At 72.8% G+C, this 56,133-nt stretch carries 50 protein-coding genes (1 of these 50 only partly in view); 21 read left to right on the forward strand and 29 right to left on the reverse strand.

From position 1 onward, the window contains the following. Positions 1-734: 734 nt before the first annotated feature. The gene (locus Q7A36_RS18195; RefSeq protein ID WP_305105155.1) at positions 735-1,874 is read left to right on the forward strand and encodes a hypothetical protein; all 1,140 of its coding nucleotides are present in this window, start codon (positions 735-737) and stop codon (positions 1,872-1,874) included. Between the two features lie 3 nt (positions 1,875-1,877). Here Q7A36_RS18195 and Q7A36_RS18200 read toward each other — a convergent pair whose 3' ends face one another. Then, positions 1,878-3,032 (reverse strand): MFS transporter, encoded by a 1,155-nt coding sequence (locus Q7A36_RS18200; RefSeq protein WP_305105156.1) that lies wholly within the window; start codon positions 3,030-3,032, stop codon positions 1,878-1,880. Between the two features lie 131 nt (positions 3,033-3,163). Here Q7A36_RS18200 and Q7A36_RS18205 point away from each other — a divergent pair, with 131 nt between their 5' ends. From Q7A36_RS18205 to fdxA, 3 genes are all read left to right on the forward strand, one after another. Then, on the forward strand, positions 3,164-6,316 hold the full coding sequence (locus Q7A36_RS18205; RefSeq protein WP_305105157.1) for a helicase-related protein: 3,153 nt from the start codon (positions 3,164-3,166) through the stop codon (positions 6,314-6,316). Positions 6,317-6,331: 15 nt separating this feature from the next. Further along, positions 6,332-6,649, forward strand: coding sequence for an RNA-binding S4 domain-containing protein (locus Q7A36_RS18210; RefSeq protein ID WP_305105158.1), 318 nt, complete (start codon positions 6,332-6,334; stop codon positions 6,647-6,649). Between the two features lie 118 nt (positions 6,650-6,767). Further along, on the forward strand, positions 6,768-7,100 hold the full coding sequence (gene fdxA / locus Q7A36_RS18215) for a ferredoxin FdxA (RefSeq protein ID WP_305105159.1): 333 nt from the start codon (positions 6,768-6,770) through the stop codon (positions 7,098-7,100). On the opposite strand, the gene Q7A36_RS18220 is transcribed toward fdxA, so the two are convergent. After that, positions 7,101-7,565, reverse strand: coding sequence for a response regulator (locus tag Q7A36_RS18220; RefSeq protein WP_305105160.1), 465 nt, complete (start codon positions 7,563-7,565; stop codon positions 7,101-7,103). It lies immediately after the preceding gene. Between the two features lie 89 nt (positions 7,566-7,654). Beyond that, positions 7,655-8,812, reverse strand: a complete 1,158-nt coding sequence (locus Q7A36_RS18225) for a sensor histidine kinase (protein WP_305105161.1) — start codon at positions 8,810-8,812, stop codon at positions 7,655-7,657. Positions 8,813-8,911: 99 nt separating this feature from the next. Here Q7A36_RS18225 and Q7A36_RS18230 point away from each other — a divergent pair, with 99 nt between their 5' ends. The 3 genes from Q7A36_RS18230 to Q7A36_RS18240 all read left to right on the forward strand — a co-directional run bounded on the left by Q7A36_RS18230 (position 8,912) and on the right by Q7A36_RS18240 (position 13,441). Continuing rightward, the gene (locus Q7A36_RS18230; protein WP_305105162.1) at positions 8,912-10,060 is read left to right on the forward strand and encodes a YbfB/YjiJ family MFS transporter; all 1,149 of its coding nucleotides are present in this window, start codon (positions 8,912-8,914) and stop codon (positions 10,058-10,060) included. A gap of 64 nt (positions 10,061-10,124) precedes the next feature. Beyond that, positions 10,125-11,345, forward strand: coding sequence for an IS256 family transposase (locus Q7A36_RS18235; RefSeq protein WP_305105163.1), 1,221 nt, complete (start codon positions 10,125-10,127; stop codon positions 11,343-11,345). Between the two features lie 125 nt (positions 11,346-11,470). Further along, the gene (locus tag Q7A36_RS18240; protein WP_305105164.1) at positions 11,471-13,441 is read left to right on the forward strand and encodes a DUF4139 domain-containing protein; all 1,971 of its coding nucleotides are present in this window, start codon (positions 11,471-11,473) and stop codon (positions 13,439-13,441) included. A gap of 62 nt (positions 13,442-13,503) precedes the next feature. Here the strand turns inward: Q7A36_RS18240 and Q7A36_RS18245 are convergent, their stop codons facing one another. The 17 genes from Q7A36_RS18245 to Q7A36_RS18325 form a co-directional block, all read right to left on the reverse strand. Then, complete coding sequence (locus tag Q7A36_RS18245) at positions 13,504-14,526, reverse strand: D-2-hydroxyacid dehydrogenase (protein ID WP_305105165.1); 1,023 nt, start codon at positions 14,524-14,526, stop codon at positions 13,504-13,506. Positions 14,527-14,548: 22 nt separating this feature from the next. Next, the gene (locus Q7A36_RS18250; protein WP_305105166.1) at positions 14,549-15,337 is read right to left on the reverse strand and encodes a class II aldolase/adducin family protein; all 789 of its coding nucleotides are present in this window, start codon (positions 15,335-15,337) and stop codon (positions 14,549-14,551) included. Positions 15,338-15,352: 15 nt separating this feature from the next. Then, entirely contained in the window at positions 15,353-16,243 is an 891-nt protein-coding gene (locus tag Q7A36_RS18255; RefSeq protein ID WP_305105167.1) for an amidohydrolase family protein, read from the reverse strand. A gap of 2 nt (positions 16,244-16,245) precedes the next feature. Beyond that, positions 16,246-17,037: an enoyl-CoA hydratase/isomerase family protein gene (locus Q7A36_RS18260; RefSeq protein ID WP_305105168.1), complete on the reverse strand. Its 792-nt coding sequence runs from the start codon at positions 17,035-17,037 to the stop codon at positions 16,246-16,248. Positions 17,038-17,117: 80 nt separating this feature from the next. Further along, the gene (locus tag Q7A36_RS18265) at positions 17,118-17,429 is read right to left on the reverse strand and encodes a hypothetical protein (protein WP_305105169.1); all 312 of its coding nucleotides are present in this window, start codon (positions 17,427-17,429) and stop codon (positions 17,118-17,120) included. 10 nt (positions 17,430-17,439) lie between these two features. Continuing rightward, positions 17,440-18,894, reverse strand: coding sequence for a sensor histidine kinase (locus Q7A36_RS18270; RefSeq protein ID WP_305105170.1), 1,455 nt, complete (start codon positions 18,892-18,894; stop codon positions 17,440-17,442). A 16-nt stretch (positions 18,895-18,910) separates the two neighbouring features. After that, positions 18,911-19,591 carry a winged helix-turn-helix domain-containing protein gene (locus Q7A36_RS18275; protein ID WP_305105171.1) on the reverse strand — a complete coding sequence of 227 codons (681 nt, stop codon included), beginning with the start codon at positions 19,589-19,591 and terminating at the stop codon, positions 18,911-18,913. A 247-nt stretch (positions 19,592-19,838) separates the two neighbouring features. Further along, entirely contained in the window at positions 19,839-20,873 is a 1,035-nt protein-coding gene (locus Q7A36_RS18280) for a trypsin-like peptidase domain-containing protein (RefSeq protein ID WP_305105172.1), read from the reverse strand. Positions 20,874-21,223: 350 nt separating this feature from the next. After that, a complete protein-coding gene (locus Q7A36_RS18285; RefSeq protein WP_305105173.1) occupies positions 21,224-22,624 on the reverse strand; it encodes an amidase in 1,401 nt (466 codons plus the stop codon). Between the two features lie 83 nt (positions 22,625-22,707). Next, positions 22,708-23,679, reverse strand: a complete 972-nt coding sequence (locus Q7A36_RS18290) for an NAD(P)H-dependent flavin oxidoreductase (protein ID WP_305105174.1) — start codon at positions 23,677-23,679, stop codon at positions 22,708-22,710. A 44-nt stretch (positions 23,680-23,723) separates the two neighbouring features. Next, a complete protein-coding gene (locus Q7A36_RS18295) occupies positions 23,724-24,113 on the reverse strand; it encodes a PIN domain-containing protein (protein ID WP_305105175.1) in 390 nt (129 codons plus the stop codon). Continuing rightward, positions 24,106-24,396, reverse strand: coding sequence for an AbrB/MazE/SpoVT family DNA-binding domain-containing protein (locus Q7A36_RS18300; protein ID WP_305105176.1), 291 nt, complete (start codon positions 24,394-24,396; stop codon positions 24,106-24,108). The genes Q7A36_RS18295 and Q7A36_RS18300 overlap by 8 nt, the downstream gene beginning before the upstream one ends. Positions 24,397-24,633: 237 nt before the next feature. After that, positions 24,634-24,867 carry an AbrB/MazE/SpoVT family DNA-binding domain-containing protein gene (locus Q7A36_RS18305; protein ID WP_305105177.1) on the reverse strand — a complete coding sequence of 78 codons (234 nt, stop codon included), beginning with the start codon at positions 24,865-24,867 and terminating at the stop codon, positions 24,634-24,636. A 116-nt stretch (positions 24,868-24,983) separates the two neighbouring features. Beyond that, positions 24,984-26,813: a translational GTPase TypA gene (typA, locus tag Q7A36_RS18310; RefSeq protein WP_305105178.1), complete on the reverse strand. Its 1,830-nt coding sequence runs from the start codon at positions 26,811-26,813 to the stop codon at positions 24,984-24,986. A gap of 200 nt (positions 26,814-27,013) precedes the next feature. Next, positions 27,014-27,349 carry a hypothetical protein gene (locus Q7A36_RS18315; protein WP_305105179.1) on the reverse strand — a complete coding sequence of 112 codons (336 nt, stop codon included), beginning with the start codon at positions 27,347-27,349 and terminating at the stop codon, positions 27,014-27,016. A gap of 185 nt (positions 27,350-27,534) precedes the next feature. Beyond that, entirely contained in the window at positions 27,535-27,900 is a 366-nt protein-coding gene (locus Q7A36_RS18320) for a hypothetical protein (protein ID WP_305105180.1), read from the reverse strand. A gap of 99 nt (positions 27,901-27,999) precedes the next feature. Beyond that, a complete protein-coding gene (locus Q7A36_RS18325) occupies positions 28,000-29,016 on the reverse strand; it encodes an adenosine kinase (protein ID WP_305105181.1) in 1,017 nt (338 codons plus the stop codon). A 102-nt stretch (positions 29,017-29,118) separates the two neighbouring features. Between Q7A36_RS18325 and Q7A36_RS18330 the strand changes: the two genes are divergently transcribed. The 8 genes from Q7A36_RS18330 (at position 29,119) to Q7A36_RS18365 (ending at position 36,348) form a co-directional block, all read left to right on the forward strand. Continuing rightward, positions 29,119-29,769 (forward strand): EI24 domain-containing protein, encoded by a 651-nt coding sequence (locus tag Q7A36_RS18330; RefSeq protein WP_305105182.1) that lies wholly within the window; start codon positions 29,119-29,121, stop codon positions 29,767-29,769. Between the two features lie 144 nt (positions 29,770-29,913). Then, positions 29,914-30,555, forward strand: coding sequence for a bactofilin family protein (locus tag Q7A36_RS18335; RefSeq protein WP_305105183.1), 642 nt, complete (start codon positions 29,914-29,916; stop codon positions 30,553-30,555). Positions 30,556-30,738: 183 nt separating this feature from the next. Continuing rightward, the gene (locus tag Q7A36_RS18340; RefSeq protein WP_305105184.1) at positions 30,739-31,254 is read left to right on the forward strand and encodes a hypothetical protein; all 516 of its coding nucleotides are present in this window, start codon (positions 30,739-30,741) and stop codon (positions 31,252-31,254) included. A gap of 90 nt (positions 31,255-31,344) precedes the next feature. Beyond that, positions 31,345-32,256 (forward strand): AEC family transporter, encoded by a 912-nt coding sequence (locus tag Q7A36_RS18345; RefSeq protein ID WP_305105185.1) that lies wholly within the window; start codon positions 31,345-31,347, stop codon positions 32,254-32,256. 181 nt (positions 32,257-32,437) lie between these two features. Next, positions 32,438-33,409, forward strand: coding sequence for a Bug family tripartite tricarboxylate transporter substrate binding protein (locus tag Q7A36_RS18350; RefSeq protein WP_305105186.1), 972 nt, complete (start codon positions 32,438-32,440; stop codon positions 33,407-33,409). A 58-nt stretch (positions 33,410-33,467) separates the two neighbouring features. Continuing rightward, positions 33,468-34,502 carry an SAM-dependent methyltransferase gene (locus Q7A36_RS18355; protein ID WP_305105187.1) on the forward strand — a complete coding sequence of 345 codons (1,035 nt, stop codon included), beginning with the start codon at positions 33,468-33,470 and terminating at the stop codon, positions 34,500-34,502. 400 nt (positions 34,503-34,902) lie between these two features. Continuing rightward, positions 34,903-35,766 carry a 2OG-Fe(II) oxygenase gene (locus tag Q7A36_RS18360; RefSeq protein ID WP_305105188.1) on the forward strand — a complete coding sequence of 288 codons (864 nt, stop codon included), beginning with the start codon at positions 34,903-34,905 and terminating at the stop codon, positions 35,764-35,766. Positions 35,767-35,775: 9 nt separating this feature from the next. Then, positions 35,776-36,348 carry a hypothetical protein gene (locus tag Q7A36_RS18365; protein ID WP_305105189.1) on the forward strand — a complete coding sequence of 191 codons (573 nt, stop codon included), beginning with the start codon at positions 35,776-35,778 and terminating at the stop codon, positions 36,346-36,348. Between the two features lie 10 nt (positions 36,349-36,358). Here Q7A36_RS18365 and Q7A36_RS18370 read toward each other — a convergent pair whose 3' ends face one another. The 3 genes from Q7A36_RS18370 to Q7A36_RS18380 are packed head-to-tail and all read right to left on the reverse strand — an operon-like array spanning position 36,359 to position 39,458. After that, positions 36,359-36,655, reverse strand: coding sequence for a hypothetical protein (locus Q7A36_RS18370; protein WP_305105190.1), 297 nt, complete (start codon positions 36,653-36,655; stop codon positions 36,359-36,361). Positions 36,656-36,671: 16 nt separating this feature from the next. After that, positions 36,672-37,139 (reverse strand): DUF488 domain-containing protein, encoded by a 468-nt coding sequence (locus tag Q7A36_RS18375; protein WP_305105191.1) that lies wholly within the window; start codon positions 37,137-37,139, stop codon positions 36,672-36,674. Positions 37,140-37,142: 3 nt separating this feature from the next. After that, entirely contained in the window at positions 37,143-39,458 is a 2,316-nt protein-coding gene (locus tag Q7A36_RS18380) for an NADP-dependent malic enzyme (RefSeq protein ID WP_305105192.1), read from the reverse strand. 219 nt (positions 39,459-39,677) lie between these two features. Between Q7A36_RS18380 and Q7A36_RS18385 the strand changes: the two genes are divergently transcribed. From Q7A36_RS18385 to Q7A36_RS18405, 5 genes are all read left to right on the forward strand, one after another. Continuing rightward, complete coding sequence (locus Q7A36_RS18385) at positions 39,678-40,697, forward strand: sensor domain-containing diguanylate cyclase (protein ID WP_305105193.1); 1,020 nt, start codon at positions 39,678-39,680, stop codon at positions 40,695-40,697. 57 nt (positions 40,698-40,754) lie between these two features. Next, entirely contained in the window at positions 40,755-43,427 is a 2,673-nt protein-coding gene (gene mutS, locus Q7A36_RS18390; RefSeq protein ID WP_305105194.1) for a DNA mismatch repair protein MutS, read from the forward strand. A 20-nt stretch (positions 43,428-43,447) separates the two neighbouring features. Next, positions 43,448-46,273, forward strand: coding sequence for a [protein-PII] uridylyltransferase (locus Q7A36_RS18395; protein ID WP_305105195.1), 2,826 nt, complete (start codon positions 43,448-43,450; stop codon positions 46,271-46,273). Between the two features lie 49 nt (positions 46,274-46,322). Next, entirely contained in the window at positions 46,323-46,628 is a 306-nt protein-coding gene (locus Q7A36_RS18400; RefSeq protein ID WP_305105196.1) for a hypothetical protein, read from the forward strand. Positions 46,629-46,748: 120 nt separating this feature from the next. Further along, a complete protein-coding gene (locus Q7A36_RS18405) occupies positions 46,749-46,934 on the forward strand; it encodes a hypothetical protein (RefSeq protein ID WP_305105197.1) in 186 nt (61 codons plus the stop codon). Between the two features lie 3 nt (positions 46,935-46,937). On the opposite strand, the gene Q7A36_RS18410 is transcribed toward Q7A36_RS18405, so the two are convergent. The 6 genes from Q7A36_RS18410 to dapA all read right to left on the reverse strand — a co-directional run bounded on the left by Q7A36_RS18410 (position 46,938) and on the right by dapA (position 54,225). Continuing rightward, a complete protein-coding gene (locus tag Q7A36_RS18410) occupies positions 46,938-47,903 on the reverse strand; it encodes a Bug family tripartite tricarboxylate transporter substrate binding protein (protein ID WP_305105198.1) in 966 nt (321 codons plus the stop codon). Between the two features lie 52 nt (positions 47,904-47,955). Then, positions 47,956-50,295, reverse strand: coding sequence for a xanthine dehydrogenase molybdopterin binding subunit (gene xdhB / locus Q7A36_RS18415; protein WP_305105199.1), 2,340 nt, complete (start codon positions 50,293-50,295; stop codon positions 47,956-47,958). Next, positions 50,292-51,692, reverse strand: a complete 1,401-nt coding sequence (locus Q7A36_RS18420) for a xanthine dehydrogenase small subunit (protein WP_305105200.1) — start codon at positions 51,690-51,692, stop codon at positions 50,292-50,294. The genes xdhB and Q7A36_RS18420 overlap by 4 nt, the downstream gene beginning before the upstream one ends. A gap of 79 nt (positions 51,693-51,771) precedes the next feature. Further along, the gene (locus Q7A36_RS18425) at positions 51,772-52,461 is read right to left on the reverse strand and encodes an amino acid ABC transporter permease (protein ID WP_305105201.1); all 690 of its coding nucleotides are present in this window, start codon (positions 52,459-52,461) and stop codon (positions 51,772-51,774) included. Positions 52,462-52,470: 9 nt separating this feature from the next. Further along, positions 52,471-53,298 (reverse strand): ABC transporter substrate-binding protein, encoded by an 828-nt coding sequence (locus tag Q7A36_RS18430; RefSeq protein ID WP_305105202.1) that lies wholly within the window; start codon positions 53,296-53,298, stop codon positions 52,471-52,473. A gap of 18 nt (positions 53,299-53,316) precedes the next feature. Beyond that, a complete protein-coding gene (dapA, locus tag Q7A36_RS18435) occupies positions 53,317-54,225 on the reverse strand; it encodes a 4-hydroxy-tetrahydrodipicolinate synthase (protein ID WP_305105203.1) in 909 nt (302 codons plus the stop codon). On the opposite strand from dapA, the gene Q7A36_RS18440 reads away from it, so the two are divergent. Further along, on the forward strand, positions 54,224-56,133 hold the 5' portion of the coding sequence (locus Q7A36_RS18440; RefSeq protein WP_305105204.1) for an FAD-dependent oxidoreductase. Its footprint extends 1,024 nt past the window's final position; the window shows 1,910 of its 2,934 coding nt (coding positions 1-1,910); the start codon lies at positions 54,224-54,226; its stop codon lies off the right edge, out of view. The genes dapA and Q7A36_RS18440 overlap by 2 nt on opposite strands.

Here is a 56,133-nt window from a genome sequence, read left to right on the forward strand (position 1 = left end):
GGGACGATCGGCTCGGGTCACTGTTTCTGGAAGCCTTGACGGCTAGGTAAGCTAGCCTTGAATCTATTCGCTGCATCTTGCAGTAATGCGGATACTGCTTTCGCACTTGCTTGGATTCTAACCAAATTAGGCTCATCGACTTCCGGGTAGTATTTGCGGTAAAGCCTCGAAGCTTGCGGTATTGGCAGCACGGTGAATGCTCGCCTCGCACTTGGCGTATCATACCGCTTGCGCATTACTCCCGCTTTCGCGAGACTGATCTCATCGACAAGCGATCCGAGAGATTTTCACCGATGCCAAAACGGAGCCTAATTGCGGGTGTTATCGCACTCGCAGTGACCGGTTGCAGCAACGCAGTTGGGACAGGCCAAAATGAGCCCTCCACAACACCATTATTCACCGAGAATCGGATTTTCGGAACCTGGGACTATAATTTTCTTCTTGATGCGACAACTCGAGGAGTGCGAAATCCGGACGACAAGAATGAACCTAAACCAGATTCCGCTTGCAAAGCTCGCCCATGCATTAACAACTACCCGGCCAACATCTCGGAACTGGTCCCTTTGAGTTTAGTGGCGTCCGACGACAAGTTCTGGATTAACCACAACCGCCCGGTGTCACTTTTTCTTCAACACGTTCGTTTACCGGAAAGTCGAGGCATTACATATAAGGGGTGGCCTCCGCGCCGTGGATTATTTGACTCGCCATGGTATTGTATGCTTTGTGAGGCAACGTTGGATGTCGCGGTCATCATTGACCTCGCCATTGGCGACGAACCACCGACGTCGGTCGTCGCCTTTTATCAGAGAGAAGTGAGATCCGGCGGCCGCCTCAATCTTGAGAATCTTCTCATTTATGCCAGAGACGCGTGGGATTCAGGCAATCCTCCGAGGGTGCGGATCCGCGTCATGGATGTCACGGCTGAGAAAAATCAGGAAGCGCGTCGTGGGCTGGCGACTGTGGAGCGCGTGGGAAACGTGTTATCCAGTGCGGCCGGCAACCCGGTCGCAGGGTCCTTTGCGGAACTTGCCATCAATACGGCACGCATAATAGTAGACAATCAACAAAATCGCCCTATTGTCGACTTTACGGTACAGTTCACGCCAGCATTTAGTTCTAAAGTCCAAGACATAAATTCTGGGCCCGCTCTTCCTCCAGCGAACTCTGCTTGGCTAACACCCCTAATCGAGAACCGAATGGTTGTCATCGGAGCGAATCAAGACTTTTGGGATAAGCAGTCTCCTGGCAAGCCGCTGTTGATCCGATCCGACAATCTCCAAATTGGATCCATGAAAAACAGAAAAATTTTTGAGAATACTACAAAAGACATCGCCAGCCAAGCTGAGCTGAAAACCTTACTCGATGCACCAATGGAACACCCTGGAAACAGCTCAAATGAAAGCAGTATTGTTGCGGAGCCAGACCTTCCGGTCGTAATGCTGAAAGTAGTGGCACAACAGATGGTGGTAGGCAAGTCGGTTAAAGACGCACAGCGCGCGATGTTGGATCGCATCAATACTGCAGCCGCGGAAGGCGCCAGTTCTGTGGAACAGGCAATCCAACAATTGACGAACGGGGGTCCGTTGCTGGCCCGCGTTGAGGCATTCAACAAGAGCCGTGATCGCCAGACTCTGCAAGCTGTCCTGAAGCAAATGAGTACCCTGGACGACGCGCAACAGAAATCGGCGGGACAAGCTTGGGGAGCAGCTGCCGCAGCCGTTCTCAACGCGACTGGCTGCAATATTAGCAGTAAGGCGTCGGCGGCCGAGTTGGCGAGCAAGGTATCACAACTGCCCAACACCATCAAAGTCGATGACAAAACACGATCTCTGTCGTCGTTACCCGAAAATTTCTGCCCGAAGGCAACGAATTGAGGTTCAGCTGCGGTGCGCATCCACGGTGCGCACCGCTCCATCAAGCCGCCAAACCAGCGGCAGCGCCAGGGCACAGAGCCCGGCCATGGCCCAGAACCCTTGCCCGCCCCAGGCCGCATAGAGCGGCCCGGAAGCATAGGTCAGCAGGCCGGAGGCGAGCCCGACGCCCAAGGAGCTGTGCAGCGTCTGCGCCGTCGCCGCCTGGGCGGGCGGCAGGCCGGACAGCACGCGCATCGCCGCCAGGTGCTGCGCCCCGAAGGTCAGGGCATGCAGGAGCTGGACGGCGGCCAGCGCCGGCAGCCAGGCGGTCTCCGCCGTCACGCCCCAGCGGACCAGGCCCGCCGCCGCGGCCAGCCCGGCCAGCCCCGGCGCGCCCAGCCGCTCCACCAGGGGCCTGCCCCAGAGGAAGAGCGCGACCTCCGCCACCACCCCCTCCGCCCAGAGCAGGCCGATGACGCCGGGCGAGAGCCCGGCCGCCTGCCAGTGGATGGTGGCGAAGCCATAATAGAGTGCATGGCTGCCCTGGATGAGGGCCGAGAGCGGCAGGATGCGGCGGAAGGCGGGCGAGGCGAAGGGCGCCCGGAAACCGCCCCGCCCGCCGCCGCCCGCCCGCAGCGGCGGCAGGCCGCGCGCCGCCAGGGCGGTCAGGGCGAAGCCGGCGGCGGCGAGCCAGACGGTGCTCGCCGCCCCCAGCCATTCCACCGCCTGCCCCGCCGCGACGGCGGCCAGGATGAAGGAGAGCGAGCCGGCCGAGCGCACCCGTCCGTAGTCGAAGCCCCGCTCCCGCGCCGCGCCGAGGCAGAGCGCGTCGGAGAGCGGCACGACCGGCGCGCTGACCATGGCGTGCAGCACGGCGACCAGCAGCAGGCCGGCGAGGCCTCCCGCCAGGGCGAAGCCCGTCACTGTGCAGGTAGCGCAGGCCGCGGCCAATACCAGGACGGTGCGGGCATCGCCGAAGCCGTCCGCGCCGCGCCCGACGGCCGGCGCCGCCAGCAGCCGCACGGCGGAGCCGGCGGCGAGCAGCAGGGCGATCTGCTGGGCCGTCAGCCCATGGCCGGCCAGGACCGCGGGCAGGAAGGGCATCAGCACGCCGACGGCGGTGAACTGCGCAGCGAAGAGCAGGGCGAAGCGGCCGGGGACCGGGATGGGCAGGGGCATGGGGCAGCCGGCTCAGGCGCAGGGCGCCGGCGCGCTGGCGCAGAGGTCTCGCAGGATTGGCATCGCCGGCCCCCTACCCGCCGGTCCGCGCGGTTGCAAATCGCGCGCATCCGGCCCATGCATGGCGCCGCATGCCCGACACTCACACCCCCATGTTCGACGCCCGGGTCAAGGCCGTGTTGGGCCCCACCAACACCGGCAAGACGCATCTGGCGATCACCCGCCTGCTCGCCCATAGCAGCGGCATCATCGGCTTTCCGTTGCGCCTGCTGGCGCGCGAGAATTACGACCGCATGGTCGCCGCCAAGGGCGAGAAGCATGTCGCCCTGATCACGGGCGAGGAGAAGATCGTCCCGCCCGACGCCAAGTGGTTCGCCTGCACGGTAGAGGCCATGCCGCTGGACCGCCGGGTCGAGTTCGTGGCGGTGGACGAGATCCAGCTCTGCGCCGACCCCGACCGCGGCCATGTCTTCACCGACCGCCTGCTGAACGCCCGCGGCATGGTCGAGACCATGTTCATGGGCGCCGAGACCATCCGGCCCCTGCTGCAGCGCCTGGTGCCGCAGGCCGAGGTGGAGACGCGCCCGCGCCTCTCCCAGCTCACCCATGCCGGCCCGGCGAAGCTCACCAAGCTGCCGCCGCGCAGCGCCGTCGTCGCCTTCTCGGCGGCCGAGGTCTATGCCATTGCCGAGGCGATCCGCCGTCGCCGCGGCGGCTGCGCCGTGGTGATGGGCCGCCTCTCGCCCCGCACCCGCAACGCCCAGGTCGCGCTCTACCAGAACCGGGAGGTCGACTTCCTGGTGGCGACCGATGCGATCGGCATGGGCCTCAACATGGATGTGGACCATGTGGCCTTCGCCGCCCTGCAGAAGTTCGACGGCCACAAGGCGAGGCCGCTGACGGCGCAGGAGGCCGCGCAGATCGCCGGCCGCGCCGGCCGCGGCATGCGCGACGGCACCTTCGGCACCACGGGCGACTGCCCGTCCCTGCCGGACGAGATCGTCAACAAGATCGAGAACCATAATTTCGAGTCGCTGCAGACGCTCGCCTGGCGGAACGGCGAGCTCGACTTCACCAGCGTCGATGCGCTGCTCGACAGCCTCTCCTCCCCGCCGCCCTTCCCAGGCCTCGCCCGCGGCAACGACGCGGACGACTTCATCACGCTGTCCATGCTGGCGCGGGAGGAGGAGGTGCGCGGCCTGGCGCATGGCCGCAACCGGGTGCGCCTGCTCTGGGAAGCCTGCCAGGTGCCGGACTTCCGCAAGCTCGCGGACGACACCCATGTCCGGCTCTGCGGCCGCATCTTCAAGCACCTGGCCGAGGACGGCACGCTGCCGGACGACTGGGTGGCCGGCCAGATCGCGCAATGCGGCAATACCGAGGGCGACCTCGATACGCTGATGGCGCGGCTCGCCAATATCCGGGTCTGGTCCTATGTCGCCGCCCGCGCCGACTGGACCCGCGACGCCGCGACCTTCCAGGCGGAGGCGCGCAAGGCCGAGGACGCCGTCTCCGACGCACTGCATGAGCGGCTGACGGCGCGCTTCGTCGATCGCCGCGCCGCCCACCTGATCCGCCGCCTCGACGATACCGAGGAGGAGCTGCTCTCCGCGGTGACGCGCCAGGGCGAGGTGGTGGTCGAGGGCCATCCCGTCGGCAAGGTCGCCGGCTTCCTCTTCCACCCGCAGGCCGAGGCCGAGACGGAGGAGGAGCGCAAGCTGGTGCTGCGCGCCGCCCGCCGCGCCCTGCGCGAGGAGATGCCGCGCCGCATCGCCGCCGTGGAGACGGCGAAGGACGAGGCCTTCGCGCTGACGCCCAACCACCGCATCACCTGGACCAGCCCGGGCGCCGAGCCGGCGGAGATCGCCCGGCTCCGCCCCGGCGACCAGCCCGGCAAGCCGCAGGTCGAGGTGCTGGCGAGCGAGTTCCTCGATGGCGCCCAGCGCGAGCGCGTGCGCGCCCGCCTCGCCAAATATGTCGAGGGGCTGGTCGGCAAGGAGCTCGCGATCCTCACGACCATCGAGACCAAGGCGGAGGCGGAGGGGGCGCTGCGCGGCCCGGCCTTCCAGCTCCGCGAGCATCTCGGCCTCGTCCCCGGCAATACCAATGCCGAGATCAGCCAGGACCTGCGGCAGAAGCTGAAGGCGATCGGCGTCCGCGCCGGCCGCTTCGCGCTCTTCGTTCCGGAGGCGCTGAAGCCGCGCGCCATGGCGCTGCGCGCCCAGCTCTGGGCCATGTCGCGCAACATCGACACGCCCGCCCTGCCCGCGCCCGGCCTGGTCGCGCTGCATATCCGCGAGGCGCATGAGGGCGAGGAGACCCCCCCGCCGCCGGTCGGCTGGCCGCCGGGCTTCGCCCAGGTCATGGGCTGGCTGCCGGCAGGCCCGGTCCTGCTGCGCCTCGACGTCGCGGAGCGGATCGCGGCCGAGCTCGGCTTCCTCACGCGCCGCGCCCCGGCGCCGCCGCCGCCCGACCTCGCCAGCCGGCTCGGCGTCAAGGCGGATACGCTCGGCGTGGCGCTGCAGGCGCTCGGCTTCCGCCTGCTCGAGCCGCCGCCGCTGGCGGAGAACGAGTACGGCCCGCCGACGCCGGTGCGCGTCGCCCAGCCGCGGCCGCAGCATCACCATCAGCGCGGCCCCCGCCCGCATGGCCGCCCCGGCCAGGGGGAGCGCCATGGCGGCCCGCGGCCGGAGGGCGCGCCGCGCCGCGAGGGCCCGCGTCAGGACGGCCGCCCGCCGCGCCGGGACGCCCGGCCCGAGGGCCAGGAGACCCGGCCACCGCGCGAGTGGCAGCCGCGGGAGGGCCAGGAAGCCCGCCCGCCGCGCGACAACCGCCCGCCACGCAACGGGCAGGAAGGCCGCCCGCCGCGCGACTGGCAGGACCGCGGCCCGCGCCGCGACCGCGACCAGCGGCCGCCGCGGGAGGCCCGCGAGCACCGGCCCGCGCCCGAGGTGCCGCTGCCGCCGCCGACCAGCGCCGCCATGATCTTCTACGGCCCGCCCATCCCGCCCGAGCTGCGCAAGGGCCCGGGCAAGCTCGAGGTCAGCCGCGGCGGCTTCGGCGGCAAGGGACCGCGCGACCGGGATCGCGACCGCGGCCCCGGCGGCCCGCCGCGTGGCCCGGGCGGTCCCCCGCGCGGCCGGCGCGACGAGGATCGCGGCCCGCGCGGCCCACGGCCGGAGCGCTTCGAGCAGCCGGCCCGCCAGGCCGAGCCGGCCGGGCCGGACCCCGATTCGCCCTTCGCCGTGCTGGCGCGGCTCAAGCTGCAGCAGCAGCAGGGCTGAGGACCGGGGCGCGGCGTGGCGGAGGGCGGCGAGGACCGGGACTGGCAGCGGCTCGACAAATGGCTCTGGTGCGCGCGGGTCGCGAAGACCCGCGGCGCCTGCGCCCGCCTCGTCGAGGGCGGCAGCTTCCGGGTCAACCGCCAGCCCACCGACAAGCCGCATGCGAAGCTGCGCCCGGGCGACGTGCTGACCTTCGCCCTCGGCTCGCCGGAGCGCGGCGTGGTGCGGATCTGGAAGGTGGCGGCGCTCGGCGACCGGCGCGGCCCGGCCAGCGAGGCGCGCTTGCTCTTCGAGGACCTCTCGGCATCGCAGCCGGAAACGCGCGAGTCCTGAGCATGCCGCGCGGGCAGGGCTGACCCGGCGCCTGCGGCCGGCGGATGCCTTGCCTTTGCCGGCGGCGCGGTCCATCTGTCCGGCACGCCGCATCGCCGGGTCGAGGGAATAGCCTGCCGTGACCTATGTCGTTCTCGAGAATTGCATCAAGTGCAAGTACATGGACTGCGTGGAAGTCTGTCCGGTGGACTGCTTCTACGTGGGCGAGAACATGCTGGTCATCCATCCGGACGAGTGCATCGACTGCGGCGTCTGCGAGCCGGAATGCCCTGCCGAGGCGATCGTGCCGGACAGCGACGACCGCGCCGCGGACTGGGCGGAACTGAACCGCACCTATTCGACGCAATGGCCGAACATCACCCGCAAGGGCGAGCCGCCGGCCGATGCCGAGGAATGGAAGAACAAGCCCGGCAAGAAGGACCTGTTCAGCGCGGAACCAGGGACGCCCTGATCAGGGCGACGGTCGGGCCTCCCGGTCCATCCGCCGGCGCCCGCCGGCGGGCCGCAGGCCGGTCCTGGCCTGCGCGATGACGCTGCGCAGCGCCGCGGTCAGCGCGTCCCCCTGCATCGGCTTCTGCAGCCGGGCGGTCGGCCAGCCGAGGCCGCGGAGATCGGCCTGCGGCGCGTCGCTGTCATAGCCCGTCACCACCACCACCGGCAGGTGGGGCTGCCGCCGGCGCAGGCGGCGGATCACCTCATGCCCCAGCAACCGGCCGTTCAGCCGCAGGTTCACCACCGCCACGCTCAGCGTGTCGGGATGCTCGGCGAGCGCAGCCAGCTCGGTGCAGGCGAGCCGGGCCTCGAACCCCTCCGACCGGAGGACGTCCTCCATCTCCAGCGCCAGCAGCGCCTCGTCCTCCACCACCAGCGCCAGCCGCGCGCCGGCCTGCCGTTCTGCCCTGTGCTGCTGCTCCATGGAACCTTCTGGTCGGCCTGTCGCCGTCTGGGAAAACCTGCCCGGACAGGATCCAGCATCATTGGTTACGGAAGCGTCTCACCTTGCCGTCAGGCCGGGCGTGGACCCTTCAACAACAAGCTAAGCCGCGTGCCGCGGCCGGTGGGCGACCAGTCCACCCGGGCCGAGAGCTGCCGCGCCAGGCCGTCGATCAGCCGCATGCCGGTGCCGCCCGCCCGCTGGTCCGGCAGGCCGCGGCCATCATCCCACAGGATGAGCCTCGCCTCCCCGCCGCGTGCCGGCTCGAGCCGCAGCCCGACCGTGCCGTCCGGCCCCTCGAAGGCGTATTTCAGGCTGTTGGTGATGAACTCGTTGACGATGAGGCCGAGCGGCGCGGCCTGCTCCGGCGCCGCGATCATCCGCCGCATCTCGAGCACGAGCCGCACCTGCCGCTCCTCCGCCGCGTGGAAGCGCAGCAGCGTCCCGGCCAGCTCGCCGAGATAGGCGCCGAGATCGACGCGGTCGACATCGCCCGCGAGGTAGAGCTTGTCGTGCAGCAGGCGCAGCGCATCGACCCGCTGGCTGACCACCCGCAGCGCCTCCAGCGTCTCGGGCTGGGTGGCGCGGCGCGACTGGAGCTGCATCAGGCCGACGATGACCTGCAGGTTGTTCTTCACCCGGTGCTGCAACTCGCGGAACAGCCGCTCGACATCGGCGGCGCGGGCGCGCAGCTCGTCGCCGCTGCGCAAGCGGTCCACGGCGGCCGCCAGCATGTTGGCATAGGTCTGCAGGAAGGCGGTCTCGTCGGCGTCGAATTCGCGGGGCTCGCGGCTGTCCACCTCGAGCATGCCCCAGGGCGGCCGGCCGTCGGCGCCGATGACGAGAACATTCACGAAGGACCGCACGCCATGCGCCTCCATGAAGGGAGCGATGCGGTAGCGCGTCTCGGCTTCGGTATCGGCGCAGACCAGCGGGTCCGGATCGGCCAGGGCGCAGGCCTCCAGCGTCCCGGGATCGGCGCGCAGCACGGCATGCCCGACCACCCCCGGCTCCCAGCCGACTCCGGCAACCACCAGCAGCGTGCGGCCGTCCGGCTGCAGCGCCAGCACCTTGGCCAGGCCGGTTTCGAGGCCCTCCGCCACCAGGCGGCAGGCATCGTGCAGGATCTCCTGCAGGTCTTCAGAATGCAGCGCCAGTTCGCCGAAGCGGGCCAGCGCCGTCTGCTGCGCCAGCAACCTGTCCCCGCTGCGCTGGGCTGAATCGGCCATGTGGCTGAAAAGCCGCGCACCGCGTGCGGTTCCGCCAGCATGACGGCGCGATCATGCGACGGCCATGGCGCAGGCGCCGCGGCCGGCTAGGCTCTCCCCGTGACCTCCTTCCTGCTCCGCGCGCTCGCCGGCGCCGCCGCCACGGCCTCCGGCAATGGCCTCGCCCGCTTCGCCTATGTGCCGCTCTTCCCCGCCATGGTCGGCGCCGGCTGGGTCGATGGTGGGGAGGCCGGGACGCTCGGCGCCGCCGCACTGCTCGGCTACCTCATCGGCACGCTGCTCGGGCGGCGGATGGGCCGGGCGCTCGGCGTGCCGGGCACGCTCGATGCCGGCATGGGGCTGATCGTCCTCTCGCTCGCGGCCTGCGCCTGGAACGGCGGCTTCTGGTGGTTCCTGGTCTGGCGGACGATGGCGGGCATCGCCGGCGGCTTCCTGATGGCGCTGGCCGGACCGGCGACCCAGGCCTCGGTGCCGCCGGCGCGGCGCGGCGCGGCGGGCGGCATCGTGATCTCGGGCGTCGGCTCCGGCATCGCGATCGGCGCCGTCGCGGTGCCGGCCCTGCTGGCGGGCGGGCTGGCGGCGACCTGGCTCGGCCTCGCCGGCCTCGTGCTGCTGCTCTGGGCCTTCGCGCATCCGCGCTGGCCGGACATGGCGATGACCGGCGTGGCGGCGGAGGCGCCGCCGCGGGCGCGGCTGCTGCTGCTGCTCTACGGGCTGCACGGGGCGGGGATGGTGCCGCCAATGGTCTATCTCGCCGACCTCGCGGCGCGGGGGCGCGGCCTCGGCGTCGGGATCGGCGCGCTACTCTGGCTGGTCTTCGGCCTCGCCGGCGTCGCCGGCGGGGTGCTGAGCGGACGGGTGGTGGACCGACTCGGCGGCCGGCCAACGCTCCGGCTCTGGCTGCTGATCCAGGTGGTGGCCCTCGCGCTCGCCCTGGTGCCCGGGCCGCTCCTCGTCGTGCCGGCGGCGGCGACGGCGGGCTTCGCCGCGGTCGGCGTGACGACGGTGACCCTCGGCGTCTCGCGCGAGATGGCCGGGCCGCGCGCGACCGGCCTCTGGGTGCAGTGCACGGCGAGCTTCGCCGTGGTGCAGACGGTGGTGGGCTTCGCGCTGGCCGCGCTCTTCGCCGCGAGTGGCGAGAGCCATGCGGCGGTCTTCGGCGCGGGGCTGCTCTTCTCCCTCGCCGCCTTCGGTGCGGCGGTGGCACTGGCGCGACAGCCGCCGGTGCGGCTGGCAGCGGTGCAGTAGCGCGGCCGGGACTATCGGAAATTTCGTGTTGGGGACCGTACGATGCTGCTGAAGGAGCCATCGTATGCCTCGACGCAAACAGCCCGCGATCCCGGATGAACTGGTGGACCAACTGCTGGGCGGATCCGACCCCCGGGCGGCCCTGGCCGACGGTGGTCTGCTGGACGGGCTCAAGAAGGCGCTGGCCGAACGGGTGCTGAACGCCGAGTTGGACCATCACCTCGAGACCGGCGAGCCGGACGGGCGGTCCAATGGGCGGAACGGCTATGGGGCCAAGACGGTGCTGACCGGCACCGGCAAGCTGGAGCTGCAGATCCCCCGCGACCGGCTGGCGACCTTCGATCCGCAGCTCATCGCCAAATACCAGCGCCGCTTCCCCGGCTTCGACGACAAGATCGTGTCGATGTACGCCCGTGGGATGAGCACCCGCGAGATCCAGGGGCATCTGCGCGAGATCTATGGCCTTGAGGTCTCGCCCGACCTGGTCAGCGCCATCACGGATGCCGTCCTGGACGAGGTGACGGAATGGCAGAACCGCCCGCTCGAGGCGCTCTACCCGCTGGTCTTCCTCGACGCGATCCGGGTCAAGGTCCGCGACGAGGGCACGGTCCGCAACAAGGCCGTCTACGTCGCCCTTGGCGTCCGCGCCGACGGCACCAAGGAGGTGCTGGGCTTGTGGATCGAGCAGACCGAAGGCGCCAAGTTCTGGCTCCGGGTGATGAACGAGCTCAAGGACCGCGGCGTGCAGGACATCCTGATCGCCGTCGTCGATGGGCTGAAGGGGTTCCCTGAGGCCATCAGCGCCGTGTTCCCCAAGACCCAGGTTCAGGCCTGTGTCGTCCATCTCATTCGCACGTCGCTGGACTACGTCTCCTACAAGGACCGCAAGCTGGTCGCGGCCGCGCTGAAGGAGATCTACCGTGCTCGCAATGCGGACGCCGGCCAGGCAGCGCTGGACGCCTTCGACGAAGGGCCCTGGGGGCGCAAATACCCCGTCATCGCCCAGACCTGGCGACGGCACTGGGCGGAGGTGATCCCATTCTATGCCTTCCCCTCCGAGGTGCGTCGGATCATCTACACCACGAACGCCATAGAGGCTTTGAACGCCAAGCTGCGACGTGCTGTCAGGGCGCGCGGCCACTTCCCAACCGACGAGGCCGCCCTCAAGCTGCTCTTCCTCGTCTTGAACAGAACCATGAAGGAGTGGAAGATGCCCGCAAGGGAGTGGACCGCTGCCAAGGCGCAGTTCGCCATCCTCTTCGAGGACCGCTTCACCACCGCCTGATCACCGCGGTCCCACACGAAATTCCGGATAGTCCCGCGCGGCCCGGCGCCGCGCCCATGCCGCCCGAAGCCGGTGCCGGCGATCCCGTGCTAGGAACCTCTCCCGGCACAACCCGGACGACTCGCATGCGCGCCCTCCTGCTCGCCACCACCCTCGCCCTGCCCGCTGCGGCCCTGCCCGCCGCCGCGGCGGACCTGCCGGTGCGGAGCGTCACCCTCTCCAATGCCGGGCTGATGCAGGTCGAGCACGCGGGCGCGCTGGCACCGGACGCCGCCATCACGCTCCGCGTGCCGCTCGACTCCGTCGACGACCTGCTGAAGTCGCTGCTGCTGCGCGACCCGGCCGGGCGGGTGGAGGAGGTGCGCCTCGCCGCGCAGGACCTGGAGGCCGAGGCCTTCCATGGCCTGCCGCTGCGCCCCGGCGATTTCGAGAGCCGCGCGAGCCTGATGCGCGCGCTGCGCGGCCAGGCGGTGAAGGCCGGCGGCGCAGAGGGCCGGCTGATGGATGCCGAGGACACCGAGGCCGGGCTGCGGCTGACCTTGCTGACGCCGGGCGGCCTCCGCCTGCTGCTGCTGCGCGAGGGGGAGGAGGTGGCGCTGGCGGATGCGGCGCTCGCCGGCCTGATCGCCCGTGCGGCGGAGGCGATGGCGGCCAGCCGCAGCGCCGATACGCGGGAGGTGACGATCCGCCTCTCCGGCGCGACCGCGGCGCGCGAGGTCGGGCTGACCTATGTCGCGGCGGCGCCGCTCTGGAAGCCCTCCTGGCGGCTGGTGCTGCCCGATGCGGCCGGCCAGGCGCGGCTGCAGGGATGGGCCGTCGTCGAGAACCGCTCCGGCGCGGATTGGGAGGGCGTGCGGCTCTCCCTCGTCTCCGGCAATCCGGCGGCCTTCGCGCAGGCGCTCTATGCGCCGGTCCGGGTGGCGCGGCCGGAGGTGCCGGTGCGGGCGGCGGAGCGGGTGACGGTGGAGGCCGATACCGGCCCGCGCCCGGTGCCGGCGCCGGCCGCGGCCATGCTGGCCACTGCGGCCCGGGCCAAGGAAGCCGGCGCCCCGCCCCCGCCGCTGGCGGCGCTGCCCGAGGCCGCGGCCGACTCCGCCGCCGGCCGCGTCGCCTTCACCCTGCCCAGGCCGGTCAGCATCCGTGGCGGGGAGACGGCGAACCTGCCCTTCCTCGATGCCGCGCTGCCGGCCGAGCCGCTATGGTGGGTGCAGGACCTCTCGGCGCGGCATCCGCTGAACGCGGTGCGGCTGGCGAATGCCACGGACCGTGTGCTGCCGGACGGCCTGGCCGCGGTCTATGCCGCGGGCGGCGCCTGGCTCGGCGACGCGGAACTGCGCGCCATGCCGCCGGGGGAGCAGCGCATCCTGGCCTATGCCAGGGACCGGGAGGTGCAGGTCACCACCGCGAACCAGGACGGCGAGCGGCCGACCGGCATCACGCTGCGCCGCGGGACGGTCGTCATTGCCCTGGCAAGGCGGGCGGAGACGGCGCTGGCGATCGATCCCCGCGGCGCGCGCGGCCGGCTGGCGGTGGACCTGCCGCGGCGGGAGGGCTGGACGCCGCTCTTCCCCGTGGTGGCGCAGGGGGATTTCGGCCTGCGGACCGAGGCGATGCTGGACGGTGCCGCCGCCACGCTGCGCTTCGCCTGGGAGCGCGCGATGGAGCGGGAGGTGCCGCTCTGGGATGCCGGCCTCGGGGATCCGCGGCTGCTGCGCTGGCGCGACATCGACCTGGACGCGCAGCTTCGCCGCCTGCCCGGCGGCCCCGGCACGCTGGAGGCGCTGCGCAGCGTGCTGGAGCGGCTGCCGGCCGAGGCGCCGGGGCGGGCCGCGCTGGCCGAGGTGGTGGAGTCGCTCGGCGAGGCGCGGCGGCTGCTGGACGCGGCCCGCACGGCGATCCGGGCGCATGCCCTGGCCGCGGCGGCGCTGGAGCGGGCCCGCGCCGCGGTGGAGGACCGCAGCGGCGCGGCGAAGGAGGAGGCGCGGCGCCGGCTGACCGAGGCGAGCCTCGCCGCCGAGCGCAGCGGCGCCGCGGCGGATGCGGCCTGGGAGGCCTGGCAGCGCCAGGTGCAGGCGGTGATGTCGCGGGCGGGGTAGAGCAGATCGCCGCGGAGTGGAAACGCTCGGAGGCGTGCCTCCGCTCGGCAACAACAGGCCGGCTACCGCGCGAGGTTGCGCAGCGCCTCGCCCTTCGCCCAGCGGCGGAGGTTGTCGCAGAAGATCGCCGCCACGCGCTCCGGCAATCCGTCCGAGGCGGCGGCGCTGTGCGGCGAGACGATGACCTTCGGCAGGTCCCAGAAGGGGCTCCCGGCCGGCAATGGCTCCTGCGTGAAGACGTCGAGGAAGGCGCCGGCGAGGTGGCCGCTCCGCAGCGCCTCCAGCAAGGCCTCCTCCTCCACCACGCCGCCGCGGGAGACGTTGACCAGGTGCCGCCCGCGCGGCAGGAGGGCGAGGGCGCGGGCATCGATCAGGTTGCGCGTGGTCTCGGTCAGCGGGCAGGCGAGGATGAGCCAGTCCGTCCGCGGCAGCAGGTCCGGCAGGGCGGCGAAGCCGGCGACGGCATCGAAGCCCGGCGGGATGCCGGCCGCGGGATCGCGGCGCAGGCCGGTGGTGCGCAGGCCGAAGGCGCGGCAGAGGCGGCCGATCTCCTGCCCGATCGGGCCGGTCCCGACGACCAGCGCCGCCTGGCCCTCGACCTCGCGGGGCTCCTCCCCGTCATAGAGCGGTTCCCAGGCATGCCGGCGCTGGGCCTCGACGATGCGCGGGAATTGGCGGGCGAGCGCGAGCAGGCCGGTGACCGCGGTCTGCGCCACCGCGGGCGCGCTCGCGCCGGCGCTGTTGGTCAGCAGCAGGCCGCGCGCCAGCATCTCCTGGTACACGACCAGGTCGGTGCCGGCGGAGAAGGTCTGCACCCAGCGCAGCGCGGGCGCCACCTTCAGGAACTCGACGAAGCGGAGAAAGCGCGGGTTCAGCCGGTGGCGCGTGCCGCCGACGAAGAGGTCGCGGGTGACGAAGGCGACCTCCGCGCCGGCGGGATCGGGCAGCGGGCCCTCCGACGCAACGGGGACGAGCGCGGCCTCGGGCAGGGCCTCCTGGATGCGGGCGCCGTGCCGCGCGGCCGCGACATCGGACAGCAGCACCCGCAGGGCCTCGCCCGCCGGCCGGTTCAAGCTTCCGGGCATGCCTCCTCCACCGACAGGCTGGTCAGTCCCGGTAGCTCGGGTCGATCCGGTCGAGCTTGCGCAGCAGCGCCGGCCAGTCGAGCACGCCGAAGGGCCGGCGGACATGCGGCTGGTAGTTCATGTAGGTCTTCTCCACGACCTCCTGCGGCACCGTGATCATCGGGCTGTTGCAGGACATGGCCGCGATCTGCGTCTTGCAGGACAGTTCCAGCCGGTGCAGGGCGTTGAAGGCCTCCGGGATGGTGCGCCCCACCGTCAGCAGGCCGTGGTTGCGCAGGATCATGGCGTTGTTGTCGCCGAGGTCGCGGACGAGGCGTTCCTGCTCGGAAAGGTCCAGCACCACACCCGAGAAATCGTGGTAGCTGACATGGGCGAAGCGCATGCTGGTCTGGGTGTTCGGCAGCAGGCCGCATTCCAGCGTGGAGACCGCCATGCCCGCCCAGGTATGGGTATGCGCGACGCAATGGATGTCGGGCTTGGCGCGGTGGATGGCGGAGTGGATGACGAAGCCCGCGCGGTTCACGCCATACTGGGTCTCGCCCGGGAATTCGGGGGCGAGGATGACATTGCCATCGTAGTCGATCTTCATGAGGGAGGAGGCGGTGATCTCCTCATAGAGCATGCCATAGGCGTTGATGAGGAAGGCGTCCTCCCCCGGCACCCGGACCGAGACGTGGTTCGCGATCAGGTCGCTCATCTGATAGAGGTCGACCAGGCGGTAGCAGGCCGCGAGGTCGACGCGCGCCTGCCATTCCTCCGCGCTGACCTTGTGCCGCATGGAGGGCACGCGCCAGGTGGTTCCGTCGAGCATTCTCAGGTCTCCCTCTCAGAATCCGTAGAGCCGGGCGGGGTTGTCCACGAGCACCGCCTGGAGCGTCGCGGCATACGGGCACCATTCCCCGAGCTTGTCGGCCAGCGCCGCATCCTCCGACATCGGCCGGTCGAAATAGGCGATGTGCGGCCAGTCCGTGCCCCAGACGCACCGCGCGGCATTCGCCGCCAGCAGGGCGCGGGCGAAGGGATCGGCCGCGGACCAGGGCGCCTCGCCATGCGTGATCCGGTCGGCGCCGGAGATCTTGGTCCAGGCCCGGCCGTCGCGCAGCAGGTCACACAGCAGGCGGAAGCCGGGATGGTCCAGCCCGTCCTGCCGCGTGTCGATGCGGCCCATGTGATCCACGACGAGGTCCATGCCGAAGGGTTCTAGCTCGGGCAGTGCCTCGGCGAGGTCGCGGGCATGGATCCAGACCTGCAGGTGCCAGCCGCGCTCCCGGATGCGGGGCCCGAGGGCGCGCAGGCTTTCCATCCCGACGCCGTTGCGGTAGGTCCGCTCGCCCGCGGCGCCGCGCAGCAGGTTCAGCCGCAGCGCCCGCACGCCGGCTTCCGTCATCTCGTCCAGCGTGCGGTCGGTCGTCTCCGGCGGCAGCACCGCGACGCCACGGAAGCGCGCGGGATGCCGGCGCAGCGCATCCAGCATGGCGGCATTGTCGGTGCCCTGGGCGCTCGCGGTCACGATCACGCCGCGCTCGAAGCCGAGCGCCGCGAGATGCGCTAGGAAGGCCTCGACCGGCGCCTCCGCCGGCGTGTAGCTGCGATCCTCGGCCAGCGGGAAGCGGTCATAGGGGCCGAAGACGTGGACATGGCTGTCGCAGGCGCCGGGCGGCACGGTGAAGGAAGGTGGGCGATCAGGCGGCAGGCAGGGGAGGCAGGGCCGCGTCACTCTCAGCGCCCCTTGAAGACGGGCTTGCGCTTCTCGGCGAAGGCCGCCGTCGCTTCCCGGTAGTCCTCCGTGCCGGCGACCACCCCGGTCGCGCTCGCGGCAAAGGTCAGCGCATCGGCGAAGCTGCTGGTCGCGCCCTGGCGCACCATGCGCTTCATCAGCCGGATGGCGACCGTCGGACCATTCGCCAGCCGCTCCGCGACCGACATCGTATGCGCCATGAGCTGGTCGTCGGCGACGACCTTGTTCACCAGGCCGATCCGCTCGGCCTCCTCCGCGCCGACGAAGTCGCCCAGCCACAGCATCTCCAGCGCCTTCGGCGTGCCGACCAGCCGCGGCAGCATCCAGGCGCCGCCATCGCCGGCGACGAAGCCCACCTTGATGTAGCTCTCGGCGAAGCGCGCGGATTGCGCGGCGAAGCGCAGGTCGCCCATCAGCGCCATGTCCATGCCCGCGCCGGTCGCCGCGCCGTTCACCGCGACGATGTAGGGCTTGTCCAGCTCCTGCAGCGTCAGCGGGATGCGGTGGACGTGGTCGATCAGGTACTGCCCGCGCTCCCAGGCGGACTGCCCGGAGGCGGCATTCCGCGCCATGCGCTTCACGTCGCCGCCCGAGCAGAAGATGCGCCCCGCGCCGGTCAGCACCACGGCGCGGATGGCGTCGTCGCGGATGCATTCGCGCAGGGCCTGCTCCCAGGCCGCCAGCATCTCCGTGGTGAAGGCGTTGCCGCTGTCCGGACGGTTCAGGGTGATGGTGGCGATGCCACCCGCGGTCTCGAACAGCAGCTCGCTCACGGCGCTTCCCCCGACATGCTTGGGGAAAGCCTACGCGCGCCGTGCCGCGGCCTCAACCCGCCGGGGCCGGGGCCTGGATGTCAGGGACTGGCCTGGGCCGCCCGCACGGCGCGCCGCAGCTTGGCGATGCCGGTGCGGACATGGCCGGTGCCGCAGAGCCTCTCGCCCTCCGCCGCCAGGCTGCGGGAGGGTTCCTGCCGCGCCGCGGGCAGGGAGGCGAGGCGCGTCACCAGGCTGTTGCAATATTCCGGTGTGTCGGTGGTGACGCGCGCATTCGGCTCCGCCCCGGCGGTGACCACCAGAAGCAGGAGAACCGTAGGGGGCGTCAGCACGGCCAGCATCGTGCGGCGGACACTGGTACGGGGCGGCTCAAGGCGCAGTGGGCGGAACATGACGCTTCAGTCATGCCCCCTGCAGCCGGATCACCACGCGGAGGCCCGGCGGATCCCGGCCCGGCACCGCATCCTCCAGCTCGATCTCGCCGGCATGCAGATGCGCCACCGCCCGGACGAGGGAGAGGCCGAGGCCGGAGCCCGGCGTCGCCCGCGCCCGGTCGGCGCGGAAGAAGCGCTCCCCCGCATGACCGCGGTCCTCCGGCGAGAGGCCCGGGCCGTCATCCGCCACCGCCACCTCGATGCCCCGCGGCGTCGCTGCGGCCGAGAGGTGCACCCGGCCGCCCGGCGGGGTGAACTTGATGGCGTTGTCCAGCAGGTTGGCGACCGCCTGCAGCAGCAGGTCGCGGTCGCCGACCAGGTCGAGGCGCTGCGGCAGGTTGGTGGTCAGCGACTGGCAGCGCGCCTCGGCGGCGGCCTCGTAGATCTCCGCCGCATCCGACAGGACATGCACCAGGTCGAGCGGCGCGAAGGCCGCCCGGCGGGCGCCGGCCTCGGCCTCGGCGATGCGCAGCAGGGCCTGGAAGATGCGGCTGATGGCGTCGAGGTCGGCGATCCCCTGCTCCACCGCGGCGCGCAGCGATTCGCCGCTCGCCGAGGTCTCGAGCGCATCCTCGAGCTTGGCGCGCGCCCGCGCGATCGGCGTGCGCAGGTCATGCGCGATGGCGTCGGAGACGCCGCGCACGCCCTCCATCAATGTGCCGATGCGGTCGAGCATGATGTTCATGGTCTGCGCCAGCCGGTCGAACTCGTCGCCGCGGCCGGAGAGCGGGACGCGGGAGGAGAGGTCGCCGCCGGCGATCGCCGCGGTCGTCACGAAGGCCGGGCGCATGCGGGCCTGCAGCGCGTGGCGGATCAGCCAGGCGCCCACCATGGCGAAGAGCACCACGGCGCCGGAGGCCCAGACCACGCCCTCGGTCAGCAGGCGGCGAAGCTGCGTGCGCTCCGTCTCGTCGCGCCCGACCAGCAGGCGCAGCCCGGGCAGTTCCAGCCGGTGCAGCCGTGCCTCGACCAGGAGGCTGTCATGCAGCACGCGGGTGCGGAACCAGGGGCTCGCCTCGGGCCAGCCGCGCGGCCAGGCATCGAGGTTGCCGGCAACCCGCCGCGTCCCCTCCGCATTCGTCAGCAGGTAGATCGACTCGTTCTCGACATCGGTGGCGAGCCGGTCCTCGATCGCCTCGATCAGCCCGGTCGTCCCGGCCTCCCGCCAGCGTTCGGTCAGCGCGACGGCGTCGGCGCGGATGGCGGCGTCGGTCTGCCGGTCCACCGCGCCGGCGGTCGCCCACCACAGCACCGCCACCAGCGCGACGGCGGCGCAGGCGAACATGGCGGCGAAGAGCACGGCGAAGCGCAAGCCCGCGCTCCGCAGCAGGCGCGGCGGGCCGAGCGCGAGGCTGGGCGGCCCCGGCGGCGCGGCCCGGCGCCGGGCCGCGATCGCGGGCGGCAGGAGGCTCCGGCGGCTCACCGCGGCGGGGCGGGCCTCACGGCTCCGCCCGGATCATGTATCCGGCGTTGCGCACCGTGTGGATCAGCGGCTTGTCGAAGCCCTTGTCGAGCTTCTGCCGCAGGCGGGAGACATGGACGTCGATGACGTTGGTCTGCGGATCGAAATGGTAGTCCCAGACCTTCTCGAGCAGCATGGTGCGCGTCACCACCTGGCCGGCATGGCGCATCAGGTGCTCGAGCAGCCGGAACTCACGTGGCTGGACGTCGATGCGCTTGCCCGCGCGCGTCACCGTGCGCGAGAGCAGGTCGAGCTCGAGATCGGCGACGCGCAGCTTGGTCGCCGGCGCGTCCACCGAGGGGCGGCGGCCCAGCGCCTCGACCCGCGCCAGCAGCTCGGCGAAGGCGAAGGGTTTCGTGAGATAGTCGTCGCCGCCGGCCTTGAGGCCCTTCACCCGCTCGTCCACCGCGCTCAGCGCCGAGAGGAACAGCACCGGCGTGCGGTTGCCCTGGCTGCGCAGCGTCTCGACCAGCCGCACCCCGTCCACGCCGCCCGGCAGCATGCGGTCGAGGACCAGCATGTCGAATTGCTCGGAGGCCGCGAGGAACAGCCCGTCCCGGCCATTGGTCGCGTGCTCCACCGTGTGGCCGGCCTCCTGGAGGCCCTTTCGCACGAAGCGCGCGACCTCCGCATCGTCCTCGACCAGCAGTATCCGCATCGCCTTCCCGTCCTCGCCCGGCCAGGGCCCAGAGCGCCAGGGCCGGTGCCGTCATTCCTGACCCCGAACCGGCTTACCGCAGCTTGCCGGCCGCATTGATTCCACACCACATGCCTTTCGCGGCGCGCAACCTCATACCGGCCAGCATAAATGCTGACCGGTATGGCTTTATGATTGGCGCGCAGCCGCCACACCAACCCTGCGCGCGATACCGGCCTGCAGAAGTCACAACTTCTGCAGGCCGGTATCAGGCGCCGGGGCGCCGGCCGACCTGCACCGGCAGGTCGCGCTCCCGCCCCTCCCTTAGCACGGTCAGGCGCAGGGTCTGGCCCGGCGCCACCGCCGCGACCGTGCGGACCAGGGCGCGGGAGGTCTCGACGCGGTCGCCGTTGATCGCCAGCACGATGTCGCCCTGGCGCAGGCCGGCGCGGCCGGCCGGGCTGTTCCGCTCGACCCCGGCGATCAGGACGCCGCGGCGGCCGGTGCGGCCATCCTCCGGCACCACGTCCTGGACCGAGACGCCGAGCCAGCCGCGCTCCACCCGCCCGTCGCGGCGGAGCTGCTCGATCACCGGCCGGGCAAGGTCGGAGGGGGTTGCGAAGCCGATGCCGGCCGAGGCGCCGGAGGGCGAGTAGATGGCGGTGTTGATGCCGATGACCTCGCCCGCCGCGTTGAACAGCGGCCCGCCGGAATTGCCGGGGTTGATGGCGGCGTCGGTCTGGATGAAGTCGTCGAAGGGGCCGGCGCCGATCTCCCGCCCGCGGGCCGAGATGATGCCGGCCGTCACCGTGCCGCCGAGGCCGAAGGGATTGCCCGCCGCCAGCACCCAGGAGCCGACCCGGGCGGCGGCGGAGGAGCCCCAGGCGACGGCGGTCAGCGGCGCGCGCGGCTCCACCTTCAGCAGGGCGAGATCGGTGAGCTCGTCCGTGCCGACCACCCGCGCCGGCAGTTCCGAGCCATCCTGCAGGGAGACGACGACGCGGCTCGCGCTCCCGACGACATGGTTGTTGGTGACGATGTAGCCGGAGGGGTCGATGACGAAGCCGCTGCCGGCGCCCACCACCTCCTGCCGGCGATTGCGCAGCCGGTCGCGGAAATAGCGCTCGAAGGGGGTGCCGCGCAGCTCGGGCGGGATCTCCACCGCGCGCTGCTCCGACGTGACGGCGATGTTGACCACGGCGGGCTGCACCCGCTCCGCAAGGTCGGCAAAGTCGGGCAGCAGGCCGCGCTGGGCGAGCGCCGGGCCTGGCGTGCAGGCGGCGAACGGGAGCAGCAGGGCCAAGGCCGTGGCGGCCAGGCCGAGCCGGCGGCGCGGCAACGGGGCGGGGGTCAGGGCAGCGGTCCTCGGGACGGGGGGCCGCGCCTCCGGGCACGGCGGAACTGTTGGGGACAGTTTGGGTTGCACAGCCTGTTCCTTCAACCCGGCCGCCGGAGCAATGCACGCCTGAGTGGGTTCCGGCAGGCGCCGCAATTTGCCTAACTGATCAACCCCTTAGCAGCTCGTCGGATGTGCGGCGTGGATGCAGTATAATTGCGCTGCGTGCACCTCTTCTGCGCAAATCCGCGAAAATCGCCTGCCACATGAATATTCGGCCGCCCTGGACGGAACGAGCGGCCAAATCCGACAGGCTGCTAGGCTCCGGCGAGGTCCGGCCGGCGATCCGCCCAGGGCTCGGCCGTCTCCCACTCCGCCGCGAGGGCGCAGAGCACGCCGTCCGCGCCGGCGGGGCCGACGAGCTGGAAGCCGATCGGCAGGCCCGATGCAGCGGGCCGGCAGGGCAGCGCGATGCCCGGCAGACCGCCGAGATTGGCGAAATTGGTGAAGACGGCATGGCCGCGCGGGCCGACCGGCTGGCCGGCGATGGTCTCGGGCGCGACCTGGTCGGCGGGCCAGGGCAGCGCCGCAGCGGCGGGCGTCAGGATCAGGTCCCAGGCGCCGAAGAAGGCGGCCATGCGCCGGCGGAACCCGGCGATGCCGTCGATGGCGGCGAAGAGCGCCTGCGGCGACAGCGCCCGGCCAGCCGCCGCCATCTCCCGCAGCGCGGGCGCCGTTGGCTCGCCGCCCTTCTCCGCCAGCAGCCAGGCGAGGCCGGCCTGGCTCACCGGCGCGAACATCGCCGCGAGTTCCTCGGTGGTGAAGGGCGCCTCCCCCTCCTCCACCGCATGGCCGAGCGCGCCGAGGCGGGCGGCGGCCTCGGCCACGCTGCCGGCGACCTCCGGATCCACCGGGTTGTCGCCGAAGCGGGGGACATAAAGGACCCGCTGCCGCGGCGCGGCGGCCGGCAGGGCGAAGGGCGGCAGGGCGCGGCTGGCCAAGTCGCGCGCATCGGCCGGCGCCAGGATGGCCAGCAGCGCCGCGAGGTCGCCGGTGGTCCGCGCGATCGGCCCGATCTGCTCGAGGTCGAGCAGGATGGCCGGCAGCCCGTCGCAGCGCGGCACCCGGCCGATGGAGGGCTTGAGGCCGACGAGGCCGGCATGGCAGGCGGGCCGCCGGATGGAGCCGCCGCCATCGGTGCCCAGCGCCAGCGGGCCGAGCCCCGCGGCGACGGCCGCGACCGCCCCGCCAGAGGAGCCGCCCGGCGTCAGCGCGAGGTCCCAGGGATTGCGGGTGACGCCATGCACCGCGTTGTCCGTGTAACCCTGCAGGGTGAATTCCGGGACGTTGGTCTTGCCGAGGATGACGAGCCCCGCGGCGCGGGCGCGGGCGACCGGCAGCTCGTCCCGCTCCGGCACGAAGCCACGGAACAGCGGGCTGCCCCAGGCGCAGGGCAGGCCGGCGACCGTGATGTTGTCCTTCACCGTCAGCGGCACGCCATCGAGCGGCGAGGCCGGCGTGCCCGCCCGCCAGCGCGCCTCGCTCGCCCGGGCGGCGGCACGGGCACCGGCCTCGTCGAGGGCGATGATGGCGTTCAGGCGCGGGTTCAGCGCGGCGATGCGGGCGAGCACCGCCTCCAGCGCCTCGACCGGCGAGAGGGCGCGGCGGGCATAGAGGCCGGCGAGGGTCCGGGCGGGGAGCAGCGCGGGGTCGGTCATCGGGTGCCTCCGTCCCCTCCCCGCCGGGCGGGAGAGGGATGGGTTGGGGGTGAGCCGCGGCGCATGCCCGGCGGAGCGGGGTGTCAGAAGACGCCGCGCAGCCGGGCCATGCCGGCCGCCGCCTCGGCGGCCATGCGGTGCACGACCTCACCGGCCCCGGGGATGTCCTCGAACAGGCCGACGCATTGCCCGGCCCAGACATAGCTGCCCGCGAGGTCGCCCGCATCCGTGCCGCGGGCATTCATGGCGCCGCCGATCATGGCGACGAGGTCGGCCTGCGGCGCGCCGGCGGCCTCCGCGGCCAGGATCGCCTCGGCATGCGGGCTGCGCAGCACGCGGCCGGGCATGCCGAGGCTGCGCTTGATGATCATGGTGTCGCCCGGCGCGGCGGCGGCCAGCGCCTGCTTGTAGGCGGCATGCGCCCGCGCCTCGACCGTGGCGACGAAGCGGGTGCCCATCTCGACGCCCTCCGCCCCGAGCGCGAGCGCGGCCAGCAGCCCGGCGCCGGTGGCGATGCCGCCGGAGGCGAGGACCGGGATGCTCACCGCCGCGACCACGCGCGGGACCATGACCAGCGTCGTCTCGTCGGAGCGGCCGATATGGCCGCCGCCCTCATAGCCCACGGTCGCCACCATGTCGGCGCCGGCGGCCTCGGCCTTCCTCGCCAGTTCCGGCCCGGCGGTCAGCACCAGGGTCTTCGCCCCGGCCTCCTGGCAGCGGCGGATATAGGGGGCGGGGTTGCCGGCGGTGAGCGCGATGATGCCGACGCCCTCTTCCAGCGCCGCTTCCAGCCCCGGGCGGATGTCCTGCCGGCCGATCGGGAAGTTCACCGCGAAGGGACGGTCGGTCAGGGCGCGGCAGCGGCGGATCTCGGCCCGCAGCCCGTCGGCCCCGTCGAGGCCGGCACTGGCGATCTGGCCGAGGCCGCCGGCATTGGAGACGGCGGCGGCGAGGTCGGCGGTGGCGACGCGGGCGAGGCCGCCCTGGACGATCGGGTAGCGGATGCCGAGCAGGCGGGTGACGCGGGTCTCGATGGCAGGCGGGGTCTCGGGCATGACGTCTCGCTCGGTGGATTGCCGGCGAGTGTAGCGCGGGCGGCTCAGCGGATAAGGCGGACCTCGACCCCCGCCGCGATCTCCGACCAGAGGCGATCGGCCGTCACGGCCGGCAGGCCGAGGACTGCGGCGGTGCCGAGGCAGGCGGCGTCGCCGAGCGAGAGGCCCTGGTGGCGGAAGGCCGCGAGCAGGGCGCCGGCCCGGGCGGCCATGGGCGCGGCAAAGCCGAGGACAGGCAGCGAGAGCTCCTCCGCCCAGGCCGCGGCGCGCGCCGGGTCGAGGCCGCGACGGGCCGCGACCTCCACCACCTCCGCCAGGTTCACCGCCGAGATCGCCGCGCCGTCGAGGGAGGCGAGGACCCGCTCGGCACCCCGCTCCTCGAAGACCAGGGCGAGCAATGCCGAGGCATCGAGCAGCAGCCGGGGCTCAGCCACGCGGCGGGACGGGGGCCGGCGCCTGGTCCTCGTGCAGGCCGCGGGCGGCCTCCGCGCGGCGGCCGGCGATCAGCGCCTCCGAGGCCAAGCCGGCGGCACGGGGCAGCGCGCGCAGCTCCGCCTGGATGCGGCGCAGGGCGGCGAGGCGGGTCGTGGCGCGCAGCTCGCCATCCTGGAGGGAGAGGCGAAGCTCTCCACCCTCCGGAATGCCCAGGGCGTCGCGGAGGTCGCGCGGGATCACCATGCGGCCGGCGGCATCGACCCTGACGGTGACCTGATCCATGGCAGCACGACCTCCAATTCCACAACATCACAATATGGATGAAATCGAGTCGATGGAAGCTCGATTCGCATTGGCGCGGTTTGATCAATACTCCTCAACCGACCGTCAGCGCCGCAGCTAGGCCGAATGGATCGTTATGCTCTAGCATGGGATAATGGTAGTCCGGCGCCACGAACAGCGGTCGCGGCATGGCCGGCCGGAATGGCAACGGCGCGTTGCCGCCATTTCCGCGGTCCTCTACTCCCGCTTCGTCTCCGCCAGCCTGCGTTGCAGCGCCAACCGCATCTCGCGCATCCGCCGCAGCAGCGCCGAGGGTGTCACGCCGCGCAACTCCTCCCCCTCCGCCATCAGCAGCACCTGGCTGCCCGGCGTCAGGCCGAGCTGTGTCCGCAGCGGCTTGGGCAGGGTGATCCGCCCCTTGGCATCCACCCGGGCCCGCAGCATCCCCGGCGCATTCGGTCGTCTCGCCATTTCATCCGCATCCGGTGCGACCCCTCCGGCTTACGCCGTCGCACCCCCCGGATGCAACAACGGCGCCCAGGGGTTGCCCCGGACGCCGCTGCCGCAACCCATTCAGATGGGGCGGCTCACGCCGCCTCGCTCTCCGCCCGCCGCGCATGCTTCTTGCGCTCATGCGGGTCGAGGTAACGCTTGCGCAGGCGGATCGCGCCCGGCGTAACCTCCACCAGCTCGTCATCCTCGATATAGGCGATGGCCTGCTCGAGGCTCATCCGCCGCGGCGGGATCAGCAGCAGTGCCTCATCCTTGCCGGCGGCACGGATGTTGGTGAGCTTCTTCTCCTTGATCGGGTTCACGTCCAGGTCGTTGTCCCTGGAGTGCTCGCCGAGGATCATGCCGGTATAGACCTTGACGCCCGGGTCGACGAAGAGCGTGCCCCGCTCCTGCAGGTAGAACAGCGCATACTGCACCGCCTCCCCGTCCGAATTCGAGATCAGCGACCCGTTGCGCCGGCCCTCGATCGCTCCGGCCCAGGGGAAGTAGCCCAGGAACAGCCGGTTCATCATGCCGGTGCCGCGGGTGTCGGTCATGAACTCGCCGTGGTAGCCGATCAGGCCGCGCGACGGGATGTGGAAGGTCAGCCGCACCTTGCCGCCGCCGGAGGGCCGCATGTCCTGCATCTGGCCCTTGCGCAGCGACATCTTCTCGACGACGACGCCCGAATACTGCTCGTCGACGTCGATCAGCGCCTCCTCGTAGGGCTCCTCGCGCTCGCCCGTCTCCGGGTTCTCGCGGGTCAGCACGCGCGGGCGGCCGATGGTGAGCTCGAAGCCCTCCCGGCGCATGGTCTCGATCAGCACGCCGAGCTGCAGCTCGCCGCGGCCGGCGACCTCGAAGCTGTCGGCCTCCTCCGAGTCCTTGACCTTGATGGCGACGTTGCCCTCGGTCTCCTTGAAGAGCCGGTCGCGGATCTGGCGGGAGGTGACCTTCTTGCCCTCGCGGCCGCCGAGCGGGCCGTCGTTGATGCGGAAGGTCATGGCCAGCGTCGGCGGATCGACCGGGATGGCCGGCAGCGGCTCGGCCACCTCGGGCGCGGCGATGGTGTCCGGGATGGTCGCGTCGGAGAGGCCGGCGATGGCGATGATGTCGCCCGCCTGCACCTCATCGACCGGCACGCGGTCGAGGCCGGAGAAGGTCATCAGCTTGGTCAGGCGGCCGCTCTCGACCACCGTGCCGTCCTGGCGCAGCACGCGCACCGGCATGTTCACCCGCGCGGTGCCCTGCTCGACGCGGCCGGTGAGGATGCGGCCGAGGAAGTTGTCGCTCTCGAGGATCGAGGCGTTCATCGCGAAGGGCTTGTCGAGCTCGACCTTCGGCGCCGGGACATGGCTCAGGATCAGGTCGAACATCGGCGCCAGGTCCTTGCGGGGACCATCGAGCGCGAGGTCGGCCCAGCCCTGCCGCCCCGAGGCGAAGAGGGTGTGGAAGTCGAGCTGCTCGTCGGTCGCACCCAGCGCGGCGAAGAGGTCGAAGACCTCGTTGTGCACCTCGTCCGGGCGGGCGTCCTGGCGGTCCACCTTGTTGATGACGACGATCGGCTTCAGGCCGCGGGCCAGCGCCTTGGTCAGCACGAACTTGGTCTGCGGCAGCGGGCCCTCGGCCGCGTCGCAGAGCACGATGGCGCCGTCCACCATGGACAGGATGCGCTCCACCTCGCCGCCGAAATCGGCGTGGCCGGGCGTGTCCACGATGTTGATCTTGGTGCCCTTCCACTCGACCGCGGTGGACTTGGCGAGGATGGTGATGCCGCGCTCGCGCTCGAGGTCGTTGCGGTCGAGCGCACGCTCGGCGACGTGCTGGTTGGCGCGGAAGGCGCCGGCCTGCTTCAGCAGGTTGTCCACGAGCGTGGTCTTGCCGTGGTCGACGTGGGCGATGATCGCCACGTTGCGGATATCCATGGGGGTCGGGGTCCCTTGCGGCCGCAACGCACAGAGTCACCCGGCCCGGTCGATCGGGGACCGGGGCGGGTGACGCAGCAGGGCGGCATGTTGCGGCGCACAGATAGGCGCTCGGCGCCGGAAATGCGAGCATTCATTGCCGCAGGGCAGCCGGGACCTGGCCGCAGGTCGGGGCGGGGCCGGGCCCCGCCCCCGGTCCGTCAGCGGCGGGTGCCGGTGGCGCTGTCGCCCGGCATGACGGCCGTGCCGCCGGGCGCCGTCTGGCGCGCACCGGGCATGGCGCTCGGGTCGTTGGCGCCGCGGCCGCTGCTGCTGCCTGGGGCCAGCGGCACCGCCGCGCCCTGGGCCGGCTGCTCGCTGCGGCCCTTCATCTCCTGCGGGGTGCTGCCGAGGTTGCCGGCGGCCGGGGAGCCCGGCGTGGCGGCGTTCAAGCCGCCGGTCGCGCTGCTGTCGCTGCTGCCGCCGCCCTGGGCGAAGGCAGGGCCGGCGGCCAGCGCCACGCCGAGCGCGGCAACTAGCATGGGGATACGACGCATGGCTGGTGTTCCTGTGTCTGCCGTGGTGGCGGCCGGCGGCGCCCGCAAGACCAGGGACCGGATGCGTGTTCGCCTCCCGGTCGAAGATCCGTTGCGCCCGACCCGCACATTTTCAACACGGCAGCAACGGTCCGGTTCCCGATCCGGACCACGGTCGGCGACCGCGGCCCGGCCGGCCGCCCGGGTCAGCGGCGGGTGCGGTCGCCCGGCATGACGGCCGTGCCGCCCGGCGCGGTCTCCATGGTGCCCGGCAGGGCGCTCGGGTCCGGGGCGCCGCGGCCCGTGGTCGGGGCCAGGGTCGTCGCCGCCCCCTGCGCCGGCTGCTGGCTGCGGCCGAGCATCTCCTGCGGCGTGCTGCCGAGATTGCCGGCGGCCGGCGAGCCGGGGGTGCCGCCGGACAGGCCACCGGTGCCGCCGGAGTCACCGCCGCCGCCACCGGCCTGGGCGAGGATGATGCGGCCATCGTCAGGGCCAGCGGCGGCCTGGACCACGACGGGCGTGGCCAGCAGCGCCGCGCCGAGCGCGCTGGCGAGAAGGGTCTTGCAGCTCATGGGGGGTCTCCGCTCACGTCGAGCGCGGGCAGCCGGCCCTTCCGGGCGGCGGCCTTGGCGATCGGCGGTCCGCGGTGGACCTGCTGCGACCGGCCCGCCTCAGCCCAACACGGCGGAGACGGGGCGGTTTCCACCAGCCGCCGCAATCGCCGCCTTGAGATCACCCTGGGGTCGCGCGCCGAAATGCGAGATCACCTCCGCCGCCGCGACCGCGCCCCAGCGGCCGCACTCCGGCAGCGGCAGGCCGCGCGTATGGGCGGCGAGGAAGCCGGCGGCATAGGCATCGCCCGCGCCGGTGGTGTCGACCACCCGGGTCGGCTGCGCCGAAACCGCGTGCCGTTCCCCGCCGGCCACGATCAGGCTGCCCTTCTCGCTGCGGGTCAGGGCGGCCAGCGCCACCTCGCCGCTCGCCAGCCGCGCCGCCTCCTCGAAGTCGTCGGTCTCGTAGAGCGAGAGGATCTCGCTCTCGTTGGCAAACAGGATGTCCACCTCCTCCCGCACCAGCTTGCGGAAGGCCTGGCGGTGCCGCTCGACGCAGAAGGCGTCGGACAGGCTCAGCGCCACCTGTCGGCCATGCCGGTGGGCGATGCGGGAGGCCTCCATGAAGGCGGCCTGCGCCGCCGGCGGGTCGAAGAGATAGCCCTCCATGTAAAGCACCTTGGCGCGCGCCACCTCGGCCTCCTCCACATCGGCGGCCGAGAACTCGACGCAGGCGCCGAGGAAGGTGTTCATCGTCCGCTGCGCATCGGGCGTGACCAGGATCAGGCAGCGCGCGGTCGGCGCGCCGCCGACCAGCGGCTTCGTCGGGAAATGCACGCCGACCGCGCGGATGTCATGCGCGAAGACGCGGCCGAGCTGGTCGTCCGCCACCTTGCCGAGGAAGCCGACCCGGGCGCCGAGCGCCGCGGCGACGGCGCAGGTATTGCCGGCCGAGCCGCCCGAGCTCTCGGTCCCCGGCCCCATGGCGGCGTAGAGCGCCTCCGCATCGGCCGCGCCGATGAGGCGCATGGCGCCCTTGGCTAGGTTGTGCGCATCGAGGAACCCGTCCTCGGCGCGGGCCAGCACATCCACGATGGCGTTGCCGATGCCGAGGATGTCGAGGCTGGGTTCGCTCATGCAGGGGGACCTCTCGGGGCTGGCTGCGTTGCGGGCGCGTCGCGGACCGGATACCTCCCGGGCCCCGCGGCGGCAACCGCCCTCCCCTGCCGGGACCGATGCATGCTGAAAGCCTGCCTGCTGACCCTCCGCCAGCTCGGCGAACCCGCCTTCCTCGCGCCGCTCGCCAAGGGGCTGCTCGGCGCGGTCGCGGTCTTCGCCGCGCTCGCCGGCCTCGCCGCCTGGGGCACGGGCTGGCTCGCCGGCGGCACCGGCTGGCTGGCGAACCTGGCCGCCGCGGCGGGCGGGCTGCTGACCCTCGGCCTCGCCTGGTGGCTGTTCATCCCGGCGATGCTGGCGATCGCCGGCCTCTTCCTCGACCCGGTGGCGGGGGCGGTGGAGCGGCGCTTCTACCCGGAGCTGCCGCCGGCGCGCGGCGCGCCCCTCGCCGCCCAGGCCGCCTACAATATCGGGCTCGGCGCCAAGGTGGCCGGGCTGTCGCTCATCGCCCTGCCGCTCGCCATCCTCGCGCCGCCCTTCGGCGCCGTGGCGCTCTGGGCGATCTCGACCGTCGCGCTCGGCCACGGGCTGTTCGAGGGCGTGGCGCAGCGCCGCATGTCGGTGCCGGAGTCGCGCGCGCTGCGGCGGCGGCGCGAGGGCGCGGTGCTCGGCCTCGGCGCGATCCTCGCCGCGCTCTCCCTCCTGCCCGTGGTCAATCTCCTGGTGCCCGTGCTCGGCACGGCGGCGATGACACACCTGTTGCATCGCCCCTAAGGCGGAACGTCCTGCAAATTCCTCGCGGGAACGCGATCTCGCCGTTGTGCCAGCGCAAGCCCGCATGGTAGCCCCCGGGCATTGCGCGACACGCAAGCCGGGATCACCCGACGCATTGTCCGCCGTACCGCTCTGAAGGGGGGCATGATGGCCATCTTCGGCCGCAAACGTGACGAGGCGCCGGCCAGCCCGGCCGCCGACCCCGCACCGGCCGCGCCGCCGGCCGCCCGGGATTCCGACATCGGCGTGCCGCCTTTCCGCCCAGCATCCAAGGACGCTCCGAATATGAGCCTTGCCCCGAAGCCGAACGCCGTCCCCGCCACGCCGGCCGTCGCCGTTCGCCCGCCCGCGGTCGGCGTCCCGGCCCGGCCCGGCCCGCGCACCGATGCCGGCGATCGCCGGACGCTCGTCGTCGGGCGGGGCATCAGCCTGCAGGGCACCGTCGCCGATGCCGAGCGGCTGGTGGTCGAGGGCACGGTCGAGAGCCAGATGATCCAGGCGGCCGAGCTCTTCGTCGCGCAGTCCGGCGTCTGCAAGGGCGAGCTGCAGGTCGAGGATGCCGAGATCGCCGGCCTCTTCGACGGCACCATCACCGCCCGCAACAGCCTGATCATCCGCGCCACCGGCAAGGTGAACGGCGTGGCGCGCTGCAAGAAGCTCTCCGTCGAGGAAGGCGGCCAGGTCTCCGGCCGCATGGAGATGCTGACGGACGCGCAGGCCGCCGCCCCGGTCGGGCCGCGGCCCGTGCCGGTCGCCGCCGGCCTGCCCAGCCCGGCCGACGCCTGAGCCTGAGCAGGCTTTCGCGGCCTGGGCCGCACCTCGTGCGGCCCAGGCCCCTGAGATGAAAGCCTGCTCAGGATCGTGTTGCGGCGCAAACCCCGAGGGATTTGCTAAGGGCCCGCCGCCAGGGCGGGCCTCCACCCCGGCCCCCGTCTGCCCGGCGGGGCCCGACCCGGAGACAGCGCGGCCATGATGCGCCGCCTCCGCTGCCTGCTCCTCCTGCTCGCCGCCGGCTGCACCGCACCGGCGGAGCGGGAGGCCGCGGCCCTGCAGGCCGCGATGGATACCGGCCGCGCCGGCCTCGCGGCGATCGCGCTGCCCGACCTGCCGCCGGCGCCCGCCGCCGTGCCGCCACCGCCGCAATCCCCGCCCCGCGCCAGGCTCCTCGACATCCGCCACGTCCCGGCCCGCCCGACCGAGGCGGCGCAACTGCTCGGCGCCGGGCCGGAGGCGCTGCGCCGCTGGCTGGGCGAGCCCTCGCTCCGCCGCGCCGAGGGCGACGCCGAGGTCTGGCTCTATGCCGCCGAGGCCTGTGCCCTCGACCTCGTGCTCTACCCGGCTGGCGGCGGGCTGCGCGTGGCGCATGCCGCCGCCCGGGCGAATGGCGCGGCGCCGCGGACCGAGGCGGCCTGCCTCAGCGAGATCGCCGCGCCGCCCGGTCTGCGGCTCCTGCCGGCGGCCGCCGCGGCCGATCGCGGTGCCTGAGTCGACATCCGCCGGCCGTCGTGCCGCCGGGGGCTGGACGGGGAGGCCGTGACGCGTCCCTATCGGCCGGCGCAGCCTGGCCGGAGTCCCGTGACCCTCTACCTCGACGTCTTCGTGCCGCCCTTCGGGCTGCTGCTGCTGGGCGCGCTGCTGCGCCGCTTCCTGCTGCGCGAGGACGCGGTCTGGGCCGGCATCGAGAAGCTGGTCTTCTGGGCGCTGATGCCGGCGCTGCTCTGCTCGGCGATCGGCGCGGTGGATCTGCGGACGCTGCCGATCGGCGACATGGCGACCGCGATCTGGCTCGCGCTTCTCGGCGGCGGCGCGCTGAGCCTGCTGCTGGCGCAGGCCGCGCGGATCGACCACCCGGCCAGGACCTCGGTCTTCCAGGGCGGCATCCGCTTCAACAACCTGATGGGCTTCGCCATCACCGGCGGGCTGTTCGGCGCGGCCGGCACCTCGCTCGGGGCGGTGGCGACCGGCCTCATCGTGCCCTTCGTGCAGACGCTGACCAGCCTGGTCTTCGCCCTCGGCGGCGGGCGGGGCTTCGCGGCCGGTCGGGCCTTCCGGCAACTGGCGCTGAACCCGCTGCTGCTCGCCTGCCTCGCCGGCTTCGCCGTCTCGCTCGCGGGCGGGCTGCCGGCGGGCATCGCGCCGATGCTGCGCAGCCTCGGCCAGGCCTCGGTCGCGCTCGGCCTGCTCTGCGTCGGTGCGGCGCTCTCGCCGGGGGCGCTGCGCGGGCGGCTGCCGCTGCAGCTCGCGACCTGCGGCATCAAGCTGGTGCTGGTGCCGCTGATGGTGCTGGGCATCGGCCGGGCGCTCGGGCTCGAGCCCCTGGCGCTGGCCGTCGCCCTCGTCTTCATGGCCCTGCCGACCGCGACGACGAGCTATGTCATGGCCCGCGCCATGGGCGGCGACGCGCCGCTGATGGCGGCGCTGACGACGCTCGAGCACCTGCTCTCGGTCGTCTCCCTGCCGCTCTGGATCCTGCTGCTGGGGCCGTGACGGTCGCGGCCGCTTCGGCCGGGAGCATCCGGCGGGCCGGGCGAATTCCGCTGCCCGGGTGGGTCCGCTCCGGCATCGTTTGCTCTAGGCCGTTGATTTCCAGAGCAGATTCACGCCTCCGAGCGTTTCCACTCCGCGGCGATCTGCTCTAGAAGGACGGCATCGGAACGGAGCGAGGGCCATGCTGGGACGGCGCGGGTTGGGCTTGGGGCTCGGGGCGGCGGCCTTGGCGGGCGCGGGGTCCGCCCGCGCGCAGGCCTGGCCGGAGCGGCCGCTGCGCTGGCTCGTCGGCTACCCGCCGGGCGGCGCGAGCGACACCTTCGCCCGGCTGATCGGCGGCCAGATCGGCAAGGCGCTCGGCCAGAACGTGGTGGTCGAGAACCGTCCCGGCGGCGGCGCGGTGGTGGCCAGCGAGGCGGCCGCCCGCAGCGCCCCCGACGGCTATACCCTGATGCATGTCGACAACGGCATCCTGGTCTACAACCCGGCGCTCTACGCGAAGCTGCCCTACGACCCGGACCGCGACTTCCAGGGCGTCGGCTTCATCGGCCGCTTCCCGCTCTTCATCGTGGTCCGGCCGGACGACCCGGCGCGCGACTTCGCCGACTTCGTGGCGCGGTCGAAGGCGAAGGCGCCGACCTACGGCTCGCCCGCCGTCGCCTCGCCGCACCACCTGGCGATGGAGATGGTCAAGCGCCGCACCGGGCTGGATGCCGTGCACGTCCCCTATCGCGGCGGCCCGGCGGCCATGCAGGACCTGCTGGCGGGCAATGTCGATTCCGTGGTGATCGACTGCGCGACCGGCATCCCCTTCATCGCCTCGGGCAAGGTGAAGACGCTCTGCTGCTTCTCCGAGGCGCGCAGCCCGCGCGCGCCCGACGTGCCGACGCTCCGCGAGCTCGGCTTCGCCAATGCCGTCGCCTATGGCTGGCAGGGGATGAGCGTGCCGGCCGGCGTGCCCGCGCCGATCCTCGCCAGGCTGGCCGAGGCGCTGAAGGGCGCGGTCGCGGCGGAGGAGGTGCAGGAGCGCTTCAGGGGCCTCGGCATCGAGAGCGCCCCCTGGAGCCCGGCGGAGTTCCAGCAATTCGTCGCCCGCGAGAATGCCGAATGGCGGCCGCTGATCCGGGAGCTGGGGATCCGCCTGGACGCCTGAGTGAAATTTCCCCCCGTCTTCATTGTGTCTGGCGGCGGGCTGCGGCAAACCCCGCCGCATGCCGCTCCGCATGATCCGCTCCCTCGCCCGCGCCCGGCGGCGCGCCACCCTGCCCCAGCCGGCCGAATGGCTGCGGCTGCAGGCGCGGGAACTCGACATGCTGCGCTGGACGGTGAAGGTGCTGGGCGCCGACATGGTGCAGCGGCACTACGCCGCCGGCCTCGCCGGCCCGCATGTGCCGCTGCCCGAGGCCCCCGCCCCCGCCGGCCTGACCAGCCGCACCTGCCGGCAGACCGATATCGAGGGCGCCTGGGTACGGCACTGGTGCCGGGCGCTGGGCACCACGCCCTTCTACCACCGCAAGCTCTGGGAGGACTGCTTCATCCTCCAGGTGCTGTGGGAGCACGGCAAGCTGCAGCCGGGCCAGCGGGCGCTGGGCTTCGCCGTGGGGGAGGAGCCGCTGCCGGCCATCCTCGCCTCCCGCGGGGTGGAGGTGCTGGCGACCGACATCGCCGCCGAGGATGCGCGGGCGCAGGACTGGATCGCCACCGGCCAGCACGGCACCGGCACCGACCGGCTCTACCGGCCGCACCTCTCGGACCGCGCGGAGTTCGACCGCCTCGTCGGCTTCCGCAGCGTCGACATGGCGGCGCTGCCGGAGGACCTGCAGGACGGCAGCCGGGACATCGTCTGGTCCGCCTGCTCGATGGAGCATCTCGGCTCGCATGAGCGCGGCCTGGCCTTCGTCGAGGCGGCGATGCGCTGCCTGAAGCCGGGCGGCATCGCGGTCCATACCACCGAGCTCAACCTCGACGCCGCGGGCGAGACCCTGTCGCAGGGCAGCACGGTGCTGTTCCAGCTCCGGCATCTTGAGGCGCTCGCGGCCCGACTCGGCGCCCTCGGCCACCGTATGCTCGTGCTCGACCACGCGCACCATCCGGGGATCATGGACCAGTTCGTCGATGTCCCGCCCTTCGAGGAAGGGCGCGTGCCGCTCGGCCACCTCTCGCCGCCGCATCTGCGGCTGTCGATCGCCGGCTATCCCGCGACTTCGGTCGGAATTGTGGTGATCGCAAAGGAGGCACCGCCGTAACTCTTCCACAATCCCATGGTGTTATGAGTCGGTCCTCATCCAGGAACTCCAGGACCGACGCGCATGTTGCAGCGCTTCCTCGACCGCTTCCGCCACTGGCTGATCTATCGGCCCGAGCGCCGCTACATGCGCGGCCAGTCCACCGCCGCGCCGGCCCGAAGCAGCCGATAACCATAGGTTGATCCGGACGCCAGCCGAGATCGGTTCGGCCATGGACCCGCACGGCGCCGCCCGCATATCGCAAAATCCTGTATCAGCGCAGGCTGTGGCAGAGGGTGCGGGAAGTCACATCCGGGACTGTTGCGTGCCTCCTCAATCGAGCGTGTACCGAAGCCGGACCGGTTCCGGTGCTAGAGGATGCGCCTCTTGGGTTCCCTTGGGGGCGCTGACGATGGTTGCGATGACTGCGACGCGGCCGGCCGAGGCCGGTCTGGGGTCCATGCCGAAGACCGAGGATTTCGATGCCACGGTCCGCCGGATGGTCCCCTTTGCCCGCCTGGTGGCGGAGCGGGAGGCGCTGCGGGCGCGCTTCCTCGCCGGGAAGCCCTATTCGAACCTGGTGCTCGACGGCTACTTCCAGGAAGACATCCTGGATCGGGTGGCGGCGGATTTCCCGAAGGAGACGCCGCGCGACTGGATCGGCTACGACACCAAGGACGAGATCAAGCGCACCTCGCGCGGGCTGGTCGGCGTCCCGCCCTTCGCCCAGGCCTTCCTGTGGCAGCTCTGCTCCGAGCCTTTCCTCGAGATCCTGCGCGACATCACGGGCATCGAGGATCTGGTGGCCGATCCGCTGTTCCATGGCGGCGGCCTGCACGAGAGCTTCCGCGGCGGCTGGCTGAACATCCATGCCGATTGGACGCAGCACCCGCACCTGCCGCTGGTGCGCCGGCTGAACCTCATCGTCTATCTCAACCGTGACTGGGACGCGGACTGGGGCGGCGCACTGGAGCTGTGGGGCAGCAAGGAAGGCCCCGCCGGCGCGAGGATCGAGCCCTTCTTCAACCGTGCCGCGCTGTTCCCGACGACGGAGGAGACGCTGCACGGCTTCCCCACGCCGATGACCTGCCCGGTCGGCCGGTCCCGCAAGTCGGTCTCGATCTTCTACTGGGCACCCGACCCGGAGCAGATCGAGCGCGGCGCGCCGATCACCTTCCTGCCCGGCACGCGCGAGACGCGCGCCAAGGCCTTCATGCGCTCGCTGGTCCCGCCCATCGCCTTCCAGATGCGGGACTATGCGCGCGGCCTGCTGCGGAAGGCCTGACCATGCCCCGTGCCCCGGCCTGAGCGCCTCCTCGCCCGGGTGGCGGCCTGGCCCGCGCCGACGCGCGATGCCGGTGCCGCCGCCCTGGCCCTGGCCGGGGCGGCCCTTGCCCAGCTCCTCGTCCGCGCGGGGCTGCCGGCGGAGGTCTTCCTTGCGGTGCCGGGCGTGGTCCTGGCCGGGCTCGTCTTCGGCCGCGGCAGCAGCCTCTTCGCCGCCCTGCTGACAGGCGCGGTCATCGCCGCCGCCTTCGACCCGGCGGCGCAGCAGGCGGTGCATGGCATTCCCGCCCTCCCCTCCCTCGCCCTCGCTTTGGTCTGCCTCGCCGTCGCCCTCGGCACCGCTGCCCTGGCGGCGGCCACGGTCATCCGCGCCCAGGCCAAGGCGCGGGAGAGACGGGCCAGGGTGCTGATGGAGGCCTGCGCGCGCGACGCGCTCGGCCAGATCGAGGCAGCGCGCCGGCGCCTCGCGACTGCCGAGGCCGAGGTGACCCAGGCCCGGGACAGCCTGGCGCAAGCCCAGGCCACGGCGGCACCCGGGCGCGACCCGCTGGAGGAGGCGCTACGGAGCGAGGGCGGGGTCTGAGCCGCCCGGCTCAATTGTCCGCCAGCGCCTCCCGCAGCCAGGCCTCGCCCTCGGGCGGCAGGGCGTGCCAGGCGGCATCGGCCGGCACATGCGTCACCACCAGCCGCAGGCCGGGCCTCGCGGCCGCCGGGACGGCGCGGACCAGGTGGTCGCGCAGGTAGGTCGGCGACACGCCCGTCACCACCAGCGTCGTCCTCCGGTCCATCGGCCAGTGCTCGGGCGCGACCTGGAAGATCGCCTCGAAGAAGCGCTTCTCGTCCTCCGGCGCCAGGCCGGTCAGGTCGTGGAGGATCAGGCTGAGCGCCATGGCCGGGTACCCCCTGTCATCGGCCGGCAGAGTCGGCGCCGGGATGCAGGTGGACAATGCCCAAACCGCCGGCCGCCGCAACCGCCTCCGCCACCAGGCTGCGATGGCACTGCGCCGGATCGGCCTCGAGGCAGAGCAGGCAGAGGCGTGCCTCCCGCCCCTCCGCCGCCAGGGCGGCGACGGCGGCCTGGGCCTCGATGCCCGCCAGGCGCGCGCCGAAGATGCGCTTCATCTCGGCGCTGCGCCCGGCCCGCGCCGCGGCCCGCCCCTCCGGCGGCGTGCCGAGGGCCCGGACATGCGCATAGCCGATGCCCGCGCGCCCCAGCGCCTCGGAGAGGGCGCGCTTGGCGAAGCCGGGGCGCCGGCTGTTGGCCAGTTCCCGCACGTCCACCAGCCGCGTCACCCCGGCCTCCCGGAGGGTGGCGATCAGCCCGTCGAGCGTCGCCCCCTCGTAGCCGATGGTAAAGAGCGGCGCGGCCTGCACGGCCTAGCGCGCGCTCGCGGCATGCGCCGCGAGGCAGGCCATGTCGAGCACCTGGTTCACCCCGGCATCGACCGGGACAATCTGCACCGGCTTGGAGAGGCCCATGAGCAGCGGCCCGATCGCCGTGCCGCTGGTCAGCCGCGGCACCGCCTTGGTCAGGATATGCGCGGCATGCAGGCCGGGCATCACCAGCACGTTCGCCGCGCCGGTCAGCCGGCAGAAGGGATAGAGATGCGCGCGCAGCGCCGGGTCGAGCGCGACATCGGCCGACATCTCGCCGTCATACTCGAAATCGACCTTCCGCTCGTCGAGCAGCTTCACCGCCTCCCGGAGGCTGCCGGGGATGGAGCCCTTGGGGTCGCCGAAGGTGGAGAAGGAGAGGAAGGCGACCCGCGGCTCATGCCCCAGCCGGCGCGCCGCGGCGGCGGACTGGGTCGCAATCTCGGCCAGGCAATGGGCATCCGGCCGCTCATGGATCGCGGTGTCGGCGATGAAGACCGTGCCGGAGACGCGGGCGAGCAGCAGCGTCAGGCCGAACATCACCTCGCCCGGTGCCGGGTCGATGGCGGAGAGGATGCCCTCCAGCGCGACCGAGTAGCTGCGCGTCACGCCGGTGACCAGCGCATCGGCATCGCCGAGCGCGACCATGCAGGCGGCGAAGACGTTGCGGTCCTGGTTGACCAGGCGCTGGCAGTCGCGGAACAGCATGCCCTGCCGCTGCTGCCGGCCGTAGAGATAGTCCGCGTAGCGCCGCGTGTTCTCGGCGATGCGGGCATTGCGGATGACGATGCCGTCCGGGATCGGCATGCCGAGCGAGCGGGCGGTCGCCTGGATCCGGTCCTCCCGCCCCACCAGGACAGGCGTGCCGTAGCCTGCCTGGCGGAAGGCGATGGCGGCGCGGATGACCTTCTCCTCCTCGCCCTCGGCGAAGACTACCGTCCGCGGATTGGCCCGCACCCGCTCGGTGATCAGCTCCAGCGCATTGGCCGTGGAGTCGAGCCGGCCGGCGAGGCTGCGGGCATAGCGGGTAAGGTCGGTGATCGGCCGGCGGGCGACGCCGCTGTCGATCGCGGCCTTGGCGACGGCGACCGGCACGCGGGCGATCAGGCGGGGGTCGAAGGCATTGGGGATGATGTATTCCGGCCCGAAGCGGAGCGACTTGCCGGCGCCGGCCGAGCCCACCTCCTCTGGCACGTCCTCCCGCGCCAGCAGGGCGAGCGCCCGGGCGGCGGCGATCTTCATCGCGTCGTTGATGGTGCTGGCCCGCACGTCGAGCGCACCGCGGAAGATGAAGGGGAAGCCGAGGACATTGTTGACCTGGTTCGGGTAGTCGCTGCGGCCCGTCGCCACGATGCAGTCGGGACGCGCGGCCTTCGCCTCCTCCGGCGTGATCTCCGGATCGGGATTCGCCATGGCGAAGATGATGGGCCTGTCCGCCATGGCGCGGACCATCTCCTGCGTCACCGCGCCCTTGACCGAGAGGCCGAAGAAGACGTCGGCGCCCTCGAGCGCCTGGGACAGCGTGCGGGCGCTGGTCTCCACCGCATGCGCCGACTTCCACTGGTTCATGCCCGCAGTGCGGCCGCGGTAGATGACCCCCTTGGTGTCGCACATCGTGATGTTCTCGGGCCGCATGCCCATGGCCCGCAACAGCTCGGCGCAGGCGACGGAGGCGGCGCCGGCGCCGTTGATAACGAGCTTCGTCGCGGCGAGGTCGCGTCCCGTCAGGTGCGCGGCGTTGATCAGCCCGGCGGCGGCGACGATCGCCGTGCCGTGCTGGTCGTCGTGGAAGACCGGGATGTCCATGAGCTCGCGCAGGCGCTGCTCGATGACGAAGCACTCCGGCGCCTTGATGTCCTCGAGGTTGATCCCGCCGAAGCTGGGGCCGAGGTAGCGCACGGCATTGACGAAGGCGTCGGCATCCTCGGTGTCGATGCAGAGATCCATCCCGTCCACATCGGCGAAGCGCTTGAAGAGCGCGACCTTGCCCTCCATGACCGGCTTGGAGGCGAGCGCCCCGAGATTGCCGAGGCCGAGCACCGCGGTGCCGTTCGAGACGACGGCGACGAAATTGCCCTTGGCCGTGTAGTCGTAGGCCAGGCTCTTGTCGCGGTGGATGTGCAGGCAGGGCTCCGCCACGCCCGGGCTGTAGGCGAGCGAGAGGTCGCGCGCCGTGATCAGCGGCTTGGTCAGCCGCGTCTCCAGCTTGCCCGGCCGGCCCTCCGAATGCAGCGCCAGCGCTTCCTCCGGCGTGACCCGGGCGGTGCGGACATCCGCGAGCGAGATCGGCGACATCGCCGCCTTGGGTGAATCGTCCATGTGCAACCAGTCCTCTCGCCCTACCGCGAGGGGCCTTTCCTTGGCCCCCCCTCCCTCGGCGCATTGTCGCAGCCGGGGCGGGGCCCGTGAAGGCCAGGGCTTCGCGCCTGCGAAGGGCGGCGCGGCGGGGCTGCGGAAAGAGGCACCCGATACGCTCCCGAGAGCACCGGAACGGGTCTATTCGGCATCCGTACCGAGGCCGCGAGGACAGCGTCGACCATGCCAGCCATCGCCCCCCTGCCGCCGGACGAGGCGGCGCGGCTGGCCGCGTTGCGCGGCTTCGAGATCCTCGACACGCCGCCCGATCCGCGCTTCGACCTCTTCACCCGGCTGGCGGCGCGGACCCTCGGCACGCCGCTCGCGGCCATCAACCTCGTCGACGACGAACGCACCTGGTACAAATCGACCCTTGGCTTCCGGCCCTACGAGCCGGCGCGGGCGACCTCGATCTGCGCTCATGCGGTCGGGCTGGGGGAGCCGGTGATGGTCCTGGAGGACGCCGCCCAGGATCCCCGCTTCGCCGACCATCCCATGGTGACCGGGCCGCTCGGGCTCCGCTTCTATGCCGGCGCCCTGCTGCGCACGCCGGAAGGCCATGCGCTCGGCACGCTCTGCATCGGCGACACGGTGCCGCGCCGGCTCGAGGAGGCGGCGCGGCAGACCCTCCTCGACCTCGCCAGCGGCGTCGGCGCGATGCTCGAACTGCATCGCACCGCCCTCCGGCTGCACCGGGCGGCGACGCTCGACCACCTCACCGGCCTCGCCAACCGCGCCGGCTTCGAACAGGCCCTGGGCCGGGCGGTCGCGGGCGCGCTGCGCGGCGCCCCCTGCGCGCTGCTCTGCCTCGACCTCGACCGCTTCAAGGCGGTGAACGACACCCATGGCCATGCCGCCGGCGACGCGATGCTCCGGGAGGTGGCGCGGCGCATCGGGGCCACGCTGCGGCAATCCGACCTCGCGGCCCGGCTGGGCGGCGACGAATTCGCCGTGCTGCTGCCTGCGCCCATCGATGCCGCCGGCGCCGAGGCCATGGCCGGGCGCCTGCTCGAGGGTTTCGCCGCCCCCTGGAGCTTCCAGGGCATCCCGATCCCGCTGCGCAGTTCGGTCGGCCTCGCCCTCTGCCCGCGCGACGCGACGGATGCGGAGGCGCTGCTGCGCGCCGCCGACCGGGCGCTCTATGCCGCCAAGGCGGCGGGGCGGGGCTGCTGGCAGGCGGCCCCGGATCCCTTCGGGATCTGAGGGCCCACGTCCGTCCGGCCGGATGGAGGCGGGAGCGGATCCGGGCTAGGTACCGGCATGGACCAGGCTCCCGACCCGGCCGCCCGGCTGCCGAGCGCGGCCGGCGCCTCCCCCGCCATGCAGCAATGGTTCGCCGCCAAGGCCGCGCATCCGGAGGCGCTGCTCTTCTTCCGCATGGGCGATTTCTACGAGTTGTTCTTCGCCGATGCCGAGGCCGCGTCGGAAGCGCTCGACATCGCGCTGACCTATCGCGGCGAGCACCAGGGCGAGAGGATCCCTATGTGCGGCGTGCCCGCGCATAGCCATGAGAGCTACCTCGCCCGCCTGATCCGCCGCGGCTTCCGCGTCGCCATCGCCGAGCAGATGGAGACGCCGGAGGAAGCCAAGCGCCGCAAGGCGGGCGCCGTGCGGCGCGAGGTGGTGCGGCTGGTCACGCCCGGGACGGTGACCGAGGAGACGCTGCTCGAGGCCTCCCGCCCCGCCTGGCTGCTGGCGCTCGCGCCGGCGGAGGAACGGCTCGGCGCCGCCTGGCTGGATCTCTCGACCGGCGCCTTCGAAACCGAGGCGCTCGCCGCCGGGGACCTGCCGGCGCTGCTGGCGCGGCTGGAACCGGTGGAGGTGTTGGCCCCCGCGGCGCTCGGGCTCCCCGGCGCGGTGGAGGCGAACCCGCCGCGCGACGGCGCCCGGCGCCTCGCCGAGGCCTATGGCCTCGCCACGCTGGAGGGCTTCGGCAGCTTCTCCGCCGCCGAGGCCGCCGCCGCGGCCATGGCGCTCGACTATATCCGGGCGACGCAGAAGGGCGAGGCGGGGCGCACCCTGCCGCACCTGTCCCGCCCCGTGCCGCGCGGCGGCCGCGGCGTGCTGCAGATGGATGCGGCGACGCGCCGCAGCCTCGAGATCCTGCGCAGCGACCGCGGCGGGCCGCGCGACTGCCTGCTCGGCGCGGTCGACCGGACCGTCACGGCGGCCGGCGCGCGGCTGCTGGCCGACCGGCTCGGCTGCCCGCTGGCCGAGGAAGCGCCGATCGCCGCCCGGCACGATGCCGTCGCCGCGCTGCTGGCGGCGCCGGCGCTGCGGGGCGGGATCCGCGCGACGCTGAAGGGCGCGCCGGACATGGCGCGCGCGCTCGGCCGCCTCGCGCTCGACCGCTTCGCGCCGCGCGACCTCGCCGCCATCCGCGACGGCCTCGCCCGTGCCGCCGCCATCGCCGCGGCGCTGGAGCGGCCGGAGGGGCTGGCCACCATTCCCCCCCTTCTGGCCGGGAGCGCCCGGGCGCTGCGGCCGGCCAACGACCCGGCGCCGGAACTGGCGCGCGCGCTGGCCGAGACGCTGCCGGCGCGGCTCGACGACCCCGGCATCGTCGCCGCCGGCTATGACGGCGAACTCGACGGGCTGCGCCGCCTGCGCGACGACGCCCGCGGCGCCATCGCGGCGCTGCAGCTCGACCTCGCCCAGGCCTGGGGCGTCGCCAGCCTGAAGGTCCGGCACCATCAGCAATTCGGCTACCTCGCCGAGCTTCCGGCCGCCGCCGGCGAGACGCTGCTGCGGAACCCGCCGGCCAGGGCCACCGGCGATTTCGCCCCCATCCACCGCCAGACCATGGCGAATGGCGTGCGCTTCACCTGCGCCGCGCTCGCCGCGCTGGACCGCCGCCTGTCGGAAGCGGCCGAGGAGGCGGCGCGGCGGGAGAAGGCGATCGCCCGGCACCTCCGCGACCTCATCCTCGCCGCCGCCCCCGGCATCGCCGATGCGGCCGAGGCGCTGGCCGAGATCGATGTCCATGCGGCGGCCGCCGAGCTCGCGGCCGAGGGCGGCTGGTGCCGACCGGAGATCACCGAGCGCCCGGAGTTCTGCGTCACCGCCGGCCGCCACCCCGTCGTCGCCGCGGCGCTCGTCCGCAACCGCGGCCCGGCTTTCGTGCCGAACGATTGCGACCTCTCGCCCGGGCGGCGGATCTGCCTGCTGACCGGGCCGAACATGGCGGGCAAGTCCACCTTCCTCCGGCAGAATGCGCTGCTCGTGGTGCTCGCCCAGGCCGGGCTCTTCGTCCCGGCCGAGGCCGCGCGTCTCGGGCTGGTCGATCGCCTCTTCTCCCGCGTCGGCGCCTCGGACGACCTCGCCGGCGGCCGTTCCACTTTCATGGTGGAGATGGCGGAGACGGCGGCGATCCTGAACCTCGCGGGCCCGCGCAGCCTGGTGGTGCTGGACGAGGTCGGGCGCGGCACCGCGACCTGGGACGGGCTCGCCATCGCCTGGGCGGCGCTCGAGGCGCTGCACGACCGCACTCGCTGCCGCACCATCTTCGCCACGCATTTCCACGAGTTGACGGCGCTGGCGGGCAAGCTGCCCGAGCTCGCGCCGGCCACCATGCGGGTGCGGGAGTGGAAGGGGGAGGTCGTCTTCCTGCATGCCGTCGCGCCGGGCACGGCGGAGAAATCCTGGGGCCTGCATGTGGCCAAGCTCGCCGGCGTGCCGCGCGCCGTCCTCGCCCGCGCCGCGCAGGTGCTGGCGGCGCTCGAGGCGCGGGCGAAGGGCCTCGACCCGCTCTCGGACGAGCTGCCGCTCTTCGCCCGCCCGGCCGCCGCGCCGCCCCCGGCTGCGGCGGGGGACGGGCATCCCGCGCTCGCCGCGCTCGCCGCGCTGGACCCCGACGCGCTGTCCCCGCGGGAGGCGCAGGAGGCGCTCTACCGGCTGAAAACCTTGGCGAATGGTGCTGTCCCCGGGGGCTGAGAGGGGTTACTCTGGCGGGAATGACCGCCCCCGCAGCCTTCCCCACCCGGGCCCCGGGCCAGCGCCACCCGGTGCTGGCCGAAGTGCCGACCGTAATTCCCGATCTGATCGCCGAGTTGACGGGGGAGGCCGGGGGCGGCCCGATCCGGCGGGAGGATGCGCTGGACCTGCTACGCCGGCATCTCGGCCGCATCCAGGCGACGGTGCAGGAGAGCTTCGAGGCGCATGAGCTGTCCGGCCTCGCCTCCGCCCGCTGGCTGGCGGCGCTGACCGACGGGCTGATGGGCGCCATCCACCACTATGCGCTGGCGATGGTCCCGGCCAAGGGGGCGGCGGAACTGGCGGAGGCGCCTTTCGCTTTGGTCGCCACCGGCGGCTATGGCCGCGGCGTGCTGGCGCCCTTCTCCGACATCGACCTGCTCTTCCTGACCGACCAGCCGGCGGGGCCGCGGGCGCAGCGGGTGGTGGAGTTCGTGCTCTACTTCCTCTGGGACCTCGGCCTGAAGGTCGGCCATGCCACCCGCTGCATCCGCGACTGCATCGAGGAAGCGGCCAAGGACAGCACGGTGCTGACCGCGCTGGTCGACAGCCGGTTCCTCGCCGGCGAGAAGCCGGTCTACGAGCGCTTCGCCGAGGCCTTCACGGCGTCCAACCGCCAGCGCGGCCTCGGCCCCTTCCTCGCGGCCAAGCGGGCCGAGCGCGCCGGGCGCCATGCCCGCTACGGCGACAGCCCCTATCTGGTCGAGCCGAACATCAAGGAAGGCCGCGGCGGCCTGCGCGACCTGCAGACCCTCTACTGGCTGGCGCGCTATGCCTTCGGCACCCAGCGCATGCCGGACCTGGTCGGGCCGGACAGCCCGGGCGGGGGATTGCTGACCGAGCACGAGGCGCGGGCCATCCGCCGCGCCTGGGATTTCCTCTGGACGGTACGGTTCCACCTCCATTATGTCGCCGGCCGCGCCGAGGAGCGCCTGACCTTCGACTTCCAGCCGGTGGTGGGCGCGCGCATGGGCTATACGCCGCGCGGCCGCCAGGACGGCGTCGAGCGCTTCATGAAGCACCTGTTCCTGACGGTGCGGGACGTGCTGCGCCTGACCCGGGTGCTGGAGCCGGCGATCGAGCGGGCGGCGCTCGGCCCGCCGGCGACGCGCCGGCAGGGCGACGCGGCGCTGGCCGAGGCGGGCCTCGCGCTCGCCGACGGCAAGCTGGTGGCGGCGCCGCCGAACCGCGACTTCTCGCGCGAGCCGGTGCTGATGCTGCGCATCCTGAAGGCGGCGCGCGACCGCAAGCTCGAGGTCCACCCGCTCGCCATCCGCGCGCTGATCCGCAATGCCCACCATGCCGCGGCCATCCGCGGCGATGCGGAGGCGAATACCCTCTTCCTCGACCTGCTCTCCGGCCGCGACGCCGCCACCTGGCTCCGGCTGATGAACGAGACGGGGTTCCTGTCGCGCTTCGTGCCGGACTGGGCCCGCATCGTCGGGCTGATGCAGTTCGACACCTACCATGTCTACACGGTGGACGAGCACACGATCGAGGCGATCGGCGTGCTGCAGCAGATCGAGCGGGGCGAGCTGGCGGAGGCGGCGCCGGTCGCCTCCGAGCTGATCGGCCAGCTCCAGTCCCGCCGCGCGCTGTATATGGCGACGCTGCTGCACGACATCGCCAAGGGCCGCGGCGGCGACCATTCCGAGCTCGGCGCGCGCATCGCCACCGAACTGGGCCCGAAGATCGGGCTGACGCCGGAGGAGACCGAGACCGTCTCCTGGCTGGTGCTGCACCACCTGCTGATCAGCCAGACCGCCTTCAAGCGCGACATCGAGGATCCGAAGACCATCCTCGACATCGCCGACCTGGTGCAGTCGCCGGAGCGGCTGCGGCTGCTGCTGGTGCTGACGGTCTGCGACATGCGCGCGGTCGGCCCCAAGGTCTGGAACGGCTGGAAGGCGACCCTGCTGCGGGAGGTCTACTGGCGCGTCGCCGAGGTGCTGGCGGGCGGCCTCTCGGTACCGGAGCGCGACGTGCGCGTCGCCCGCGCCCGCGACGCCGCGGCCGCCATGCTCACGGCCTGGCCGGAGAAGGACCGGGAGCATTTCCTGGCCCTCGGCTATCCCGGCTACTGGCTCTCCTTCGATGCCGAGACGCATGCCCGGCATGCCTCCCTGATCCGGGAGGCGGAGGCGAGCAAGGCGCCGCTGACGGTCAGGACCCGCGTGCTGGAGAGCCGGGCGGTCACCGAGATCACGGTCTATGCCGCCGACCATCCCGGCCTGTTCAGCCGCATCGCCGGCGCGCTCGCCGTCGCCGGCGCCAGCATCGTGGATGCGCGCATCCATACGCTCACCAACGGCATGGCGCTCGACACCTTCTGGGTGCAGGACGCCATGGGCGGCGCCTTCGACGCGCCGCATCGCCTGGCGCGGCTCTCGGTGCTGATCGAGCAGGCGCTCTCCGGCCGGCTGCGGCTGAAGGACGAGATCCGCAAGGTCCGGCGGGAGCCGGCGCGCCTGCGCGCCGTGACCGTCCCGCCGCGCGTGGTCTTCGACAACCATGCCAGCAACAGCCACACCGTCATCGAGGTGAACGGCCGCGACCGGCCGGGCCTGCTGCACGACGTGACGGCGGCGATCAGCGACCAGGGCCTGCAGATCGCCAGCGCCCACATCACCACCTATGGCGTGCGGGCGGTGGACGTCTTCTACGTCAAGGACGTCTTCGGCCTGAAGGTGGAGAACGAGCGCAAGCTGGCCAGCCTGCGCACGGCCATGGAGGCCGCGCTGGCCCCGCCCGGCGAGGGCGGCGGCAGCGTCCCCTCGGCCTCGCGCGCGGCGGCCGAGCGGGCCTGATCCTTCGGCGGGGTCGGGCGTTGCACCGGGGAGAGCCCGGAGCCAGCCGATGTCCACCGATCCCGTGATGCGCCCCGACCAGTCGAAGAACCCGGGGGAGGACTACGAGAACACCGTCTCCTCCGGCGCCGGCGCCAAGGCGCGGCCCCGCGACAAGCGGCCGGAGGCGCAGTACCCGCAGCATGACCGCGAGCAGGGCGTGAACCGCACCGATGCCGCCGCGCCCTCGGGGCCGGTGAATATCGGCGTGAAGCAGGACAAGCCCGACGACAGCGGCCCCCAGGCCGCGGGCCAGACGGACGACAAGGCGACCGGCCGCGGCAGCGCCGATACGCCGAGCCTGCCGCGGGAGTGAAGGCCACTGGCGGGAACTCCGGGGCGGCGAGGCGTTCACGCGACGGCCAGCCGCTCCGGATATCGTTGTGGCGGCTCTGCGCCTGTTCTTTCCATGGTTCATGTCGTCCGGAGTTTTCCCATGCGCATTGCCCTGCTGTCCCTAATCGCCGCCACGGCGCTCGTGGCCTGTGAGTCCCGCCCCGCGCCGGGACCGAGCGAAACGCGGGGCCTGCCGCAGGTGCAGAATCCCTATACGCCCGGCGCCGGCGGCGTGGCGCCGCTCGACCGGCCGCCCGGCAGCCGCGGCGGCGACAAGGGAAGCTGAGCCTCAGCCGCCGGTTGCGACCAGCCCGGCCTCGCGCATCAGCCGGGCGATCAGCGCCTTGTCGCGGGCAAAGAGTGCCCGCGCCTCGGCCGGCGAGGCCCAGACCGGGTCGCTGCCGGTCTGCTGCAGGCGTGCCCGCGTGCCGGGATCCATCACCGCGTGCCGCATGGCGGCAGCCAGGCGATCCTGCACCGCCGCCGGCGTTCCCGCGGGCAGGAACAGCAGGATCCAGGTGGAGAGCTCGTAGCCCGGCAGCACCTCGCCGATCGCCGGCGCCTCCGGCAGGCCGGGGCGGCGCCGGGCACCGGTGACGCCGATGGCGCGCGCCTTCCCGCTCTCCAGCACCGGGCGCAGGCTGCTCTCGCTGATGAAGACGCTGTCGATCCGCCCCGCGGCCAGGTCGCGCGCCGCATCCGCGCCGCCGCGATAGGGGATGTGCTCCATCTTCGCCCCGGCCATGGCCTGCATCAACTCGCCCATCAGATGGCCGATATGCGCCACGCCCGGCGTGCCGAAGGTGACCGCGCCGGGGCGCTGCCGCGCCTGCTCGAGGAAGCCGCGCAGGTCGTCCGCCGGGAAGCCCGACCGCATGCCCAGCACATAGGGGGCGCTGGTGAGCTGGGCGAAGGGCACCAGGCTGTCGTAGTCCAGCGGCAGGGAGCGGTTGGCAAGCGGCGAGGTGATCGCCGTCGCGCCCTCCATCACGATGCTGTAGCCATCGGGCGGCGATTGCGCGACGAGGGCGGCGCCGAGGGCGCCGGAGGCGCCGGTGCGGTTCTCGACGATCAGCGACTGGCCGAGATGCTCGGCGACCTTCGGCTGGACGATGCGCGCGACGGTATCGGCGATGCCGCCGGCGCTGTAGGGCACGACGAGGCGGACGGGGCGGTTCGGGAAGCCGTCCTCCGCCCGCGCGAGGATGGGCGCGGCAAGGGACCCGGCCAGCGCGGCCCGGCGCGTGATGGGCATGTCGGTCCTCCCATGGCCTTGCGGCCATGGTGGCACCGGCAGGTGGCGGCCGCTACCGCCCGCGGATCGCCGCCAGCACCCGCTCCGGCGTCGCCGGCGCGTCCAGCCGGTCGGTGCCGATCGCATCCTTCAGCGCGTTCCAGACCGCGGTCGCCAGCAGCAGCGGCGGCTCGCCCACCGCCTTGGAGCGGAAGATGGTCTCGGCGCGCGCCGGCGCGCCCTCCAGCAGGCGGGTCTGCAGCACCGGCGGCACGTCGCGGCTGCCGGGGATCTTGTAGGTGGCGGGGCCGAGGGTGCGGAGACGTCCCTCGGCATCCCACCAGAGCTCCTCGCAGGTCAGCCAGCCCATGCCCTGGACGAAGGCACCCTCGACTTGGCCGCGATCGACCGCCGGATTGAGGCTGCGGCCGCAATCCTGCACCAGCCAGGCGCCGAGGCAGCGATGCTCGCCGGTCAGGGTATCGACCGCGACCTCCGCCACCGCGGCCCCGTAGGAGAAGTAGAAGAAGGGCTTGCCGCGCATGGCCACGCGGTCCCAGTGGATGTCGGGCGTCCGGTAGAAGCCCGTCGCGGAGAGCGAGACGCGCTTCATGTAGGCGAGCTTCGCCAGTTCGCCGAAGCTCATGGCGCGATTGCCGCCGCCGCGGACCATGCCCTCGGCGAACTCGATCTCGGCAGGCGCGACGCCCCATTCCTCCGCCGCGACCTCGGCCATGCGGGTGCGGATCGCGCTCGCCGCGGCATGCGCCGCCCAGCCGTTCAGGTCGCTGCCGGTGCTGGCGGCGGTCGGGGAGGTATTGGGCACCTCCGCCGTGCTGGTCGCAGTGATGCCGATCCGCTCGACCTCCACGCCGAAGACGCTGGCAACGACCTGGGCGACCTTGATGAAGAGGCCCTGGCCCATCTCCGTCCCGCCATGGTTCAGGCGGATCGAGCCGTCGGTATAGACATGCACCAGCGCGCCCGCCTGGTTCATGTGCATCTGGCCGAAGGAGATGCCGAAGGCCAGCACCATGCTGCCGAGGCCACGCCGCAGAGTGGGGTGCTGCGCATTGAAGGCGGCGACCTCGAGGCGCCGCGCCTCCCAGCCGCTGTCCTGCTTCGCCTCCGCCCAGACGCGGCGGATCAGGTCGCCCTCGATCTCCTGGCCATAGGGCGTCTCGCTGCCATTGCCGCCGCCGGCGAAATTGCGCTCGCGCACCTGCTCGGGCGGCAGGCCGGCCGCCCTCGCCACGCGGTGCACCACATCCTCCATCAGCAGCGCGCCCTGCGGGCCGCCGAAGCCGCGGAAGGCGGTGTTGCTGACGGTATTGGTCTTGCAGGCGAGCGCGCGGACCGAGAGGGCCGGCACGTCGCAGCAGTTCAGCGCATGGGTGACGGCGCGGAAGATGACGCCGCCGGTCATGTCGAGGCTGTGGCCGGCATCGGCCGCCATGATCGCGTCCAGCGCCAGGATGCGGCCGGTGGCGTCGAAGCCCGCGGTCCAGCGGTAGAAGAAGGGGTGGCGCTTGCCCGTCGCGGCGATGTCCGCCTTGCGCGAGAGCCGCAGCTTCACCGGCCGGCCGAGCTTGCGGGCCGCCACCGCCGCGGCGGCCGCGACCCAGCTCGCATTGCTCTCCTTGCCGCCGAAGCCGCCGCCCATGCGGCGGGTCGAGACCATGACGCGGTTGTAGTCGCAGCCCAGCACGCGGGCGACGACGTGCTGCACCTCGGTCGGGTGCTGGGTGGAGGAATGGACCTGCAGGTCGCCATCCTCGCCCGGCACCGCCATGGCGATCTGGCCCTCGAGGTAGAAATGCTCCTGCCCGCCGGCGCGGAACTCGCCGGAGAGGCGCTGCGGCGCCGCGGCCAGGGCGGCGGCGGCATCGCCGCGGGTGATGGCCTGGGGCGGCAGCACCCAGGCCTCGCGCGCGATCGCCTCCTCCACCGTCAGGACCGGCGGCAGCGGCGCGATCTCCGGCCGCAGCGCGGCGGCGCCGGCGATGGCGGCGTCGCGCGTGGTGCCGACGACGATGGCCAGCGGCTGGCCGGCGAACTCGACCAGCTCCTCGGCCAGCATTGCCTCGTTGGCGCCGGCGGCGGCGATGTCGTTGCGCCCGGGGATATCGGCGGGCAGCAGGACGCCGACCACGCCCGGCACCGCCCGCGCCGGCGCGGGATCGAGCGCGAGGAGGCGGCCATGCGCGACCGGCGAGAGCGCGAGCGCGGCGTGCAGCAGGCCGGGCGGCTCCGCCAGGTCGTCGAGGAAGCGCGCCTCGCCGGTCGCATGCTTGAGGGCGCTGTCGTGCCGCAGCGCGGCGCCCATGCCCTGCGGCTGCGTCACGCCGCGAAGCTCGGCGCCGTCCTGCGCTGCGCCGGGATCCGCGGCGCCGGGGGAGGGGAGATGGTTCACAGCGCGTGCACCTCCGCCGGCAGGTCGGGCCGCGCGACGCGCCAGTAGAGCCGCCGCAGCAGCCCCTGCGCCGCCGCGAGGCGATAGGCGGCGCTGCCGCGCCAATCCGAGAGCGGCGCAAAATCCTTCGCCAGCTCGTCCGCCGCATCGGCGAAGCTGGCCGGCGCCATCAGCGCGCGGGTCAGCATCGCCTCCGCCGCGCGGGCGCGCGCCGCCATCGGGCCCATGCCGCCGAAGGCGAGCCGCGCCTCGGCGATGCGGCCGGCCTCGACCCGGACCAGGAAGGCGCCGGAGACGGCCGAGATGTCCTGGTCATGGCGCTTGCTGACCTTCTCGCAGGCCAGCACCGCGCCCTCCGGCGGGCGCGGCAGGCGGATGGAGAGGATCACCTCGTCCGGCGCCAGCGTGGTCTTGCGGTAGCCCAGCAGGAAGTCCTCGACGCCCGAATCCCGTTCCCCGCGCAGCGAGGCGATGCGCAGCGTCGCGCCGAGGGCGAGCAGGGGCGGCAGCATGTCCCCGATCGGCGAGGCGGTGCCGAGATTGCCGCCGATGCTGCCGAGCGCGCGGATCTGGCGGGAGCCGAGCCGCGTCAGCATGGCGCCGAGCGGTGCGAGCGGGCCGTCCAGCAGCGGCAGCAGCCGGGCATAGGGCACCGCCGCGCCGATGGTCAGGCCCGCCGCATCGGCGGAGAGCGCCTGCAGTTCCGGCACGCCGAGCAGGCCGATCACCGCTGGCGGGCGCTGGCGGTGCTCGCTGGCCAGCAGGCCGAGATCGGTGCCGCCGGCGAGCAACAGGGCGCCGGGGTTCGCCGCGCGCAGGGCCAGGAGGTCCTGCAGGCCGGCGGGGCGGAAGAAGACCTGGCCCGGCGCCTCGAAGACCGCGCTCGCCGGCGCGGGCAGCGCGGGCGGCGCGGCCCCGTCGTCCTGCAACCTCGAGAAGGCCTCGATGATCGGGCGATAGCCGGTGCAGCGGCAGAGATTGCCCGCCAGCGCCTCATGCACGCTGCTCCCCCCTGGGCCACCCTGCCGCGCATGCGCCCAGGCGGACATGGTGATGCCGGGGGTGCAGAAGCCGCATTGCGTCGCGTCGCTCTCGGCCAGCAGGCGCTGCACCGGATGCGGGCCGCCCTCGGCGCCGCGCAGCCCCTCCACGGTGCGCACGGCCAGGCCATGCACCTGCCCGAGCATGGCGAGGCAGGCATTGATCGGTGCGCGCGTGCCGTCGGCCCCCTCCAGCACCACGGTGCAGGCGCCGCAATCGCCCTCCGCGCAGCCTTCCTTGGTGCCGGTGAGGCCGGCGGGGCCGCGCAGCCAGTCCAGCAGCGTCATGGTGGGCGAGGTGCCGGGCGGCAGGGTGACCGGCGAACCGTTCAGCACGAGGGTGATGCAATCGGCCATGCGGGAAGACTAGCAAGCGCCGCGCCAGCGCCGGATGAACCTTGCGCGGGTTGCACAACGGCAGCGGGTGGCGCCCCCGCTACCGCCGGTCCGCCGCCTCAGTCGCATGGCCGCGGCCGAAGCGCGCCTCCAGCCGCCGCTGGACCAGGTCCCAGAGCGTGGTCAGGACGAGGTAGTAGAGCGCCGCGACCGCGAAGAGCTCCAGCACCAGGAAGCGCTCCTGGATCAGGATCTGCGTCCGCCGCAGCAGTTCGTCGACGCTGATGACGCTGGCGACCGAGGTGGTCTTGAGCAGGCCGTTCACGCTGTTGCCGAGCGGCGGGATGACCACGCGCAGCGCCTGCGGCCAGGTCACCAGGCGGAAGACCTGCCCGCGATGCAGGCCGAGCGCCAGCGCCGCCTCCCGCTGGCCGCCCGGCACCGAGAGGATGCCGGCGCGCACGATCTCCGACAGGTAGGCCGCCTCGTTCAGGGAGAGGCCGATCAGCGCCGCCTCCCAGACCGAGAAGCGGATGCCGAAGAGCGGCAGGCCGGTATAGATGACGAGGAGCTGCACCAGCAGCGGCGTGCCGCGGAAGATCCAGCAATAGAAGGCGGCGAGGCCGGCGAGGATGCGGTTGCCGGACAGCCGCAGCACGGCGATGCCGACACCGATCGCCAGGCCGCAGAGCAGCGACCCCACGGTCAGCCCGACCGAGATCGCCGCGCCTTCCAGCAGATAGGCATTGAAGAGGTAGTCGAGGAACCCGTCCCAGCGCCAGGCCTGCATGGGTTGGGGTTACGGTCCCACCACCTCGAAGGGCCCGTCGAAGGGCTTCACGCCGTACTTGTCGAGCAGCGCGGGGAAGCTGCCGTCGTTCTTCATCTCCGTCAGTACCTGCGCCACCGCCTGGGCCAGCACCTTGCTGCGGAAGCCGAAATTGATCGGCGTGCCGTAGAGGCCGCTGACGGCGCGGGTGAACTCGCCGCGGTCGTCGTATTCCTTGGCCGTGCTGTCGATGGAGATGGCGGCGTCGAGTTGCCCGACGCGCAGCGCCTGGAAGGAGACGGCGAAATTGTCGAAGGGCCGGATGGTGATGGGCTTCAGCCCCTTCGATTCCAGTTCCTTGGCGATGTCCTGGGTGCGGCGGAACTCGAAGCCGCCCTGCTCCACGCCGACGGTCAGGCCGGCGAGATCGGCGATGCCCGCGATGCCCTTCGGGTTGCCGCGTGGGACGCTGACGCTGATCGCCTGCTCCTCGTAGCGGACGAGCTGCATCAGCTTGGCGCGCTCCTCGGTGTAGAACATGCCGGTGTTGATCATGTCCCAGCGGCGCGCCGCCAGGCCCGGGATCATCGCCGCGAATTCGACCCTGATATGCTCGGGCGTGAGGCAGAGGCGCCGGGCGATCTCGGTGCCCAGCTCCACCCGCATGCCGCGGAGTGTGCCCTGCGCATCGACGAACTGCATGGGCGGCAGGGTCGGGTTGGTGGAGAGGGTGAGGGTGCGCGGCTTCACCAGCTCGGCATCCGGGACGCGCGGGGCGCAGGTCTGCGCCCAGGAGGACATGGATACGGGCATGGCGGCCGCCGCGAGCGCGGCGCCGATCAGCAGGCGGCGAAGCATGGTCCCCCGGAATCCCCTCTATTCGGCCGCGGCGCGGGCGGCGGGCAGCACGCTGATGTCCTGCAAGACCCGCGCCAGGGCGGGCAGATCGGCCTCGGGCAGCGGCAGGCGGGGCGGGCGCGGCGGGCCCATATCCATGCCCATCAGCCGGAAGGCCGCCTTGGTGCCGGAGACGTAGCGAGGCCCGCCCACCCAGGGCAGCAGCGGCGCGAGACGGCGATAGAGCGGCAGCGCCTTGGCGCGGTCCGCCTCGAAGGCCGCCGCGGCGAACATGTCGCGCGACAGGCGCGGGACGACATTGCTGCACACCGCCACCCAGCCGATCGCACCCAGCCAGGCGCTCTCATAGCCCAGCACGCCCGCGAAGACCTCCATCCGGTCGCCGCAGGCGGCGACGATGTCGCGCACCCGCGTCACCTCCAGCGTGCTCTCCTTCACGTAACGGCAGTTCGGGATGGTGGAGAGCCGCGCCAGGACCTGCGGCCCCATGTCCACATTCGCCGTCGCCGGGTTGTTGTAGACCATGATGGGGATGCCGATGGCGTCCGCCACGGTCTTGTAGTGGTGGTAGAGCTCGTCCTCGGTCGGCACGCTGTAGAAGGGCGGGATGATCATCACGCCGTCCGCGCCGAGCGCTTCGGCCTCGCGGCTCAGCGCCACCACCTCCCGCGTGTCCTCGGCGCCGGTGCCGATCAGCACGGGGACGCGGCCGGCCGCGGTCCTGATCACCGTCTCGGCGATGGCGGTCTTCTCCTCGCGCGAGCAGGACAGGAACTCCCCGGTGGATCCCAGCGGGATGAGGCCGTCGATGCCCTCGGCGATCTGGAACTCCACCAGGCGCTCCAGCGCCTTCAGGTCCACCGCGCCGCCATCGGCGGTGAAGGGGGTGACGAGGACGGTATAGGTCCCGCGGAAGGGCTTTTTCATGCTGCCGGCCCCGGTCATGCTGCACGCGATGGATGCGACTCTTCCCGATCCCCTCCCCCGCGGCAAGGGCGTGCGGCTCTGCCATCCCGACATCGCGCGGGCCGTGGCGCCGGCCTGCCTCAGCTTCGACGGCGAGATGGTGGAGGCGCTGCCGGGCGAGACGCTGGCCGCCGCCCTCGCCGCCGCCGGGATCCTGGCCTTCCGCCGGACGGAGAAAGGCACGCCCCGCGGCCTCTGGTGCGGCATGGGCGCCTGCTTCGACTGCATCGTCACGGTGGACGGCAAGCCCGGCCAGCGCGCCTGCCTGGTGAAGGCGCGGGACGGGATGGTGGTGGAGAGCGCGCCGCCCGCCGCGCCGGCGCCGCTCGCCCCGGTGCCGGAGGCGATCGCGGAGCGGGAATGCGACGTCCTGGTGGTCGGCGCCGGACCGGCGGGGCTGGCGGCGGCCGAGGCGGCAGCGCGGGCCGGCGCCCGCGTTGTGGTGCTGGACGAGCGGGGCGAGCCGGGCGGGCAATACCTGAAGCCGCTCGCCGCCAGCCACCGCCATGCCGCGCCCGACCGGCAATTCCGCCAGGGCGAGGCGCTGCGGCAGGCGGCCTTCGAGGCAGGCGCCGAGATCCTGACCGGCGCCACGCTCTGGGGCGCCTTCGCGCCGGAGGAACTTGGTGCCCTCATCGGCGACACCGCCGTCACCTTCCGCCCGCGCCGCCTGGTGCTGGCCGCCGGCGCGCACGAAGGCCCGGTGCCGATCCCCGACTGGACCCTGCCCGGCGTCATGACCACGGGCGCGCTGCAGACGCTGGCGCGCGCCAACCGCGTCTCGCCCGGGGAGCGGGTGGTGATCGCCGGCAACGGCCCGCTGAACCTGCAGCTTGCCTGCGAATTGCTGGATGGCGGCGTGCAGGTGGCGGCGGTGGCCGAGGCGGCGCCGCGCCCGGGCCTCGCGCAATGGCGTCAGGCGGCGGCGCTGCTGCGGGCGGCGCCGGACCTGGCCTGGGACGGGTTTTTCTACCTGCGCAAGCTGCGTGCGGCGGGCGTGCCGGTCCTCTGGGGCAGCCAGCCGCTGGAGGCCGAGGGCGAAGGGCGGTTCCGGGCGCTGCGCCTCTCGACACCAGCGGGCGAGCAGCGAATCGAGGCCGATGCCTGCGCGCTTAATTGCGGCTTCCAGCCGGAAACGGGCCTCGCCCGGGCGCTCGGCGCCGAGCACCGCTTCCTGGACCAGGGCCTCGGCCGGCTGGAGACGGTGGCGGACGAGGCGGGCCGCACCTCGCTCGGCACGGTCTTCGCGGTGGGCGACGGCGCGGCGATCGGCGGGGCGCGGGTGGCGCTGGCCCGCGGCCGCCTCGCCGGCCTCGCCGCGGCGCGCGACCTGGGGCTGGCGGCGCCCGAGGACCCGGCCGCCCGCGGCGCCCTGCGCCGGGCGCTGGATTTCCAGGCGGCGCTCTGGACGCTGTTCGCCGCGCCGCCCTTCGATATCGCTGCCATCCCCGACCACACCGTCATCTGCCGCTGCGAGGAGGTGACGGCCGGCGCGCTGCGCGCCGCGCAGGCAGAGGGGCTGGCGAGCCTCGGCGCGTTGAAGAAGGCGACGCGGGCCGGCATGGGCCGCTGCCAGGGGCGGATGTGCGGCGCGACCGTCGCGCGGCTCTGCGGCGCGACGGAGGAAGCCGGCTTCGCCCACCCCCGCGCCCCGGTGAAGCCGGTACCGGCCGCGGCGCTGATGCTCGAACTGCCGGAGGCGGCGGCGGACTGGTCGCCCATCTCCGCCCCGGCCTTCAACACCTGGGCCGGACGCGCCGACGCGGCGCCGCCGGCAGAGTGCGAGGTGCTGGTCATCGGCGGCGGCGCGCTCGGCCTCGCCACCGCGATGTACCTGGCGCGGGAGGGCGCGGACGTCCTGGTGGCGGA

The organism is Paracraurococcus lichenis (assembly GCF_030657435.1).
Classification (GTDB): domain Bacteria; phylum Pseudomonadota; class Alphaproteobacteria; order Acetobacterales; family Acetobacteraceae; genus Paracraurococcus; species Paracraurococcus lichenis.

What these genes read in the sequence shown, in the direction of transcription:
- Q7A36_RS18200 (WP_305105156.1), bottom strand. Translation starts at nt 3,032, where the DNA reads ATGCCCCTGCCCATCCCGGTCCCCGGCCGCTTCGCCCTGCTCTTCGCT.
- Q7A36_RS18205 (WP_305105157.1), top strand. Translation starts at nt 3,164, where the DNA reads ATGCCCGACACTCACACCCCCATGTTCGACGCCCGGGTCAAGGCCGTG.
- Q7A36_RS18220 (WP_305105160.1), bottom strand. Translation starts at nt 7,565, where the DNA reads ATGGAGCAGCAGCACAGGGCAGAACGGCAGGCCGGCGCGCGGCTGGCG.
- Q7A36_RS18225 (WP_305105161.1), bottom strand. Translation starts at nt 8,812, where the DNA reads ATGGCCGATTCAGCCCAGCGCAGCGGGGACAGGTTGCTGGCGCAGCAG.
- Q7A36_RS18235 (WP_305105163.1), top strand. Translation starts at nt 10,125, where the DNA reads ATGCCTCGACGCAAACAGCCCGCGATCCCGGATGAACTGGTGGACCAA.
- Q7A36_RS18240 (WP_305105164.1), top strand. Translation starts at nt 11,471, where the DNA reads ATGCGCGCCCTCCTGCTCGCCACCACCCTCGCCCTGCCCGCTGCGGCC.
- Q7A36_RS18245 (WP_305105165.1), bottom strand. Translation starts at nt 14,526, where the DNA reads ATGCCCGGAAGCTTGAACCGGCCGGCGGGCGAGGCCCTGCGGGTGCTG.
- Q7A36_RS18250 (WP_305105166.1), bottom strand. Translation starts at nt 15,337, where the DNA reads ATGCTCGACGGAACCACCTGGCGCGTGCCCTCCATGCGGCACAAGGTC.
- Q7A36_RS18265 (WP_305105169.1), bottom strand. Translation starts at nt 17,429, where the DNA reads ATGTTCCGCCCACTGCGCCTTGAGCCGCCCCGTACCAGTGTCCGCCGC.
- Q7A36_RS18275 (WP_305105171.1), bottom strand. Translation starts at nt 19,591, where the DNA reads ATGCGGATACTGCTGGTCGAGGACGATGCGGAGGTCGCGCGCTTCGTG.
- Q7A36_RS18285 (WP_305105173.1), bottom strand. Translation starts at nt 22,624, where the DNA reads ATGACCGACCCCGCGCTGCTCCCCGCCCGGACCCTCGCCGGCCTCTAT.
- Q7A36_RS18290 (WP_305105174.1), bottom strand. Translation starts at nt 23,679, where the DNA reads ATGCCCGAGACCCCGCCTGCCATCGAGACCCGCGTCACCCGCCTGCTC.
- Q7A36_RS18300 (WP_305105176.1), bottom strand. Translation starts at nt 24,396, where the DNA reads ATGGATCAGGTCACCGTCAGGGTCGATGCCGCCGGCCGCATGGTGATC.
- Q7A36_RS18305 (WP_305105177.1), bottom strand. Translation starts at nt 24,867, where the DNA reads ATGGCGAGACGACCGAATGCGCCGGGGATGCTGCGGGCCCGGGTGGAT.
- typA (WP_305105178.1), bottom strand. Translation starts at nt 26,813, where the DNA reads ATGGATATCCGCAACGTGGCGATCATCGCCCACGTCGACCACGGCAAG.
- Q7A36_RS18315 (WP_305105179.1), bottom strand. Translation starts at nt 27,349, where the DNA reads ATGCGTCGTATCCCCATGCTAGTTGCCGCGCTCGGCGTGGCGCTGGCC.
- Q7A36_RS18320 (WP_305105180.1), bottom strand. Translation starts at nt 27,900, where the DNA reads ATGAGCTGCAAGACCCTTCTCGCCAGCGCGCTCGGCGCGGCGCTGCTG.
- Q7A36_RS18325 (WP_305105181.1), bottom strand. Translation starts at nt 29,016, where the DNA reads ATGAGCGAACCCAGCCTCGACATCCTCGGCATCGGCAACGCCATCGTG.
- Q7A36_RS18330 (WP_305105182.1), top strand. Translation starts at nt 29,119, where the DNA reads ATGCTGAAAGCCTGCCTGCTGACCCTCCGCCAGCTCGGCGAACCCGCC.
- Q7A36_RS18335 (WP_305105183.1), top strand. Translation starts at nt 29,914, where the DNA reads ATGATGGCCATCTTCGGCCGCAAACGTGACGAGGCGCCGGCCAGCCCG.
- Q7A36_RS18340 (WP_305105184.1), top strand. Translation starts at nt 30,739, where the DNA reads ATGATGCGCCGCCTCCGCTGCCTGCTCCTCCTGCTCGCCGCCGGCTGC.
- Q7A36_RS18350 (WP_305105186.1), top strand. Translation starts at nt 32,438, where the DNA reads ATGCTGGGACGGCGCGGGTTGGGCTTGGGGCTCGGGGCGGCGGCCTTG.
- Q7A36_RS18355 (WP_305105187.1), top strand. Translation starts at nt 33,468, where the DNA reads ATGCCGCTCCGCATGATCCGCTCCCTCGCCCGCGCCCGGCGGCGCGCC.
- Q7A36_RS18360 (WP_305105188.1), top strand. Translation starts at nt 34,903, where the DNA reads ATGACTGCGACGCGGCCGGCCGAGGCCGGTCTGGGGTCCATGCCGAAG.
- Q7A36_RS18370 (WP_305105190.1), bottom strand. Translation starts at nt 36,655, where the DNA reads ATGGCGCTCAGCCTGATCCTCCACGACCTGACCGGCCTGGCGCCGGAG.
- Q7A36_RS18380 (WP_305105192.1), bottom strand. Translation starts at nt 39,458, where the DNA reads ATGGACGATTCACCCAAGGCGGCGATGTCGCCGATCTCGCTCGCGGAT.
- Q7A36_RS18385 (WP_305105193.1), top strand. Translation starts at nt 39,678, where the DNA reads ATGCCAGCCATCGCCCCCCTGCCGCCGGACGAGGCGGCGCGGCTGGCC.
- mutS (WP_305105194.1), top strand. Translation starts at nt 40,755, where the DNA reads ATGGACCAGGCTCCCGACCCGGCCGCCCGGCTGCCGAGCGCGGCCGGC.
- Q7A36_RS18395 (WP_305105195.1), top strand. Translation starts at nt 43,448, where the DNA reads ATGACCGCCCCCGCAGCCTTCCCCACCCGGGCCCCGGGCCAGCGCCAC.
- Q7A36_RS18400 (WP_305105196.1), top strand. Translation starts at nt 46,323, where the DNA reads ATGTCCACCGATCCCGTGATGCGCCCCGACCAGTCGAAGAACCCGGGG.
- Q7A36_RS18405 (WP_305105197.1), top strand. Translation starts at nt 46,749, where the DNA reads ATGCGCATTGCCCTGCTGTCCCTAATCGCCGCCACGGCGCTCGTGGCC.
- Q7A36_RS18410 (WP_305105198.1), bottom strand. Translation starts at nt 47,903, where the DNA reads ATGCCCATCACGCGCCGGGCCGCGCTGGCCGGGTCCCTTGCCGCGCCC.
- Q7A36_RS18420 (WP_305105200.1), bottom strand. Translation starts at nt 51,692, where the DNA reads ATGGCCGATTGCATCACCCTCGTGCTGAACGGTTCGCCGGTCACCCTG.
- Q7A36_RS18425 (WP_305105201.1), bottom strand. Translation starts at nt 52,461, where the DNA reads ATGCAGGCCTGGCGCTGGGACGGGTTCCTCGACTACCTCTTCAATGCC.
- Q7A36_RS18430 (WP_305105202.1), bottom strand. Translation starts at nt 53,298, where the DNA reads ATGCTTCGCCGCCTGCTGATCGGCGCCGCGCTCGCGGCGGCCGCCATG.
- dapA (WP_305105203.1), bottom strand. Translation starts at nt 54,225, where the DNA reads ATGAAAAAGCCCTTCCGCGGGACCTATACCGTCCTCGTCACCCCCTTC.